Consider the following 57,671-nt stretch of genomic DNA (forward strand, 5'->3'; position numbering starts at 1 on the left):
ACAGGGTGTCGCGCGGCGCCGGGACCGGTCCGCGATTCGATCCCGTGGACACCGGGCGGGAACTCCGTGTCCTGCTCGTTCCGGCGCAGCTGCGGGACCTGAACCGCCGCGTCGGGGCCGTGCTGTCCGGCTGGGACGGTGTCGACGTGCCCCGTGCTGTGGACCTTGTAGGCCTCGTCGACGGGTACGTGCACGTCGACGGATTCCGTGATGGTGCTCATGCACAGCTTCCCCGTTGAACTCGCGTCGTGGCAGGGATCACGCCGCGTGCGGGCTGGCGGGTGGTGCCCGGGGCGGTGCCGCTGTTGACCGCGTGCGTCTCCTTCCTCGACAGTCACCTGTTCTGGCCGCGCGGCGTGTTCACCATGGTCGCCATCGCGGTTGGCATGTTCCTGCTGAGCTGGGCCACGGCACCCGTCAGTGCGGACGAACGAAGGTCGGCGCCGATCAAGTCGAGGAACCGGTGACATCGCCGATGCCGCGGGGGCTCACCCGGTTGGCATCATGTGTGCATGGTGGTCGAACCGGATGAGGCCGATCTGGCGCGTTTTCTCGATGAGGATCGCGACGGTCCGGTCGTGATGCTCAACCTGTTGCGGTTCGCCGAGGGCGGGTTCGACGCCTATCGCGAGTACTCGCGGCACATGCGGGACACGTTCCTGCCCCGGTACGGCGCCGAGGTGCTGTACGCGGGCAGCGGCTCGACGGTCCTGGTGGCCGAGGACGGCCAGAGCTGGGACGCGGTCGTGGTCGTGCGCTACCCGGACCGGACGGCCTTCGGTCGGATGGTCGCCGATCCCGAGTACCTCGCCGTCACGCACCTGCGTACGGAGGCGTTGTCCGCGACGGTGCTCCAGGCGACCTCCCCATGGCGGTGACCGTCCAGGCGCCGTAATGCTGGCCAACCGATATGTTAGCCGCTAATATGTTAGTGGCTAACAGGAGGTTGTGGATGGCGGCCGAGGACTGGCGCCGCGGTCGCCAGGAACAAGGTCGAAGGCCTCGCCTGGCTAAAGGTCCTCGGACTACTGCCCACCGCGATCGCACCCGCCGTCTGGTTCGCACCCGGCCCGGTCCAGTGGCCGTTGCGAATCCTCCCGCACTACTGGACCGTCGATACCCTCCGGCATCCCAGCCTGCTGGGGCTGCTCATCGGCGCCGCACTCACCGCCCTCGCCACGGCCCTGCTCGCCAAGAGGACCCTGCACCGGCTCGGCGCCTGATCAGGACCTGGAGCGCGCTCCACTGCAAGAGCGGTCCAAGATCAGAATCTGACCCCGCCCTTGATGTCCCGCGCCTGCACCACCTTCCCGGACACGTTCCCGGTGATCTGGTTGACGACGCCGTCGCGGGTGGCCGCTACCTGCTGCCAGAGGTGGCGCAGTTCGAGGCCGAACGCTGGATCACCGGCTTCCGCCGCGGTGAGATGTGCGGCCAGATCCGCGACCTCGGCGGAGTCCGGCGACGCGCCCGGCACCCCCTCCAGCGCCGCTGCGGCGTCTCCCTTGCCACCGAACTTCCGTCGCACCAACTCATAGAGCGACGTCACGGACTTTCCGGCGAGCGCCGCGGCGATCGACACGAAGACTGGATCAGTCATGGCATGTTCCCCTTCTCCGACGAATTCACGGCGGGACCGATGCGGGGCGGCCACGGTCGGCCGCCGAGCGCGGTGCTGTCACGCCCACCGCGTTCCCATTCCCGCCATCGCCGGTCCCGGCGGTCCTGCTCCCGGGTGATCCACTCCCGGCCTTCCGCCGCGACCGCCTCCAGGATGTGCAGCGCGATCGCGACACCGGACGAGTCGAGCGCCAGCTCATCCAGCTTGTTCCTGTCCTCCGTGGCGCTGTCGTCGATCAGGCCTTCGTAGTTGTCGACGACCACTTCGATCTTCTGGTCGTTGACCAGGGCGAGCTCGAAGGTCCGGCTGATCACGAGCGCCGACTTCTCGGTCAGGTGCACGTCCCGCCCGAGGAGCACGACGTGCTGCTGTCCCTCGGCGGAATGGAAGCCCTTCTCCAGCACCCGGGCGGAAGCGAGCGCGTCGTACTTGAACGCGGTGCGCCGCTCGTCGTAGATCGCGCCCGTCAGGAAGTTCAGGTCGACGTCGACCTCACGGACCCCGTGCTGGGTGAGGAGGAAGACCAGCACGACATACCTGGAAAATCGCGGTGGACCGTTGACGACCCTGGCTCGCATGGCGCGCGGCTTCCCCGCGGTGAGTACAACGTGGGCGATGATCTCCCGGCTGCTCAGCTCGCAGCGGCGCATGGCCAGCGTCTTCAGGTAGTGCTTGTCACTCTCCAGCCAGTTCGCCATCTCCAGGTCCGTCGGCCGGTCCCGCAGTCGTTCCTGCCATCGCAGGTACTCGCGTTGCTCATCCGCGAAGAACTCGTCCAGCGCCTCCTGCTCCTGTGTCATCGCACGGCGGTCGGCGAACAGGTAGGCGATGCCCGCGCCTGCGAAGCAGGCGGCGACGACCTGCAGGATCGAGGTCACCGTGGGCCCGAATCCCTGCGCGGTAGAGCTTGAGACCAGCAGTCCGGCGACACTCGCCGCGACGACCGCGCTGCCTGTCAGCGACAGGATCGTGGACGCCCTGGGGCGTAGTGTCCGGCGGAAGTCGGGCAGGCTCTCGTCACGCCACTGCTCGGCGATCTGCTTGGCGTGCCAGCGGATCAACCAGTTGAGCGTGGGCACCGCCACTCGTCTGTTGCTGTACAGCCGGACCAGTCGCCAGTGCAGCGCTGCCTGAAATCCCTTTGTCTTCATGTTCCACTCGTACTTGTTCGTGACGGGCCTGCGAACGGCGAAGTAGAAGTGGATCCGTTTCCACACCGTGTGGGCAAACTTCTGAGTGGGGTTGAGTTCCACGCCGAGTTCCTCGTACTCGTCGAACTCCGCCGGGTTCCTGCCGTGCTCGGCCTCCTTCATCCGCCGACGGAGGTACGGGGTCAGCACCTGCGCCCCGAACCGCCCTGTGATCAGCACGCCTACCAGGAACAGGATCAGAAACCCGACTCCGGCGGTCCTGACGCCCAGCGCGACGAACAGCCCGAGCCCAGCGATGCCGGTCGTCGTGACGAGCCACGCGGTGGTCCTCGGTTCTCCGTTCCGCAGTGGTGTCGGCGTGGCCCGTCGTGGTGCTGTCGGATCGGGGTGGAAGTACTTCCACGCGCGTTCGGATCGCTCCCCCTTCGCACGTTGCGCGGGAATGGTCGCGGCGTTCAGTCGGTCGAGTTCCTCCTGCATCGCCCCGTCGAAGATCATGTCCAGGTGCCGGGTGATCTCGGCCTGCCGCTCTTTGCCGAGGGCTTGGAACGCGTCGAGAACGACGCGCAGTGCGTCCTTCGATGGTGCGCTGGCCGGATGTACCGCGCACTGCACAAGTCCGCCGATCACCACGATGGCCGCCCACCACTGGTCGTGTGGCAGGTGCTCGGCCACCCGCGTGGCGTGCTGGAGCTTGTCCAGCTCGTCCGCCCCGAGCCGGTTCAACGACCGTTCGCTGAGCACGGAGAGTGCGTAGTAGTACGAGACTTCCGTGGTGACGTACCCCGCACTGATGGCCTGCCTGATGAGGTCCTCTGCCTGCCGCGGTATGCCGCCGTCGATGAAACTACGCGCCACCCGGAACTTCTTCTCGGCGGAGGCGTCCTCGGCGACCTGGTAGATCGTTTCGTGCTTGTGGAAGACGGCGTCTCCTTCCACGTTGCCGATCTGAGCGCCTACATTGGCGTTGTCCGTCGCGGTGTTGGTCGTCTGCGAGCCTTCGGTCTGCTTGGTGTCCGGCATCACGAACCACCTTCGCCTGCTGGCGTGCCGAACTGCACGCCACCGTGCACCACGCCGATCTGGGCGATGACTTTCGCGTTGCCCTTGGCCTCGTTCTTGATGTGGAACTGGCGTTCTTCCTTGCCGCCCTTCCCGTCATGGTCGGCTTCCTCATCGGTGTCCACGATCTCGGCGATCACGGCCGCGGCGAACGCGGCGGCGTGCTCGGCCGCGAGCCGCGGCACCCCTTGCTGATCGGTGAACCGCTTCGTTCTGTCGGCGTGGTCGCTGATACCGCGGATCGTGATGGCGGGCGTCGACAGGTTGAGGTGACTCGCCTGTGCGACCCCGGCACTTTCCATCTCGACGGCCACCGCGTCGTTGTAGTGTTCGTCCAACTGCTTCGTCACGTCCGACGCCACGGACTCCAGGAGCACCTCGCCCGCGGCGATCGGGCAGAAGTGCACGCCGGGTGCTCCCGAGATCGCCGACCGCCAGGTGTCGGTCCGGTCGACGTGCCGGGCGACCTGGTCGAGTTCGTGTGAGCTGTCCCAGGCCCGTGGCCGGGCCTTGAAACCCTCCTCCCGGCTGCTTCCGCCGTGGTAGCCGTAGACCCGCGTCGCCACGACGACATCACCGAGCCCGAGCCAGTCGTGCAGCCCGCCTGCGATCCCGACGAACAGCACGGCCGCCGGGCGGAACTCGTTGATCGCGCGTTCGGTGATGGTTGCGGCACGCGCGTTGCCCTCGCCGGTGACCGCCAGCCCGACCCGCCGATCCGGATGGCCGGCGAGCACCCCTACTTCGAACAATGTCCCGGCACTGTGGCGATGAGTCCGCACGTCGGTCAGATGTTGCCGGACCGCTTTGTGCTCTTGTTGCAGTGCGGTGAGAATCACGATCATTGGCTCGCTCCGATGGTCACGGCCCCCCATGAACCGAAGCCTCGACGGTAGCCGCAACCATCCTTCTCGTCAACCTGACGTTTAGGGTGTCGCCCCCGCTTGTCGTCATGGTGACGAGAATCTAGACTTGGCTTCATGACCACCGAAACCGCCTGGACGATCCCGACTGTCGCGCTTGCCGTTGACCTGGCCGTTCTCACTGTCCAGTCCGGACAACTGCAGATCTTGCTCGTACGCAGGGGGATCGAGCCGTTCCTCGGCGCGCAGGCGCTGCCGGGCGGCTTTCTCGCGTCGGAGGACGAGGACATCGACACCGCGGCGGCGCGTGAACTGGCGGAGGAGACCGGGCTGGCGTCAGAACAGCTGCACCTGGAACAGCTGCGCACCTACGGCGCTCCTGACCGGGATCCGCGGCGTCGGGTCGTCACGGTGTGTTATCTCGCGCTGGTGCCCGACCTTCCGCTACCGGTGGCCGGCGGCGACGCGCAGGCCGCCACATGGGTACCGGTCGACAAGGTCCTCAGACGAGGGAGAGCGCTCGCGTTCGACCACAAGAAGATCATCGCGGACGCCGTCGAGCGCGCGAGGGGCAAACTCGAGTACACCAACCTGGGCACCGCGTTCTGCCCACAGGTGTTCACCGTGACCGAGCTACGCAACGTCTACGAGATCGTGTGGGGACAGCAACTGGATCCACGCAACTTCCATCGCAAGGTGACCAACGTCGAGAACTTCCTCGAACCGACCGGCGAGCAAAGCACCAAGAACGGCGGCAGGCCCGCCATGCTCTACCGGCGTGGCTCGGCAACCGTGCTGTATCCGCCGATCCTCCGAGGTTAGCGCCGGGCTTGGGGACTGTTCCAAGATCGCAGGGGATCGACGTGCTCTGCGTCGAGGAGGTCAGCGACTGTTACCCCGATGTCAGCCAGTGCCTGGCGAGCTGTGTTAAGCCGGTTGAGTGGGAGTGCGGAGCCGGTCGCCCGGTGTCTGATCCCGGCGCTGCACACCAGAGATGGGGACGTGGCGTGAGTGCCCCAGAGCGGTTCTCCGGCCGCGCCGAAGCGGGTGATGTGGCCGTTGTAAGCGGCTGGTTCACCACTGCCTTCTGGGCACACGGGATCGCGGCCGACCTCGGCGGCTTTTCCCGACGACGCGGTCACGTCGCTGCTGGTCCTGGGTGGCCTGCTCGCCCTGTACGCGGAGGTTTGCGTGACACAGCCGGCGGCCCTGACTCGAGAGTCAGGGCCGCGCACTGGGTGGTCGAGGTCAGGGACTGGTGATCAGGGTGAGGCCGTAGGTCGCCAGAATCGGGTTGACTTCCTGGTAGTAGGTCGTACCGCCGGAAGAGCAGTTTCCGGAGCCGCCGGAGGTCACGCCTTGGGCCTGGTTGGCGCTCAGCCACGAACCGCCGGAGTCACCGGGTTCGGCGCACACGTTGGTGCGGGTGAGGTTGTAGACGGTGCCTTGCGGGTAGTTGACCGTCCAGCCGCGGTCGAGCAGGGTGCCGCACCACATGCCGGTGGTGGAGCCGGACCGGCAGATGCCGGAGCCCTGCGGGACCTGCGCGGAACCGTAGACGTAGTACCAGTAGCCGTCGTAGCCCTCGACGTAGCCCCAGAGGTTCACGCCGGCCGCGGCGCTGATGTAGGAGAAGTCGTTGCCAGGAAACTGGGAACCCGCGAAGGTGCCCAGCAATGCACCATTCTGGTCGCTGGCGGTGCTGCCCGGTGTACCACAGTGACCCGCGCTGACGAAGCCTCCGTACACGGCGAAGCCGACTGAGCAGCGTCCGGCGTAGTTGATCCAGTAGGGCCAGCCGCCGACGACGTCGGCGTAGGTCGCGGGCGAGCTGGACTCCTCGACCACGCGGATCGACGAGTGCATGGCCTTCACCGAGGACAGGAAGGTGTTCGCTGCCGCGTCGATCTTCTTGCTGTTCACGGCGACGACGACGCTGTTGGTCCGGTCGTCGACGGTCCATCCGTTGATCGCCGAGGGCGCGGACTTGCCCGCGAACCGGTCGATGCCCATCTTGATGCCGTCGAGCTCGGCGCGGCTGTGTGAGACGACGTGGACGGTCACGCCCTTGCCGAGGCCGAGTGCCTTGGCGCGTTCGGTGGTCTGTACGACGAGCGTGCCCGACTTGGCGTCGAACCAGCTGCCCGCGTAGCTGTCGCCCAGCGCGGCGCGCACGTCGGTCTCCGTGTTGCGGGCCGCTTCTTCCTGAGCCAGCCGGGTCTTCACCTGGTTCGCGGACAACCCGAGATCGCGTTGCATGGCGTCGGACATTGCCTGGGTGATCTTGGGCGCGTTCACCGGCGAGGTGGGCGCGGTCTTGTCGGAGGCGGTCGCGGAGGAGATGCCGGCGACGGTGAGGCTCGCGGAGATCGCGAGCGCTGCGCATAAACGCGCCGTTCTGGAGCGCTTCATGTGTGTGGGTTCCTTTGGGTAAGCGATGCAGGGAACGTAGACCGAACGGTCCTGTGGCCGAAGGTGGGCGACAACTCGACGGTTGTCGAGAGTGTCAAAGAATTTCCCATTCGGCTGACGAAAGGTTACGTGGCGGCACGCGCGAGGGCCCAGCCGCCGGAAGAGTGGCCGCTTGTCACCGCCGGTAACGAAAGAATCTTTCCGAGTCGCCTGTTCGGTGGCTAGATAATTTCGCGATACGCCGTTCGGATCAGATTTGCTGGATCAGATGCGGTAATTCGACCCATCTCCTGCCGTAGCGAATTTTGCGGCACTCCCGCGTGGATCTTCGAGATTGCGTACCGCCTTCGCGGAATGTCGATCATTCTTTCCGAGGTGAGGTGGAACCCGCTGCGGATCCGGCCGGACCGGACCGAGGTGGGCAGGCCCTCTCGTTGCTGTTGGGGTGGTTCGTCCTGGATTTCGGCGAGTCGGGCGAGCGTGGCCGCCTCGGTTTCGAAGCGGAATTTGTGGCCCCGTGATCAGAATCGGCGTGTTGGTTCGGGTTCGCGAGCCGGTTCGGGGGAGGCTCACACGAGCACGTCGTCGTACGTGAGTACAAATCGGGAATCGGTTTTCTCGATAGCGGGGCCGTCCAATTCGATGTCGGGGGTGTCGGCCGGGTACACGATGAGCGTGAACGTGTGCTGATCGCGCGCCGGAGCCCATCGCGGCGACCAGCCACGGCGCCGACTTGGTCCCTCGCGCGGGGGACCAGGTCTTTCTCGTCCGCGTGACGATCTCGCACGGGCGCGGCGGACAGCTCACCGACCGGACGCCGTGACGCTCCGCGGCCCGCGCCGTCGGATGACCGAGTGTGACCGGGACGTCGCAGGCGAGGTAGCGGTCTGTAAGTCCGCGGTAACTCAGCTCTTCCGATCGCAAGATCTGCCACGTATCGTCGGTTCCGTTCACGCCGACGGAATCGGGGCCGGACGGCACAGTCGCCAGGACGGTGAACCCGTCCACTCCGAGTGCCGAGGTGTCGGGCCCATGAGGTCGGTAGGTGCCGGCCGCGCGCTGCGCGGATTCGTTGTCGCCGTTGTCCTTCTCGCGAGCGGGGTGAGCACGGCGGGGGCGGTGACCGCGCCCGCCGACGGCCAGAAGGACAAGGAGCGCACTCCGCTCGTCGACGTCGCCAAGACGCCGGAGCCGCAGATCCCGGACAAGTCGTGGCGGGTCGACGGGCGCGGTACGTTCGCCGACGACATCGCGATCCGTGTCCCGGCCTTCCGCGGTATCACCCCGCAGCTCTCGCTGGCCTACGACTCGTCGGCAGGCAACGGGCTGGCAGGGGTCGGATGGACGTTGAGCGGCCTGAGCGAGATCGAGCGGGCCAGCGCAGGCAAGGGCGCTCCCCGGTACGACGCTTCGGACGTCTACCTCCTGGACGACGAGGAACTCGTGCCCTGTGCCACCGGCAGTGTGAGCCCGAGCTGCACGGCGGGTGGCACGCACTCGGCCAAGAACGAGTCCTTCTGGAGGTTCGCGCTGACCGGCACCGGTGCGGGCAGCCGGTGGACCCTGACCGCGAAGGACGGCGTCAAGCGCGTCTACGCGCCGGTGCTGTCCTCGGCGACCGACCTCGTCTACCGGTGGGGCCTCAGCCAGGTCGTCGACGCCAAGAACAACGTCGTGTCCTACAACTGGGCGACCAACCAGTTCGGGTGCTGCTGGGAGTACCTCGACTCGGTCACCTACAACGGGACGACCGTCAAGTTCCACTACGAGGCCCGCACCGACACCGACCTCGAGGCGATGGGCAACGGCGGCCTCACAACCGTCCTCGGGCGCATCAAGACCGTCGACGTGAGTGTGAGCGGCAGCCGGGTCCGCGCGTACAAGCTGACCTACGCCACCAGCGCCGCGACGTCCCGGTCGCTCCTGGCGAGCGTGCGGCAGTTCGGCACGGACGCCGTGCTGGACGCCTCCGGCACCGTCACCGGCGGCACCGCGATGCCTCCCGTCACCGCCACCTACCAGGAGGGCGCCCCCGCGTTCGTCTCCGGGAGCGACAACACCGCGGCCTCCGGCAACAGCGCGGACGCCAAGTACCTCCCGATGGACGTCAACGGTGACGGCAGGACCGACATGCTCGAGGTGTGGCCGAACTTCGGGAGCTACCAACGCAAGACGTGGCTGTCCAACGGCACCGACTTCACGCTCGCCTCCGCGGAGGGCGCGATGTCGATCAACCAGAACGCGCGGTACCTGCCAGGCGACTTCACCGGCGACGGCAGGTCCGACCTCGTCGAGTACTACCCCTACGGCCTCGGCATGGGCCGGCGCCTGTGGGTGTCCAACGGCACCGGCTTCACGCTGGGCTCGGAGGGCGCGTCCCAGGGACGTAACGACACGAACTCGCGGTTCCTTCCGATGGACGTCAACGGCGACGGCAGGACCGACGTCCTCGAGCTGTACTCCTGCGGCCTCTTCCCGGTGAACTACTGCCGCGCCACGTGGCTGTCGAACGGCACCACCTTCACGCTCGCGTCCAACGACGCAGGCATCGCCTACGGCGCCGACCGCCAGTTCCAGTCGGCCGACGTGAACGGCGACGGCAGGTCCGACCTCGTCGAGATGTGGGCGGCGGGCTTCGGCGCCGGTGGCCGGCACATCTGGCTGTCCACCGGCACGGGGTTCGTCTCCGGCGCCACCGACAACGGCATCGCCTGGAGCACGCCGGACGGGGAGGGGGCGGGCAGCCGCTTCCTGATGCTGGACGTCAACGACGACGACAAGTCCGACATGGTCGAGCTCTACCCGAGTTTCGGCGCCTACACCCGCAGGACCTGGCTCTCGACCGGCTACGGCTACAAGCTGGGCGCCACCGACACGTCCATGACCTACAGCACGGCGTCGAAGCAGCTCGTGATGGACGTCAACGGCGACCGCAGGATGGACATCGTCGAGCTGGTGCCGTGTTGTTTCGGGCTGTCGACCCAGCGGCGCATCTGGCTGTCCACCGGCAGCGGCTTCGCGCCGGGCGCGAGTGACCCGGCGATGGGTTCCTACAGCTGCAGCAAGGGTTCCTGCACCGCCGAGTTCCTCGAGATGGACGTGAACGGCGACGCGCGAACGGAGATGGTGCAGCTCTACACGACCAACTTCGGTCTCAACAAGGGCCGCCACATCTGGAACATGGGCGGCGCGGCGACCGACGTGCTCACCTCCCGCACCAACGAGTGGGGCGCGAAGGCGACGGTGGCCTACATGCCGTCCTCCGCGTGGACGAACACGAACAACCCGCCACTGTCCCAGACCGTGTCCGCCGTGACGGAAGCCGACGGCCGGGGTGGCGCCGCGACCACGAACTACCGCTACTCGGGCGGGGCCTACCACCATCAGGAGCGCACGTTCCTCGGGTTCCGCACGCAGAAGGAGACCAAGCCCTGCAACGCGGGTGAGACGGCCTGCCCGTACGTCGACACGACGTTCCGCCAGGACCTCGCGGCGATCGGCCAGCCGGAACGCGTCGTGCAGCACGCGGGCGACGGCACGCCGCTGAGCTCGACGGTCACCGAGTACACCACCAACGGCACCACCGTGCCGAGAACGGTGCTGTCGACCGGAAAATGGGTGAACACGTTCGCCGGCACCGGCGCGGCCTGCCCCGGCGCGGACTGCAAACGCACCTACACCACGCGGGAGTACAACGCCTACGGCGAGGTCACCAAGGAGATCGAGCACGGCGACAACGAGCGGACGGGCGACGAGCGCACGACGGCGACCACGTTCGTGCCCAACACGTCCGCCTACATCGTGAACAAGCCGGCCGCGGTGAAGGTGTTCTCCGGTGTCGGCACCGGCGGGACCAGGATCAGCGAGACACGCACCACCTACGACGGCGCGACGACGTGGAACCAGGCGCCGTCGGCCGGCCTGGAGACGACGACCGGGCGGTGGCTCTCGACCAGGGACGCGTTCGTCGAGACCGGCAAGGAGTACGACGCCCTCGGCAACCTCACCGCGGAGATCAACCCGGTCGGCGCGCGCACCACGCTCGGGTACGACCCGACCTACCACGTGTTCCAGACCTCCGAGACCAACGCGCTGTCCCAGTCGGTCACCGCGACCTGGCACGCCCTCTGCGGCGCGCCGACCCGGGTGAACGACCTGAACAACCAGCCGACCATCGTCACCTACGACGCGCTGTGCCGGCCGCTCGAGACGACACAGGCCGACGGGAAGTTCGAACGCCACACGTGGGTCAACGTCGGCGATCCGGCGACGCAGTACGAGCAGATCGAGAAGCCCGCCGCTGACGGCACGAGCGCTCCACAGTGGAGCCGACGCTACCTCGACGGGCTGCAGCGGCCCTACCGCACCGTCGCGAAAGGCCCGAACGCCGCGACCGGCGACATCTACGTCGACACGGTGTACAACGCACGCGGCCAGGTCGCCACGAAGACCGCGCCCTACTACTGGGTGTCCGGTCAGGCGCAGCCGACGACCTACCCGACGGCCACCGCCTACGACGCCCTCGACCGGTTGACCAAGACGACACTGCCGGGTGGCGCGACCCAGACCAAGAGCTACGGCCTGTGGTCGACCACCGACACCGACGAGAGCGGCCGCGTCACGACCGATCGCACGGACGCGTACGGCAAGCGCGTCGTGCGTGAGCAGACGGTCGACGGCGCGACGAGGACCGCGAGGTACGAGTTCGACGCGCGCGGCAACCTCGCGAAGTCGACCGATCCGTCCGGCTACGTCATCGCCTACACGACGGACTCGTTGGGCCGCAACACGAAGGTGGACGACCCGGACGTGGGTGTCACCACCTACGAGTGGGACGACGCCGGCCGGCCGATCGCGCAGACCGACGCCAAGAACCAGCGCACGACCATCACCAACGACCTGCTGGGCCGCAAGACCGGCAAGACGTCCAACGCGGGCACCGTGTCCGCCGCGACGGTCTCCTGGGGCTACGACCAGGTCCGTGCCGGGCACCACAACATCGGCAAGGTCACCTCGAACACCGACGCGGCGGGCACCAGGACGTTCGACTACGACGCGCTGGGCCACACCGTCAGGACCGTGCGCACGGTGAACGGCACGGCCTACGAGTTCCGGTACGGCTTCGACGCGGGCGACCGCAAGCTGTGGACCACCTACCCCGACGGTGACACCCAGGGCACCCCGGCGGCGCCGCTGCGCTACGACAGCGCGGGCCGGCTCGTGTCGATCCCCGGCTACGTCACCTCGGCGACCTACAACGCCGATGGCAAGGTGACCTCGATCGCCAACGCCAACGGCACCGTGTCCACCCGCCCGCACGACGCGGCACGCGGTTGGCTCACGGGCATCAGGACGATGTCGGGTGACAGGGTCGTCCAGGACAACACCTTCACCCGCGACGCCACCGGCAAGATCACGAAGGTCACCAGCCCGTTCGCCGACGAGAACTGGACCTACGCCTACGACGAGGCAGGCCAGCTGACCAGCGCGACCAACGACGCCCGCGCGGCGAACAACCAGTCGCTGTCCTACGACGCGGTCGGCAACATCGACGCGAACTCCAGGATCGGTGACTACTCCTACGACGCGGCGCACCCGCACGCGGTGACCACCGCCGGGTCGAACAACTACACCTACGACGCGGCGGGCAACATGACCTCCGGCGCCGGGCGCACCCTGACCTGGAACGGTGACGGGCTGCTGGGCGCGGTCGTCAAGGACGGCGTGACCTCCACGTTCACCTACGACGCCGACGGTGCCCGCCTCCAGCAGGTCGAGGGCACGGTCACCCGCCGCTACCTCGGCGTCGACTACGAGGTCAACGTCACCGCGGGCACGACCACCAAGTACGTCTCGATCGAGGGGACGCCGGTGGCCAGGGTCGACGGCGGGACGAAGTACTGGGTGCACACCGACCACCAGGGCTCCATCCAGGCCGAGACCGACGCGGCGGGCGTCGAGGTCCACCGCAAGAAGTACCGGCCCTTCGGCGAGATCGCGTCGACCGGCGGGCCGCTGCCCTTCGAGTCCCGCGGCTTCACCGCCAAACGCCAGGACGCGACCGGGCTGGTGTACCTCAACGCCCGTTACTACGACCCCCAGCTGGGCCGGTTCATCTCACCCGACCCCACCATCGACGGCGAGGACACGATCGGCCTCAACCGGTACGCCTACGCCGCGAACGACCCGGTGAACCAGATCGACCCCACCGGCCTGTCCTGCACGACGCCCAGCGGCAAGAAGTGCGACGCCAAGGACGAGGTGAAGATCAGCAGGTCGGAGATCATCGAGCGCGCGCAGTACTGGCTCGATCACCAGCCAGGGCCGTACAACCAGGAAGGCTACGCACCCGGACCGGGCGACGGGCGCCTCTACCGCCGCGACTGCTCCGGTTACGTCTCGATGGCATGGCACCTCAGCTGGAGCGCGAGCACGTGGACACTGCCCAGCTACTCACACGAGATCAACCGCACCGAACTGAGGGCCGGAGACATCCTCAACTCGCTCGAAGATCACGTGTTCATCTTCCACCAGTGGCTGGATGACAAGGGCAACTTCGAGTACTACTCGTTCGGCTCCACCCCGGTCAAACACCGCACGGCCAACATCAACGACGCCAGCCTGGACGGCCACCCGAACGGCGACTACAAGGCGTTGCGTTACAACAACATCATCGAGGACCAACAACCCGTCGAGGAACCCACCCCTGCCCGGCCGTTCTCCTGAGATCGTCTCGGGTGTGTTGTGGCGTCCGGTCCCGCTCGAGTGTGCCCGACCAAGGTCACGACGGCTGTCGAGTGCAGTATCCGGGTGAGCGTCCCGACGAACTCGCGGACGCTGCGACGTAAAGCAAACAGAATCACAGAACGCCAGAGGCTCTCGGCGACACCGTTCTCACCCTCGCCTACCAAAGAAGACCTCAAAATCTGCCGTCTGCGGGCGAGCTTGTTCTGGATATCGGGCCGGCGAGGGCGGCGTTGGCCGGCCAGCGCGATGCCGTGGTCAACGTGCGTTCCGGGATCGCGGTGCGCCTTCTGTTGCGTGTACTGCTACTGGATCCCGCCCGCATCGGTGATCATGCCGTCCCTGCCACTGCGGAGTGGTTCGACGACCGGCTTGATGGCGACAAGCGGACCGCGCTTGGTCGGGCGCTGGGCAGCCAGGACTTCTTCCTGTTGAAAGGAGCGCCTGGAACCGGCAAGACGAGCTGGTTTGTCAGGAACTGCGGCTGTAGCGCTGACGGGTATTTTTCCACAAACGACCAACAAGGCCGCCGAACGGAAGATCAGGCTCCCGAACTGATCAATACATCGACTCGCGCATTAATATCCAACTGTTGACACCCCGGGAGACCTGGCATAGAGTCGTTTTCAAGCTACGCGTTATTGGGGGGTCAATCATGCGAAGATTCGCGATCACGTGCGCAGTCATCATCGTCGTTTCTTTCATTTTTCAACCGCTCGCGTTCGCCGAGCCGTCACCAACACGGCCGGATCAAACGTCGTCCGCAACGATCGCCAAGCCGGAGAGCACATGGAGCGCGGCGCGGATGGCGGCAGCGACATCTTTCGACAGCATCAAACCGGGCACCAGATCTGGCCGCGGCGCGGAACCCGACGCGCCCGCGAACCCCGGAAAAATTGAGCCCCGGCTGCCAACCAATGCACCACAAGGCATCGCTCCGCTGGCGAATGCCACGCCCACCACCGGCAAGCTGTTCCTGCACAATCCCAATACCGGAAGCGACGGCTACTGTACGGCGAGCGCGATCAATTCGGGCAATCTGAGCCAGATCATCACAGCCGCTCACTGCGTGCACACAGGACCGAACGGCTGCAACGACAACCCCGGCTCCGCGGCGTGGATGACCGAGGCCGAGTTCGCGCCCCTGTACTGGAGTGGGGACCGTCCATACGGGACATTCCAGGTACGCACGCTCCGCACCTTCGATACCTGGATAGCGGACTGTGACTGGGACTACGACATCGCGATCGTCACCACCTACACCAACGAGAACAACCAACTACTGGTAGAGACGGTCGGTGGCAACGGAATCTCATACAATTACCCGGGATCGTTCGACTCCGTCACATTCGGCTATCCGGGAAACCGCGACGGCGGCGAGATTCCATGGACGTGCGAAGGCACGACGAACTACGGGTTTCCAGACTACCGACCGACCTTGTACTGCGCCTGGACCGGCGGGTTCAGTGGCGGACCGTGGTTCCGGGAATATTCCAACGACACCCTGCTCGGATATGTCAACGGTGTAGGCAGCACGTGGCCAGGCCCCGATGACGGACCCGAGTGGATCGACAGTCCTTACTTCGACGACAAGGTACAATCGATTTACGATGATGCCGCGGGAGACTGACCGAAAGCGCACCGTCGTGATCGCCGTTGCGGCGGCGATCACGACGGTATTGCTAGTCGTGATCGCCGCCGTCGCGTTGCGGCCTGCGGCGCCTGCGCGTCAGCCAGGACCGAACGAGCACGACACGTCCGGCACGTCCCTCGAACGACCGAGCACCTCACGATGGCCCGACGAGCGCGGGAGCAGCGCGCGGGGGTGGTGACGATCAGGCCTCAGGTCCTCCGTCAGCGGAGGTCCATGCCGATGTTGAGGGCGGGGCCGGACTGGACCCGCGTCAGCCGATAACTTGGCAAGGTCGTTTGGCGCGAACCGCACTCGCTTCGGATCTCGGCGGATGTGGGTGACTGCCTGCTGATGCCGTTGAAGGGTGGAGTGCGAGGGGATGTGGTTGGCCGGTCATGACGGCCGCGAGCTGCGGCGTGGTCGACCAGGCAATTAGCGAGTGCGGGCGTGATGGGTTGCCAGCGGACGGTGCTGCCCTTTCGCGGAGCTTGACCAGGCAGCGGTCGGGGTCGAGGTCGGCGAGGTGGATGCCCTGGGCGCCGCCGCGCCGGCAGGCAGTCTCGGTGTGCAGCCGGTCGTATCGGGGTTCGTAGCCGCGCCAGCCGCGTTCCTGGACTTGGTTGAACGTTCACGCCAGGATGGGTGGATGGGCCCGGACGGTGACGATCTCCCAAAACTGCTGAGCGTGCTGCAGAGAAGCATGGTCAAGGCCTCGTCCGCCATGGACAGCGAGGCCGCTATGCCGGACGAGAAGGAGCGGCGGCACGCACGCCACGACCGTCTCGAAGCGCAGCTGGCGATGATCAAGACCGCATCGCGGGCGTACCAGATCGGGGGAGACGGCTGGAAGACAACAGCCTCAACTACGTCATGGCGGTGTCCTGCGACCAGCGGTTCACCACCGCGCCGCTCGTCACGGTGCAGCGCAGGTTGTGGTGGCGGCACCACCAGCGCGTGCTGCCGGCCGTCTACAACGTCGCGCACCGGGTGGACCTGACCGGCGACCTCGACGAGGACGCGCTCGGCCGCGCGGTCGAGGCACTCGTGCACCGGCACGCCGCGTTACGCATGCGGGTCGCCGAGCACGACGGCACGCTGGTGCAGGAGGTCCTCGCACCCGCGCCGGTGCCGCTGCGGGTGGACGACATCGCCGACGCCGACCGGTGGTGCGCGGACCTCGCCGCGGCGCCGTTCGCGCTGGATGTCGCGCCGCTGCACCGGTTCCGGCTCGGCAGGCTGGACGCAGGCCGGTGGGTGCTGGCCATCGTGTTGCACCACATGGTGTGTGACGGCGTGTCGCTGGGGATCCAGTTGGCGGAGTTGACGGAGCTGTACGCGGCGGCACGGCAGGGGAGGGACCCGGACCTGCCGACCGCCGTGCCGCACGCCGGCTACGCGCGGTGGGAACACGCCGGACCGTCGCCGGCGCGGCGAGCGGAACTGGTGCGGTACTGGCGATCCGCACTGTCCGATGTGGACGTCATGCCGACGTTGCCGGCCGACCTGCCGAGAACGGCGGCCGTGTCCGGCCGCAGCGCGGTGTACGAGTCGGTGCTGTCACCCGAGATCGTCACCGGCGTCGAGACGGTGGCGGCCGAGCAGGGCGGCACCCCGTACGCGGTGCTGGCGACGGCGTTCGCGACCTGGCTCGCCGGGGTGTGCGGGACCGAGTCGGTGGTGCTGGCGACGTCCAGCGCGAACCGGACCAGGCCGGAGCACGAGCGGGTGGTGGGGATGATCGGGGACGCGGTGCTGGTGCGCGTCCGACCGAACGCGCCGCTCACGGAGTTCTCCGCCGCCCTGTTCGGCGGGCTGGACCACCAGGACCTGCCGCTGGACGAGGTGGTCGCCGCCGTGGCGCCTGACCAGGTGGACCGCCAGTTCCCGACCGTGCTGTTCACCGTGGTCACCACTCCGCCGCCGCAGCTGGCGCTACCCGGCGTCGAGTCGCGGCTCAGCGGGCTCGTCGTGCCTGGCGTGGCCCGCACCGAGTTGTACGTGCGGATCGCCGAGCACCGGATCTACTGGGAGTACTCCACGGATCTGTTCACCGAGGCGACGGTCGCCGGCTGGGCCGCCGCGCTGCACGCGGAACTGACACGGCTGGTGAGGTGAGGGTCACGTGTGCACCACCTGCACCCACAGCGGCAGCAGGATCAGTGTCACCACCGAGCTCTTGACCACCAGCGACGCGGACAGCTCCTCGTCGACCCGGTAGCGCTGCGCGAAGATGAACAGGTTCTGCGGCGCCGGCATGGCCGCGATCAGGACCAGGTAGTCGAGCCACGGCCGCTCGACCTCGAACACCCAGCCGCAGAGCGCGTAGACCGCCAACGGGAAGACCACGCACTTGAACCCGATGAGCGCGATCTCCTCCTTGGTGGTGGCCCGGACCGCGATCCCGGTGCCGCCGAGGTGCAGGCCCAGCGCGAACAACGCCACCGGGGCCGCCGCGGCGCCGACGAACGCGAAACCGTCCAGCACCGGGCCCGGCATCCGCACGGACAGCAGGTTGAGCACGATCCCCAGGTTGCACGCCAGGACCACCGGGGTGTTGAGCGACGCCCACACGGCCCTGCCGAGCTTGGCCGCACGGCCCGACCCCTCGGCGTCCTCGGCCTCGTGGTCGGCGCCGTCGAACTCCATGATCGAGATGACGACCACGGTCAACAGGCAGACCTGCAGCAACAGGATGGGGAAGATCGGCGCCGCGTCCCCGAACAGCATCACGAACACCGGCACCGCGAAGTACGCGGTGTTCACCTGGACGCCTGCCATGATCCGCATCGCGACACCGCGCGAGGACTTGCCGAGCCTGCGAGCCGTGACGCCGACGACCACCGTCGCCAGTGCGGCGGTCGCGGCGTACCCGCCGATCGCCTGCCAGTCGAACAGCACGCGCAGGTCGCTCGCGTAGATGTTGCCGAACAGGTAGCACGGGATCGCGAACAGGAACGCGAAGTCGGAGAAGATCCGCGAGTCCTGCGCCTGGATGATCTTCCGTCGCGCGAAGACCGCGCCTGCGCCGAACGCCAGTGCCACCGGCACCAGCTCGCCGAGCGCGGCCACCGCGTCGGTCATCAGGCGACCGGGGTCCCGCTGCGGCACAGCTCGGCGTACGCGCCGACCAGTTGACCGATCACGGTGTTGCCGGACAGGTCGTAGTGCTGCTCGTCGATCTGACGCACCGGCAGCAGCTCGCACGCCGTCCCGCAGATGAACGCGCCGTCGGCCTCCGCGAGGAAGGCAGGCGGCAGATCCGTCACCACGCACTCGACGCCGGCCCGCGCCGCGAGGTCGAGCACCGTAGCCCGCGTGATGCCCTCGATCGTGCACCGAGTCGTCGGCGTGTGCAGCACCCCGGCCCTGGTGAAGAAGATGTGCGCGCCGGTCGCCTCCGCCATCATGCCGGCGTCGTCGAGCAGGAGCGCGTCGTCAAAACCTGCCCGCAGCGCCTCGTTCTTGCAGATCGTGCCGATCATGTAGTTGCCGGCGGCCTTCGCCTTCACCGGCCCGAAGTCCGGCGACGGACGCCGGTACCGGCCGGTCTGCAGCGCGATCCCCTTACTCAGCGCGTCGGCCGCCGCGTAGTACCCGCTCGGGATCTCCCATGCCGCGACCGAGACGTGGACGGACGTCACCGGCGCCGCGGTCTGGATCATCTCCGAGCCGCGCCACGCGTTCATCCGCACGTAACCGTCGACGAACCCGGCGCGGGCGACCGTCTCCTCGGTCGCCAGGCACAGCTCGTCGTCGGTGTAGGGGAGATCGAAGTCCATGATCCTGGCCGACGCGCGCAGCCGGGTGACGTGCTCGGCGAGCATGAACGGCGCGCCGCCGTAGACCCGGATGCCTTCGAAGATGCTGCTGGCGTAGTGCAGTCCGTGGGTCAGCACGTGCAGCTTCGCGTCCGGCCAGTCGACGAACGTGCCGTCCAGCCAGATCTTACCGTCGCGCTGGTCGAATGGTGTCATCGTGTTACATCGCCAGGTCGAACAGCATGTCCGGCATGTCGCCGACGAGCGCGACGAAACGCCGCTGGTGGTTCGTCAGCTGACGCACCGAGACGCCGTGGAGTGCGTACCGGTTGATCGGGTACATCACGAGCGTGTTCGCGGCGTACGGCACGGTGTCCACCTCCTCGACGTACTTCGGGTCGATGTCGAACCGGCTGTCGCCGTACTCCGACTGCGAGGCGGAGAACTTGTGCTCGTCACTGCGGTACCGGTAGAGCTCGAGGTCGCCGCCGACCGCGTCGTCCTCCGGCAGTCGCATGTAGAACAGGCCGCCGAACAGCTTGTACGGCTTGTCGACGTGCGGGCCCCGGTAGGAGCTCGGCTTGCCGGTCACCGGCGAACCGATGACCGCGGTGCAGTCCATCAGGATGTCGTGAGTCTCGTGGGTGTCGCGGTTGCGCCTGCCGACCTTCAGGTCCGGGGAACCGCTCGAACTGGTCGTACCGCAGCAGGACGTCCAGTTTGGACTCGGCCGACGAGTCGACCAGCCCGGCCAGCCGGTCGCCGCTGCGGTCGACGAAGTAGCCACCGACCCCGGCCAGCTTCTCGGCGTACGCCTTGCTGTACACAGTGGACAACGTGCTGCTGCTGACCGCGGCCATCGTGTCCTGATAGGACCGATGCCACGTGGGGCTGTCGTCCCTGGCCGCTCTGAAGGCCCGGACGGTGGGAGCAGGCGGCTGAACACAGCGAGGGAGACTAGACAACAGAAGTAGTTGCAGCAACTGAATCGAATTTCTAGGCCAGACGGTCTAGCGTGGATCCGGATATTTCGAACAAGTTGTGGTGACCAGTGTCACACCCCCCTTGTCGTGGTCCCCGGTCGCTATGGAACGTATTCCTCCGGAATAGGGCGGGTGGGGGGAGAGCCTATTTCCGAACACTCGCGCCTGGGGTCTGCATTGGTAACGAAAGGCGCGTGCAATGGCGCAAGCAACCGGTTCGGCGTTGGACGCCGCGCCACCGGCGGAATTGGTCGTCAGCCGGGTGGCCGGCCGTATCGGGGCGGAGATCAGCGGCGTCGACCTGCGCGCCGATCTGTCCGATTCCGTCGTGGCGGAGATCCGACACGCGCTACGGCAAGAACTTCGAGGAGCACTACCGGCGTAAGTGGCACTCGCCACTCGCCGGCTGGCACAGCGACCTGACGCAGGCGGTCAACCCGCCGGCCATCTCGATCCTGCGTGCCGAGACGACGCCGGAGTTCGGCGGCGACACCCAGTGGACCAACATGGTCGCCGCGTACGAGGGCCTCGCCGCGCCGCTGGGCGCCATGGTCGACGGCCTGCGCGCCGAACACGCGTTCTTCGCGGCCGTGCCACTGCTGCACACCGACGAGCGGGACCGCGAGATCCTGAAGATCTACTGCGAGGACCCGCAGGTGGCCGTGCACCCCGTCGTCCGGGTGCACCCCGAGACCGGTGAGAAGGCGCTGTTCGTCAGGCCCGGCTCGACCACCCGCATCGTGGGCTTCTCCCAGGTGGAGAGCCACCGGATTCTCGACCTGCTCTTCGAGCACATGACCAGGGCCGAGTACACCGCGAGGTTCCGGTGGACGCCGGGCAGCATCTCTGGTTGTCAGGGACTCCTCCGCGTCGACCCGGATGTTCTTGGTGTTTGACATCGACATCGAGGCCGAGTTGCTGGTCAGGTCGCTCCGTTGGCCGATGCGCACCAGGTCAGTCGGTTCGATGGCGATGGCGGGTGCGAACTGCTCCGGCAGCATGTCGTCGAGCCCGACCAGGATGCGGAGCATCGCGGCGATGTCGGCGATGGCGTCGTCTCGGATGAGCACGTTGCCGATCGTTGCCTTCGGCAGCGTCCGCCAGGCCGAACGCTGTCCGTTGCGCAGGACGTCACCGCACTCGGTATTACCTCGCCGGGCAGGCCGCGACCCTCCGGCAGTGTTGGTGAGCCCCCTTTCCGCAGGACTCGGGGTGAGGCTGGCCGCGGTGTCGTATGCGGTGGCGGCGTGATCGGTTCGGCCGAGGCGGCGCAGCAAGTCGGCGCGGATGGCGTGGAAGGCGGGGTATTCGGGCAGGTCGAACTGGTCGACGAGGTCCAGCGCGGCTTGCGGGCCGTGGACCTCGCCGGCGGCGATGGCCCGGTTCAGCGCTATCACGGCAGTCGGTGTGTGGGTGAGGAGTTGGTCGTAGAGGGTGAGGACCTGCGGCCAGTGCCCATGACCGCGTACCGGACCAGAAGCGGGAAGCCCACGACGACCTTCTATCCCTCGAAGCAGTTGGCGCAGAACGCTCTCGGCATGCTGCTCGGGTTCTTCGGGTCGGCGGTACTTGCCATCGGCAGTCCGATCGCGGTGTGTGGCCGCGCCGCCGGAAGTCACTGGACGGCGTTCCGCTCAACACCTAGGTTCGCCACGTCGTCGGCGGCACGGCCGACTACGTCACGTGCTCCGACCACCGACGACAGGTCTGATTTCGGTACTCTCGAACCACCTGACGGAAGGACACGGGTGGACGACTCGTCGAAGGTCGGTAGGCATGCTCGCGCGGTGCTGGCCGCCGCCAAGGCGTTCCGCGCCGAGGCAGCAGGGGTGCGCGCGGAACCGGATCGGCTGCTCGCGCTCGCCGCCGCGAAGTTCCAGGCGGTCCGGGACTCCCTGGTGGCCGACCAGCTCCGCGCCATGCCGGTGGACAAGCTCCGGGACACGAAGGCGAACCTGCGGCTGAGCAAGCTGAAGGCCGCCGGGTACCGGACCGTCGCCGATGTCGCCAAGGCGCGCCCAGAACAGCTCGACGGTGTGCCCGGAGTCGGCAGGCAGTCCGCCGAGCAGATCGTGCGGGTCGCCCGCGCCGTCGTCGACGGCGTCGCGCGCGACGCGACTGTCCGGCTGAACCCCGACCGCGCTGACCGCGCCCAAACCGAGCTGCTGCAGCTGATGTCCAAGCTGCGCAGGGCGAACCAGCTCGTCGGTCCGCTACGCGAGCCGCTCGGAGACGTGCTGGGCAGGGTCGACGCCGACGTGCGCGCCGCATCCCGTGCCTGGAGCCGGGTGCGGATGTTCTTCTCGTCGCGGAAGAACCGACAGGCCGCCATCGATTCGCTCGACCGGCTCGGGGCCCTGCTGGCCAGCCGCGACGTGGCGGCGCTGCGCGCAGTGGGCACGCAGCTGCGCGTGCCGGACCTGGATCACCGTGCGCTGTGGCGCGACTACGAGCTCGACGCGGCCGCCTACAACACGCTCCTCGCCGACCTCGCTGGTGCGGACGCGATGCCGGATCGCAGTGCCGCCAAGGGTTTCGTCCCGGCCGACATCGAGCACGAGGTCGATGCGACCACACTGGACACCAGCCTGCTGAAGGTGTCGCTGCGCGGCTACCAGGTGTTCGGAGCCAAGTTCGCGCTGGCCCGCAAACGCGTCATCATCGGCGATGAGATGGGACTGGGCAAGACGATCGAGGCCATCGCGGTGATGGCCAGCCTCACCGCCGGTGGGCGACGCGGGTTCCTGGTGGTCTGCCCGGCAAGTGTCGTCGTCAACTGGGTCAACGAGATCGCCAGACACAGCGACCTCGTTCCGCACCGGATGCACGGCGCGGGCCGCGACGGTGCGGTCGGCAAGTGGTTGGCGCAGGGCGGCGTCGGCGTGACGACGTTCGGCACGTTGCCGAAACTGGTGTTGCCGAAGAGGTTCCGCCCGGCGCTGGTCGTGGTCGACGAGGCGCACTACGTGAAGAACCCGGACACGCAGCGCTCACAGGCGGTCAACACGATCGTACAGCGTGCGGAGCGGGCAGTGCTCCTCACCGGCACGCCGATGGAGAACCGCGTCGAGGAGTTCCGCAACCTGGTCGCCTATCTCCAGTCGGGCATCGCGGCCCGCACGGGCGCCACCGACGCCGTGGTGGGAGCGAAGGCCTTCCGCCGCGTTGTCGCACCGGTGTACCTGCGGCGTAACCAGGAGGACGTGCTGGGGGAGTTGCCGGAGCTGCTGGAGATGGAGGACTGGGTCGAGTTCGGTAAGCAGGACCGAGGTGCGTACCTCGACGCGGTGCGCGAGGGGAACCTGATGGCGATGCGCCGCGCCGCCTACGCGCCGGGCACGCCCCGCGGCTCGGCGAAGCTGGAGCGGCTGCTGGAGATCATCGAGGAGTCGAGGGACAACGGCTGGAAGGTCGTGGTGTTCTCGTACTTCCACGACGTGCTGGACGCGGTCGCGGACCACCTCGAAGTCTTCGGTCCCCTGACCGGCGCGACGTCGGCGCAGGGCCGTCAACAACTGGTGGACGCGTTCACGGCGTGCGAGGACCACGCGGTGCTGGTGGCCCAGATCGAGGCGGGCGGCGTGGGCCTCAACATCCAGGCCGCGTCCGTGGTGATCATCGCCGAGCCGCAGTGGAAGCCGAGCACGGAGGACCAGGCGATCGCCCGTTGTCACCGGATGGGCCAGGTCCGCAAGGTCCACGTGCACCGATTGCTGGTCAAGGACAGCGTGGACGCGCGGGTGCAGGAGATCCGCGACCACAAGACCCTGCTGTTCGACCACTACGCGCGCGAAAGCGACACGAAGCACTCGCACGCGAGCGCACTGGACTCAGCGGTGTCGGTGGAGCAGCGAGTGGTGCAGGCCGAGCAGCAGCGCCTTGGTCTCTAGGATCTGGACGCATACCGGACGTCGCCGAGTTGCAGAAGCGGTTGTTCCGACCACGCCGCATCACGATGGCCGCAGAGCGAGGAGCTGACCGTGCGTCAGCGCGGGCTAGGTATACATCGGCGCGCTGCTCAAAGGCGAAATCGAGCCCACGAAGCTGTGTCGTCTGCGCGACTGACGACCCGGAGCCCGGGTGTCAGCGCCGGAAACTACATTCACATGCGCTGACCTGCGAATTCCAGACCTCAAGGATCGCCTGCAGCCGAGCACACCAGGATGCTCCATCGTACTCCGACTCCCTACCTCGTGTGGTGCTCAAATATCCATCGTTGCTGGTCAGAACACTGCGTAGCGACGCCGCCAAGGACGCCGAGCTACTGGTTCTGAGACACGAGAACACGATCCTGCGCCGCCAACTCAGTCAGCGCCCGCGCTATCAGCCTGCGGACCGGCTCTGGTTCACGGCCCTGTCCAGGCTGATCCCTCGCCACCGGTGGGCGTCGGTTTTTCCCGTCACACCGGCGACACTGTTGTCCTGGTGCCGGCTCGGCGTCATCTGAGCGGGGAGGCGGAACCCACGCCGTGCTGATCTTGCGTCCCGCTTCCACTGTCTCGATCTGCTCGGTGTCATCGCGTTGCTGGTGGCGGTTGTCGCCCAGCACCGCGATCCGGACCGCGAACGCGAACGGAGTTGGCGCGCGTTCCTCGGCACCGGATTGCCGAGACGTTTGGCGCCGCAGCCCGCACCAGACGAGGGCACCGAGGCCGAGCAGTGACATCGTCGCTTCCGGAGCCGCGCCGAGCCGGTCGGCGATGGTGGTGCCGGTGCGCAGCGGGACGGTCTGCTGCTGGTGTCACAGCGACCAAAAGCGGGATCGAGCACGTCGCGGTCGGCGACGTGCTGCGGGCTGAAGTGGCGCCGGCACGACGCTGGGTGCGAAACCACGGGAGAGGGGGCACCTCGACCGCGGCGGGCCACCGAGTGCGCGGTGACCGTGACCCGCACGGAGTCGCCGGTCGAGTCGCTCATCGTCGAGATCCGCGACGACGGGCGAGGCGGTGCGGACCTGGAGGCGGGTTCTGGTCTCGACGGGCTGCGCCGCCGCGTCGAGGCACTCGACGGCAGGATGACAGTCACCAGTCCGGTCGGCGGCCCGACCGTCGTACACGCGGAGCTGCCATGCGGATCGTGATCGCCGAAGACCTGCTCCTGTTGCGCGACGGCCTGGTGCGGATGCTCACCGACACCGGGCACGAGGTGGTCGCCGCGGTGGACAACGCGCCGGACCTGGAGACCGCGGTGCGCGACCACCGGCCCGATGTATCCATTGTGGATGTTCGCCTGCCGCCGGGTTTCCGCGACGAGGGTCTGCGTGCCGCGCTGGCGATCCGCCGCAGGGAATCGAAAACGCCGATCGTGATCCTGTCGCAGTACGTGGAACGCGTGTACGCCGCGGAACTGATCGCCGATGGCAACGGTGCCGTCGGCTACCTGCTGAAGGACCGCGTCACCGCGTTGGACGAGTTCCTGGACGCGATCGAGCGGGTGGCCGAGGGTGGCACCGCGATGGACCCCGAGGTGGTGCGGCAGTTGTTCGCGCGCAACAACAACGACCACGGCATCGCCGGCCTGACCGCCAGGGAGCGGGAGGTGCTCGGCCTGGTGGCGCAGGGCCTGTCGAACTCGGCGATCTGCGCGGAACTGGTCCTGGCACCGGCGTCGGTCGAGAAGCACATCACGAACATCCTGACCAAAACTGGACCTGTCGCCGTCCGACGACACACATCGCCGGGTCCGCGCCGTGCTCGCGTATCTCAACCACTGAACCGCGCGGCCGAACGGCCGGTGTGCCGGCCCACGGTTCTGGCGTGGACCGGCACCCCGATTGCCTCTCAGCCGAAGTTCACGTCACTGCACCACATGTAGGTCTGGTCGAGGTGTGATGCCTGCCAGATCGTGAAGACGATGTGGCGTCCGGTGTAGCCGGAGGTCTGGACGTTGAAGGTGATGTCGTTGGCCGGTGCGAACCTGCCGGTTTGCGTGATGAAGTCGAGATTGCCCCAACCGAGGCGCTGGGTGGTGGGGTCGAATCCGTTCTTGCTGACATAGACCCGGAAGAAGTCGGCACCGTGACTGGCTTGATCGTACAGGTGCATCGTGAAGTTGTTGCTAATATTGGTGGTCTTCCACTGTCCGGGGTTGTTCAGGGAGTTGTTGCGCGCCAGGCCGTTGCTGCACAACTGTCCGTCAGGGGTAGCCCCTTGGAAGTTGCCGCCGAGTCCGTCCCGCAGTGCGCTCATCCAGTTCCACATGGTGTCGGCGTTGGCCTGGAATGCCTGCCAGCACATGGGGTCTTGCTGCTGCATGGCAGGGTTCATGTGGTCGCTGCCCCAAGCCTGCCAGCAATGGTAAGCGCGGGAAGCGGGATCGACGATCGTGCCGTGGGCCGAGGCCGTTGGAGTGAAGAGGAACAGGCAGGCCAGCGCGCTGATAGCCAGTGCCAGAAGACCGCGCCGCCTGGTGGTGCTATTGCTCATACGCATGGGTGAGGACTCCATTCTCCCCGCGGATCGGAGTGATCATTCGAGATGGGAGCGCTCCCAAGAATCCTCAGCGTATCCCCGACGGCCTGAAACTTCAACGAAACATCGGGACATCCCGTGAACTATTTCGCGCCACCCCCACCCCGACCGAGAAGTCGATCTTTACCCGCCAGCACACGGTGATCGACCGCACGGCAGCCACAACTGAGCTGACAGGGAAAACGGCGGATGGCTTCGAAGGAATACCCGTGCAATCCCGCGAGAATGACACGACTCGTCCGGTCGCTCGGCCTGGGCGCAGCACCTGCACGGCGCGCTGACGAACGCGGGCAACGACGGCTGGGCGCACAACGGTGTCGCGCCAGGGCGCACGCAGCTCACCGAGTACCCGAACCGCCAGCCCGCCACCGCACTCTGGTACCACGACCACGCGATGGCCGTGACCCGCTTCAACGTCCACGCAGGACTCGCGGGCCTGTACGTGATCCGCGACGAGGAGGAGGACCGCCTGCGATTACCCGGCGGCGACCACGAGATCCCGCTGATCATCACCGACCGCAACCTCGACACTGACCCGGCGACCGGCACGCTCACCGGGCAGCTGCTGTTCAAGTTCCAGTACCTGCCGGCGACCGGCACCACGGCTCCCGTCACCGGCCCGTTCACCCTCGTCAACGGCGTCAGCTGGCCCCACCTCGACGTCGACGCCCGCTGGTACCGCTTCCGCGCCCTCAACGCGGCGAACGGCCGCTTCTTCCGCCTCGACCTGGTCGACGAGGCCGGTGTCGTGCACAACGACGCGGTCCGGATCATCGGCACGGACGCGGGTCTGCTGCCCGCCCCGCGGCGATCCCGGCGGGGCGGGCTGACCATCACCCCGGCCGAACGCGTCGACCTGCTCATCGACTTCAGCCGCTTCCGGGGGCAGCGCCTGCGTCTGGTCAACACCGGCGCGTCGGTGGAACCGGACATCATGGAGTTCCGGGTCGAGAGCCGCGCCCGCAGCGACGCGTTTCTCACCACCCGCCGCACTGTCCACTTCGTACACCCGGGTGACACACGTCCCGGAAGACCACGACGAGGTGTTCGTCGCGACGACCCTGCCCAGTGTGTCCGGCCGCCCGCACCCGGAGATGTCGGACTGAGGGACGCCGACGACATGCCGACCCGGTTCCCGGCAGAAGGCGTCATCCAGCTGACGGACCCGACCACGTACCCGGGTGCGCACGTTTTGCAAGGTGGCCCGCCTGTTCGACGAGACCACGACGATCTTCGTCAACCGCGACCGTTGGGTGGTGTGGAACCTGATCCAGCTGGGCGGTGCCCCGCACCCGATGCACATCCACATGGCGCGGTTCCAGCTGCTGTCCCGCTGGAAGTTCGCGGACCTGACGGCGTTCGACCTGGCGGCCGGCGGCACCACCCGCCCCATGCTCGCACCGGTCGCCGGTTCGCCGATCGAGAAGCACGAGGAGGGCTGGAAGGAGACGTTCAGCCTGTGGGCGGGGGAGTGGATCCGGGTGGCTGGCCAGTTCGACGGTGCGACGGGACAGTTCATGTACCACTGCCACATCCTCGACCACGACGAGGGCATGATGCGCCCGTTCGTCGTGCATCCCCCGGAAGTCGCCCGGTTCCACATGCACCCCGGCGGTGCGGGCCACCACGCGGGCAGCCCCGACCACGGCGGGCATCGGTGAACCTCCCGCCGGTGCGCAGACGGCCAGGCTGAACGCGCACAGGCAATGAGGACACCGTGTCGCCGGGGTCGCGGTCGCCTGTCGGCCACCGGCGTGGAGGCCCGCGACCGTGCCGGTGCGATCGCTGTGCCCATGGGTTGCCCGTTGCCGGGTCTGGCCATGATGGGCTGACCCGCGGCCGAAACTTTGGGAGCGCTCAAAGCCGCGGAGCCGGGCTCGCGGGACTGTGTCAGGGCCTCGTGCGCGGCGCGGCTGGAGATTGCCGACAAATCACGCTACCGTTGGGAGCGCTCCCAGATCGTCTCCACCCTGGCTGCGAGGAGTCGAAATGTCGCGATGTCGTGGTCGCTCCGCCGGTGTGCTCGTCATCCTGCTCGTCCTTGTTCTGTCCGCGCTCGTGGTGCCATCGGCCGCGGCGGGTGGGGCTGGACCCCGGGCCGTTCCGTTGACCGAACTGACCGTGGTGTCCGAGCAGGTTGCGTTCGGCCTGCGGCGACCCGTTGCCATCGCCGGGTTGCCGGACGGGCGGATGTTGATCGCGGAGAAGGCCGGTACGGTACGGGCCTATCACCCCGACACCGGGCTCGCCGCCACGCCGGTGCTCGACCTGACCAGCCGGGTCGACACCTCGGGCAACGAGCGGGGGCTGCTGGGGATCACGCCCGCACCCGACTTCACGCGTACCGGCATGCTCTACGTGGCCTACACGAGCCTTCCCGCCGGGGCGCTCACCCTGGCGCGGGTTCCGCTCACCGCACCCGACCGGCTGCAGGTGCTGCTCACCCAGGAGCACGCCGAGTACAACAACCACAACGGCGGCCAAGTGGCCTTCGGGCGGGACGGGTTCCTCTACTGGTCCACCGGCGACGGCGGGCACGCCAACGACCCCTTCAAGTCCGGCCAGGACCTCGGCACGCTGCTCGGCAAGATCGTGCGGATCGACGTCAACCGCGCCTGCGGCGGGAAGCCGTACTGCGTCCCCGCAGGCAACCCGTTCGTCGGGGTGGCCGGGGCCCGGCCGGAGATCTGGCTCTACGGCCTGCGTAACCCGTGGCGGTTCTCGATCGACGTGGACAACTCGCTGTGGATCGGGGACGTGGGGCAGGGGCTGATCGAGGAGGTCAACCACATCCGTCCGTCGCAGGGCGGGGCCAACCTCGGGTGGTCGTGCCGGGAGGGCACGCCGGTGTTCGACCAGCAGCAGTGCCGTGACGGGGTGCGCTACACCGATCCGGTGTTCGAGTACCCGCACTTCATGACCGAGGGCTGTTCGGTGACCGGCGGCCTGGTGTACCGGGGGTCGGCGACGCCGGAGGCGTGGGGAACCTACATCGCCAGCGACTACTGCTCGACCCTCGCGTACGCCGTGCGTCCCAAGCCGCGTGGAGGTTACGAGACCGCCACGATCGGCACCTTCCCCACCCAGCCGACGGCGTTCGGCGCCGACGCGCAGGGTGAGTTGTACGTGCTCAGCGACCTGCCGGGCTTCCTGAGCAAGGTGCGGTTCGAGCGAGTGCAGAACCGGTAGACCCCGGGGGCGGGTGCCGTAGCCGCTCCCGCTTGACGAGGTAGCTGGCTCTCCGGTGCGCACGGCCAGCCGTCACGCGTGACGACGAGCCACGTGCCGGTTGTTGGGGATCAGTGTGCCGGGCCCGTTCAACAGGGGACCGGGATCTGTGTCAGGTCCTTCCGGTCGGCCGCCGGTTTGCAGGCATGTTCTTCGCGACGGCGAGAGAACCGCGCAGTGCCAACGGATGCCCGGTGCGATGTCTCGCAACGTGCCGTCGTTCGTGATCTCGACGACGCGGCTCGATCTGGGTGTCGGATAGGGCGTGCCGGACCGAGCCCTGGCGGCGGGGTTTGGCGGTCCTGCGGGCCGGGTTCTCGTCGGGCTTGATCAGTTGGTGAGGGAGGCGTGGTAGGTGGTGATCATCGTGTCCAGCGCGGCGAGTGGGTGCACGACCAGGACGTCGTGGTTCGGGTCGGCTGCCATCAGCACGAGGTCTCGGCAGTGCAGGCCGTTGCGGTGTCGCACTGCGGCGGGGACCACGAAGTAGGGCTTGGTGCCCATCGTGAATGCGCCGGTCTCGTCGCGGTGGGCCACGACCGAGCCGCCGAGCAGGACGATGTGCAGGCGGTCGCCGGTCGTCCAGCCGAGAACGTCGATTGTGGACCGGTTCGAGACAGCGCCCCAGGTGTCGATCTTGTCCATGCCGTACACGAGCGACCCGGTACGCGGCGGGCCTAGAAGATCAACTACGTCGAGGTGGGCGTTGCGGGCGGCGAGCCGCTGCCGTCCCACCCCGCAGCGCATGCCAGCCGCCGAACCGATCCGCGACGTTCCGTGGAGCCGACACCCAGCAGGCCAACGTGACCAAGACGCTGACCCAGGACCGCCGGAGCCGATCTGGCGGATCCGCCAGCGTCTTGTCCGCTCGCGCTCGACGTGCAGGACCAGGTCCGGTCGCCATGCGCGGTCGCCGAGAGCGAAGGCATTGCGGTCGAAGGTGAACCTGCTGGCCATGGCCATCAGTGCGGCGCAGCCGGCGGTAACCATCGTGCATCGGCACCGGTAGGCATCGGGCCTGCCTATGCATCTCGCCCGGGTGCGTCGCAGTAGGTACTCCGCCTGCCCCAATCGGCCGGCGCATCGCTGGCGGCGGCTGCCTGGTACCCCGCCACCAGTTGACCACAGGAGCAATTGCCAAGGCATATTACGGAGGTGAGATTCTGGCGCAGCCCCCGTGCTGGGCGACCCTGGCGGCGAACATTCTTGTTCCGCATAGCGGCACGCGTGCTTTTACGTCTGGCCTGGCTGGGGTTATGTTGCTGCCCCAGTTGTTGGCGTCGCACTGAATGGAGTAGTCGTGACGCGATGGATGATCGAATCGTGGTGGGATCGCTCACCACCGCCGCAAGCATCGTTTTATCCGCAGGAGGTGCGCATGCGGACGTCGCATCACCGAGACGACGCTGCCGCTTCTTCACGATTCGTGGCTCGAACGTCCCTTCCCGATCCCGAGGAACCACGATCTGAACCTCGCCGACCGAATCCGAGATCACCGACTTCGACCGCGCACCATTTCGCATATTCGTCGACACGCGACCCGGCTCGGCCTCGTGCTTCGCATGCCGAGATGCTCGGTCATTTCCGCGTTCAACGCCGCTTCCAACACATTCTTGGTAACCGCTTCAAGAACCCGTCCGGACCGGTCAAATCCAGCCCCTGCTCCCGGGCCTGGTCCACCATCGCCACCGCCGCGACCTGCCGGCGACACCTCCCGACCAGCCTTCTTGACCTTATTCAGCTCACTCTTCACAAACCCAGACGTCATCACGCACAGTGCCCATCCCGCCGAACCCAGGTCAGCGTATCGGGCCAGGAAACACCGTTTGGGGGACAGTCCCGTAAGCCTCTTGAAGTTGCCGCAATCCGGGCATATTGTCGGGGTGAAGGAGTTTGGCATGCAGAGCCGGTGGATCTACGCGCGCGTCCCCATGACACAGGCAGGGGCAGATCGACTCTGCCATCTTGGCCATGCCGGTCATCGTACTTGTCCCGTGAGGCCGCGAAGCGCCGGCTAACGGCCGTATCGATCTTTAGTCATCGTGGGCTTTCCGGTTTGAAGAAGGTCGTCATGGCTTAAATTGTGCGTGTTGCTGACTGGAGGACCAGGTCACTCGCGACTCGACGTGTCTCGACACGTGACATTGGATCGTTACGGCGGCGTGGCAATTCGGGACCACCGGTAAGACGGCAGCCCTGGAGGTTCGAAGCCGCGCCAGTTATGTAATGAACGGAATTTCCCGCGCATGTTTCGCACTCGGGCGTTGCGCGCTGTCGTCCGCCCGCGTCCAATACGAAGTTATATCAGGGAGCTGGCGATGGTTCACATCGAGGAACTCGTTGGCCGGGACGACAACTCGATCGCGATCGTCGGGCTGTCCTGCCGTCTGCCCAAGGCGCCCTCACCGGCGGCCTTCTGGTCGCTGTTGCGCGACGGACGTGACGCGATCGAACGTGTCCCGGTTGGTCAGTGGCGACCAGACGCGCTCGGACTCTGGGCGTCGCCTGACGCCAACCAGGTGGCCGGCCTGCGATGGGGGGGCTTCGTCGACGACCTGGACCTGTTCGACGCGGACTTCTTCGGCATCTCGCCACCGGAGGCGGCGGCGATGGATCCGCAGCAGCGGCTGGCACTCGAATTGGGCTGGGAAGCCTTGGAGGACGCGAGGATCGCGCCCGCCCGGCTGGCCGAACAACAGGTCGGGGTCTTCATCGGTGCGGTGTGGGACGACTACGCCGTGTTGACCTACGGGTTGGGTGACGACGCCATCACCCGGCACACGGCGACCGGAACCAGCCGCGGGTTGATCGCGAATCGACTGTCGTACTTCCTCGGTTTGCGCGGACCGAGCCTCGTCGTCGACTCGGCACAGTCATCGTCGCTCGTGGCCGTTCACCTGGCGGTGGAAAGTCTGCGGCGGGCGGAGTGCTCACTCGCCATCGCGGGTGGGATCAACCTCAATCTGGCGCCCCCGAGCGCGCTGACCGTCAACGCCTTCGGTGCCCTCTCCCCGGACGGGCGATGCTTCGTCCTGGATTCGCGCGCGAACGGTTATGTGCGGGGTGAGGGCGGTGGGTTGGTGGTGCTCAAGCCCGCGCGGCAGGCGCTGGCCGACGGCGATCCCATCTACTGCGTGATCCGCTCCAGCGCCATCAACAACGACGGCGGCGGGCGCACCTTGACCACACCGGATGAGGCAGCCCAGTCGGAGGTCGTGGCCCAGGCATACCGGCGGGCGGGCATCGCGCCCGCCGACGTCCAATACGTCGAGTTGCACGGCACCGGCACCAAGGTGGGGGATCCCGTCGAGGCCCGCGCCCTCGGCACGGTCCTTGGTGTACAACGACCGGCTGACCGTCCCCTGCTGGTGGGTTCGGCGAAGACCAACGTCGGTCATCTCGAGGGCGCGGCGGGTATCACCGGCCTGATCAAGACCGCGTTGTCGGTTCGCAACCGGGAGATCCCGCCGACCCTGCACCACCGTCGAGCCAATCCCGACATTCCCCTCGACACGTTGAATCTCCGGGTGTGCCGGACCGGCAGTGCGTGGCCGCGACCGGACCAACCATTGGTGTGCGGGGTAAATGCCATCGGGATGGGCGGGACGAACTGCCATGTGGTGTTGTCCGACGCCGGCGCCACGCCCACCGATGAGTCGGGAGGTGCGTCGGGAGGTGCGGAGGACACGGTGGCCGAGCCACCGGTATTGCCCTTCCTGCTTTCGGCACGCAGCCCGGCGGCGTTGCGTGCGCAGGCCCGGCGGTTGCACGAGCACCTGAATCGCGAGGCGCATCTTTCCCTCGACGGCGTCGCCTACTCACTCGCCACGACCCGCGCCCTGTTTGAACACCGGGCCGTCGTGGTCGCCGGTGATCGCACCAAGCTCCTCAAGGAGCTCGGCGCGGTCGGATCGGACGAGGGCGACAAACGGCTCCGCGGGGCGACGGCGGTCGCTGGCGAGCGGCTCGCCGTGCTCTTTTCCGGTCAGGGTGGCCAGTACCCGGGCATGGGTCTGGACCTCCACCGGACCTATCCGGTGTTCGCCGCGGCGCTGGACGAGGTCTGCGAGCAGTTCGAGCCGCATCTCGAGCACCCGCTGCGGGACCTGCTGTTCGCCCCGGCGAACAGTGCGCCCGCGGAGCTGCTCGACCAGACCGGGTACACCCAGCCGGCCCTGTTCGCGATCGAGCTGGCCGTCTACCGCCTGCTGCAACAATGGGGGCTGCGCCCCGATTTCGTCGCCGGGCATTCCGTCGGTGAGATCACCGCGGCACACGTCGCCGGGGTCCTCTCCCTGGCCGACGCCGTGACGCTGGTCGCCGCGCGCGGCCGGTTGATGCAGGCTATTCCGCTGCACGGTGCGATGATCGCCGTGCAGGCAACCGAGACCGAGGTGCTGGAACTGCTTGCGGGCCATGAGCACCTGGCGTCGGTGGCCGCGGTGAACGCCCCGAATGCTACCGTCGTGGCGGGCGACACCGATGTGGTCCAAGGCATCGGATCCGACATCGCCGCGCGGGGTCGCCGGACCAGACGGCTCCAGGTCAGCCACGCCTTCCATTCGCCGCACATGGACCAGATGGTTGACCAGCTCGGTGAGATCGCTGCCGGGCTCTCCTACGCCGCACCGGACATCCCGCTCGTCTCGATGGTCACCGGCCAACTGGTCGGGGAGTCCGCGGAGGTCTCGGCGGATTACTGGGCCGGGCACGCCCGCAGCGCGGTCCGGTTCGCGGACGGCATATGCCGCCTGCGCGCCCTGGGTGCCGCACTGTTCGTGGAGGTGGGTCCTGGCGCCGCACTCGTGCCGATGATGCGTGACTGTCTCGGGCCGGACCAGAACACGCTGGCAGTGCCCACCCTCCGGGCACGAAGGCCCGGCCCGGTGAGCCTGCTCGAAGCGATGGGAAGCCTGCACGTGCGGGGCCGGGATCTCGACGTTCCCGCGGTGCTGGACGGATGCCGTCCGGCCACTGTGGACCTGCCGACCTATCCCTTCCAGCGCGAGCGCCACTGGTTGGACGGTCGGCAACGCCCGCCGCGGGCCGGCCTGCCCGAACGCCAACGTGCCGAAGCCAAGCCCCCCCGACGCGAGCCGGCAGGCTCCTCCACCAGGAACAGGGCCCTGATCGACCTCGTGCGCACGCACGTCGCGCGAGTCCTGGATCATCCCGATCCGCATGCCGTCGATCCTCAGCGCAGCTTCCGCGAGATGGGCTTCGACTCCGTTGCGGCCGTGCAGTTGAGCGAGGCGCTCAGCGCCGCGACCGGTCAGTCCCTACCAGACACGTTGACCTTCGACCATCCCACCCCGCATGCGGTGGCCGACCATCTCCGTGGCCTTACCGCCGCGGAGGCACCGCGTGGCACGAGCCCGGCGGTCGCGCGGCCCCCCGTTGACGACGAGCCGATCGCGATCGTGGCGATGGGCTGCCGAGCGCCGGGTGGCGTGAGGTCCCCCACCCAGCTGTGGGACATGTTGAGTGCCGGCAGGGATGCCATCACACCGTTTCCCACCGACCGCGGGTGGGACCTGGCGTCATTGACCGCCCGGCCGAACGAGCCCGGGCGGGCCCGCACGACCTACGCTCAGGGAGGCGGGTTCCTCGCCGAAATCGCGGGCTTCGACGCAGAGTTCTTCGGAATATCGCCCCGTGAAGCGGTGGCCATGGACCCTCAGCAGCGCCAGTTGCTCGAGGTGGCGTGGGAGACGCTCGAGCGCGCCGGCATCGATCCCGTCTTCCTGCACGGCAGCGAGACGGGCGTGTTCGTCGGTGCGATGAGCGCGGAGTACGGACCTCGGCTCCAGGATGCCGACCAGGGCCTGGAAGGGTACGCACTGACCGGCAGTTCGATCAGTGTCCTGTCCGGTCGGGTGGCCTACTGTCTCGGCCTGCAGGGACCGGCCGTGACCGTCGACACGGCGTGCTCGTCGTCGCTGGTGGCGGTCCATCTGGCCGGGCAGGCGTTGCGCGGCGGTGAATGCGATCTGGCGCTCGCCGGCGGTGTGGCCGTCATGTCGACACCCGGAATGTTCGTGGAGTTCGCCCAACAGCAGGGCATGGCCGCAGACGGCCGGTGCAAGGCGTTCAGCGACGACGCGGACGGCACCGGGTGGGCCGAGGGCGTCGGCGTCGTGTTGCTGGAACGGCTGTCCGACGCCCGCCACGCCGGCCACCCCGTGCTGGCTCTGCTGCGCGGTTCCGCGGTGAACCAGGACGGTGCCAGCAACGGGTTGACCGCGCCCAACGGTCCTTCCCAACAACGCGTGATCCATCAGGCCCTCGCCGTAGCCGGCCTGGCACCCCACGACGTCGATGCGGTCGAGGCGCACGGCACGGGCACCGTATTGGGGGATCCGATCGAAGCGCAGGCCCTGCTGCAGACCTACGGACAGGGTCGGTCGAACGGGCCCCTGTGGTTGGGGTCGCTCAAGTCCAACATCGGGCACACCCAGGCCGCGGCCGGCATCCTTGGCGTGATCAAAATGGTGTTGGCGTTGCGGCACCAGGTGTTGCCCCGCACACTGCACGCCGACACCCCGTCGACGCGGGTCGACTGGTCCACCGGTGCGGTGCGGTTGCTGACCGAGTCGGTGCCCTGGCCGCCCGCCGACCGGCCACGCCGGGCCGCCGTGTCGTCCTTCGGGATCAGCGGCACCAACTGCCACGCCATCGTCGAGGAAGCCCCGCCCCGACCGGCGCCACCGCGGCCGTCGTGGCTGACCGGCGGCCGTCGTGGCTGATTCCGTGGGTCCTCTCGGCGAACACCTCGGCAGCACTGCGCCAGCAGGCCGACCAGCTGCTGGCGACCGTGTCCGCCGCGCCCGGTTGCGACCTCGACGACGTTGGGCATTCCCTGGCGGCCACGCGGACCCAGTTCGCCTACCGTGCCGTGGTTCTCGGGCGGGACCGGCAGCAACTCCTGTCCGGGCTCGGTGCACTCGCCCACGGCAAGACCGAACCGCTGGCCTTCAGCGGGTACGCCACGCCCGGCGGCAAGACCGCGGTCCTGTTCGCCGGCCAAGGTCCGCAATGGACCGGAATGGGGCGCCAGCTGCTCGCCGCGTCCCCGGCCTTCGCCGACGCCTTCACCGCGGTGGCGGATCACCTCGACCAGCACCTGCCCCGACCGCTGACCGAGGTGCTCTTCGCCGAACCACGATCGGCGGAGGCGCTGCTGGTCGACCGCACCGAGTACACCCAGCCGGCGGTGTTCGCCATCCAGGTCGCCCTCTACCGGCTGTGTGAGTCCCTCGGCCTCACACCGGACTTCGTGCTGGGACATTCGGCCGGAGAGTTGGCCGCAGCCCACGTCTCCGGGCTGCTGTCGCTGCCGGACGCCTGCACGCTGATCGCCGCTCGGGGACGGCTGATGCAGCAGCTGCCCCCGGGCGGGCTGATGGCCGCGATCGAGATCAGCCGCGACGAGTTCGCCGAGGTCGAGCGTGGAACGCGGGTAACTGTGGCGGCGGACAACGGCCCGCGCGCCATCGTGATCTCCGGCGACCGCGACGCCGTCGAGACGACCTGCGCCTACTGGCGGGAGCGCGGGCGCAAGTTCAAGCACCTGCGCGTGAGTCACGCCTCCCACTCGCCGCGCATGGACCCGATGTTGCCTGAGTACGGCCGTATCGCGGAGACCCTCACGTTCAGCGCACCGCGCATTCCCCTCGTGTGCAACGCGACCGGCCGGCCGGCCTTGAGGAGATCGGGCGCGGCGAGTACTGGCCCGCGCACGTGCGCAACCCGGTGCGCTTCCTGGACAGCATCCACTTCCTCGAGCAGCAGGGGGTGACCGCCTACCTGGAGGTGGGGCCGGACGCGGTGCTGAGCCCCATGGTGCTGGACTGCCTGACCGGGGACTCGGTCCCGGCGATCGTGCCGACACTGCGGCCGAACGACGCGGACAGCGACGCGGTGCTTCGTGCCCTGGCCGAAGCCCACGTCCACGGCGCGCCGGTCCAATGGGCGGCGATGTTCCCGCCGAACGCCAAGCGAATCGACTTGCCTACCTACCCGTTCCAGCACGAACGGTACTGGCACCAGCCCGAACCCACCGCCACACGGGATCGGGTCGACGGACACCGGGCCGAGGCGGCGTTCTGGACGGCCGTCGAGGAGAACGACCTGCCGGCGCTGACCCGCGCCCTCGGCGTTGACGACGCGGCACTGGCACCTCTGACGCCCGCCCTGGCCAAGTGGCGTCGCACGGTCACGACACAGGCTCGCCTGGCCGACTGGCACTACCGCGTGCACTGGCAACCCGTCGCCGTAGGGCCGACCCCGAAACTGGCCGGGAGCTGGTTGCTGGCAACGCCCGCCGCACTCATCGCCGACGACCGCGTGACCACCCTGCAGCGCGCCCTGACCCGCTGCGGCGCCCGCGCCACGGTTGTCCCCGTGCCGGACGGTGCGGATCGGGTCGCGCTCAACCGGCTCCTTGTCGAAGCCGGCACCGATCGCGCCGAGCTGACCGGGGTGTTGTCGCTGCTGGCCATCGATGGCCGGCCGGTGCCCGAGCAGCCCAGCCTGACCCGCGGCCTGGTCGCGACACTGGAGTTGCTGCGGGCGCTGCAGGACGGCGCGCTGGCCGTCCCGGTGTGGTTCGCCACCCAGGACGCCGTCCACACTCAGCCCGACGATCAGGCAGAACTGTCGGTCCAGACCCAATTCTGGGGTCTCGGTCACGTGCTGCGTCTGGAACAGCCGGCCAACTGGGGTGGGCTGGTCGACCTGCCCCGGGTCGTCGACGACCGTATCGCTCGCACGCTGTGTGGCGTATTGACCGACGGCGGCGAGGACCAGTTGTGCCTGCGCCAGGCCGGGGTGTTCGCGCGGCGCATGGTTCGGTTCACCGCCCCGACATCGGCCGCGCGGCCGTGGCGGCCACACGGCACGGTCCTGGTGACCGGCGGCACCGGCGCGCTGGGCACGCGGATCGCGCGGTGGCTGGCCCTGCGGGGAGCCGAGCACCTGATGCTGGTCAGCCGGCGGGGACGCGACGCCGACGCAGTGGCGGCCATCGAGGCGGAACTGGCTGACCACGGGGTCGCGGTCACCGTCGCCGCGTGCGACGTGTCCGACCGGGACCAGGTGGCGGCGCTGCTGGCGAGCATCCCCGAGCGGTATCCGCTCACCGCGGTCATCCACACCGCTGCGGTGTTGGGCGACGGCGTGCTGGAGCGCGCGCACCCCGACCAGTGGGCCGCCGCGTTGGGAGCCAAGGTGGGTGGTGCGGTGGCCTTGCACGACCTCACCGCCAGATATCCGTTGGAGCAGTTCATCCTGTTCTCGTCGATCGTCGGCGTGCTCGGCAACCCCGGCGCAGCCGCCTACGCGGCGGCCAACGCCGTCTTGGATGGCCTGGCCGACTACCGCCGATCCCGGGGTCAGGCGGCCCTCTCGATCGCCTGGGGCCCATGGGCGGGGGCCGGCCTTGCCATCGGCGCAACAGGCCTGTCTCAACTTGGACTCGTGCCTATGGATCCACACACGGCGATCGGGGCGCTTGACGCTGCGGTCGACCGCGCCGATCCGTGTATCGTGGTCGCCGACATCGACTGGCCGAACTTCCGCACCGCGTTCACCGCCGATGTACCCAGCCCGCTGCTGCAGCACATCCCCGAGGCGCAACCCGCGCCGGGCCGCGCGCCCACGACCGAGAAACCGGTCATGGACCTGGCCGCGGAACTCCGGCGCACACCGGAACCGCAGCAGCTTCGCTTGCTGCTCAACATCGTTCGCGGCCAGGCCGCAGAGGTCCTCAGGCATGCCAGCCCGGAGGCGGTGCGGCCGGATCGCACGTTCACCGAGATCGGGTTCGACTCGCTGACCGCGGTGCAGATCCGCAACCGGCTCAACCGCGCCACCAGCCTCACCCTGCCCTCCAGCGTGTTGTTCGACCACCCGACGCCCGTGGCACTGGCCCGGCACCTCCGCGACGAAATCCTGGGGTCGCAACCCGCCGCGTCCACTGCCGTCCAACCACGTACGTCCACTCAGGACGATCCCATCGTCGTCGTGGCGATGGCCTGCCGCCTGCCCGGTGGCGTGGACACCCCCGAACGGCTGTGGGAACTGCTGTCCGGGGAGCGGGACGTGGTCGGTGACCTGCCCGGCGATCGCGGCTGGGACCTCGCCAACATCTACGACTCGGCCCCGGAGGCACTGGGCAAGACCTATTCCCGGTACGGCGGCTTCCTCGACGACGCGGCCGAGTTCGACGCCGGCTTCTTCGGTATCTCCCCCCGCGAGGCCGTTGCGATGGACCCGCAGCAGCGGGTCCTGCTGGAGGTCAGCTGGGAGGCGGTGGAGCGCGCCGGGATCGACCCGAGGAGCCTGCTCGCCAGCCGTACCGGGGTGTTCGTGGGCATGGTCCACCAGGAGTACGCCGCGGGGCCGCAGCACGACCACGACGTCGAGGGATACCTGCTGACCGGAAAGTCCGACAGCGTCTGCTCGGGACGAATCGCATACACCCTGGGACTGGAAGGTCCGGCACTCACCGTCGACACGGCGTGCTCGGCGTCCTTGGTGGCCATCCACCTCGCCACGCAGTCGTTGCGGCGCGGCGAATGCGACCTGGCCCTTGCCGGCGGCGTGACCATCATGCCCAATCCCGGCACCTTCATCGAGTTCTCCCGGCAGCGAGCGCTCGCCCCGGACGGCCGGTGCAAGGCATTCGCCGAAGCCGCCGACGGATTCGGTCTGGCCGAGGGCGCCGGAATGCTCGTGCTGGAAACCCTGTCGCAGGCCCGTCAGCACGGTCATCCCGTGCTGGCCACGGTCCGTGGTTCAGCGATCAACCAGGACGGTGCCAGCAACGGACTCGCCGCCCCCAACGGTCCGTCCCAGCAGCGGGTGATCCGCCAGGCGCTAGCCGACGCCCGGCTTACGCCGGGCGACATCGACGCGGTCGAGGCACACGGCACCGGTACCACCCTCGGGGACCCGATCGAGGCGCAGGCACTACTGGACACCTACGGTCAGGATCGCGACAAGGAACGCCCGCTGTGGGTCGGGTCGCTCAAGTCCAACATTGGACACACCCAGGCGGCGGCCGGGGTGGCTGGCGTCATCAAGATGGTGCTGGCCATGCGTCACGGCCAGCTGCCCCGGTCGCTGCACATCGACCAGCCGACGTCGCATGTGGACTGGACGCGCGGCCAGGTCCGGCTGCTGACCGAGCCCCTCGACTGGCCCGCCAACGGAACACCCCGCCGGGCGGGGATCTCCGCGTTCGGTGTCAGCGGAACCAACGCTCACGTCATCATCGAGCGACCCCCGGATCAACCCATGGACGACCAACCCGCCGATCCGTCGTTGCCGGCTCCCGTGTTGCTGTCCGGGCGCACCGATTCCGCGCTGCGCGACCAGGCCGCCCGACTGAGCCGGCACATCTCCGATCACCCGGACATCCCCGTCGGTGACCTTGCCTACTCCCTTGCCACCACCCGCACGCACTTCGAGCACCGCGCGGCGGTCCTCACCACTGACCGGCAACACCTGCTGCTCGCGCTCGCCGCGCTGAACGCCGGAACCGTGTCCGCGGACGTGGTCACCGCCGACGTGGTCGAGGGTGACGTGGCTTTTCTGTTTCCTGGGCAGGGAACCCAATGGGTGGGGATGGCCGCGGCATTGCTCGACTCGTGCGAGGCCTTCGCCAGCCGGGCGTTGGAGTGCGACGCCGCGTTGCGTCCGTACCTCGACTGGTCGTTGCTCGACGTCCTGCGCGGACGTCCCAACACCCCGGACCTGTCTCGAGCCGACATCGTCCAACCGGCGCTGTTCGCCATGATGGTCAGCCTGGCGGCAGCCCTGCGCACGTTCGGCATGACGGCCGCCGCGGTGCTGGGCCATTCACAGGGCGAGATCGCCGCCGCGGTCGTCGCGGGTGCGTTGACCCTGCCCGACGCGGCGCGGGTCATCGCCCTGCGCAGCAGGGCGCTGGTGGAGCTGACCGGACTCGGCGGCATGGCCGAGCTCGTCCTGCCCCTCGACCAGGCCCGGGAGCGACTGACCGGTCTGGAGGACCGGCTGTCCGTCGCGGCGGTCAACGGAGCGGCACACGTCGTGATCTCCGGCGACGCCGACGCGCTGCGCGAACTGTTGGCCGCGTGCGAGCGGGACAAGGTCCGCGGCCGGCTGATCCCGGTCGACTACGCATCCCACTCGCCCCAGGTCGAGCTGGTCCGCGACCAGATCCTGGACGCGCTGCGGTCCATCACGCCCCGACCGGCGGAGATCCCCTTCTACTCCTCGGTCACCGGCTCGCTCGTGGACACGACCAGCCTGGACGCCGAGTACTGGTACCGCAACCTGCGCGACACCGTGCAGTTCCAACAGGCCACCGAGGCGTTGCTCGGTTCGGGACACCGGCTGTTCGTCGAGGTGAGCCCGCACCCGGTGGTCGGCAAGGCGGTCCTGGAGACACTTGATCAACACGGCGCGGTCGCCCACGTCGGCGGCCTGCTGCGGCGCGGCGAGGGTGACCTGGCTCGGCTGGTGAAGTCGCTGGCCGGACTGCACGCGCATGGTGCCCGAGTCGACTGGACCACGGTCCTGGCTCCGAACGGCGCACGACGGGTACAGCTGCCCAGCTACCCGTTCCAACGGCAGCGCTACTGGCTGCCGCCGGTGACGGGCACCACGCCCCGGCAGGCGGTCGCCCACCTCGGACTGGATCTCGCGCATCACCCGCTGATCGAGGCGGTCATCGAGGTGCCCGACAGCGACGGCGTGCTGCTCACCGCGCGGTTGTCGCTGCGTTCACATCCCTGGTTGGCCGACCACGCCGTCGCCGGGTCCGTGCTCCTTCCCGGCACGGTCTTCCTCGAGCTGGCTCTGCGTGCCGCCGAGGAGGTGGGCATGGACACCATCGAGGAGCTCGTCCAGGAGGCTCCCCTCGTGCTGCCGGAGACCGGCGATGTCGACCTGCGCGTCTGGATCGGCGGGCTCGATGACGGCGGCCGCAGGGCTGTGCTGATACGCGCCCGACCGGGTGGTTCGGAGCACGCGTGGACCGTGCATGCACGCGGAACGCTCACCACGGCACCGGCCACCGCGAGCAGTCCGACGCCACAGCCTTCATCGGCGGTCACCGCGATCGACATCGACGAGTTCTATGCCGACCTCGCTGGCGCCGGTTACCAGTACGGCCCGGCCTTCCGGCTGCTGCACAACGCGTCGCGGGGCGCGGATGAACTCATCGGCGAGGCGCGACTGCGCCCGGACCAGCGCACCGACGCCGAGTCGTTCGTCCTGCACCCGGCGCTGCTCGACGCCGCGCTGCAGGGCCTGCACGTGCTCGGTGACGGGAGACGCCGGCTGCCGTTCGCTTGGCGAGGCGTCCGGGTGCTCACCGCCGGTGCCGCCCTGCTGCGGGTCCGCCTGTCGGCTACCGGCCGCGACGAGGTCAGCGTCACCGCCACGGACAGCCATGCCAATACCGTCGCCGTCATCGAGTCGCTGACCCTGCGGGATGCGCCGGCCGCCGGCCACGCCGCCGGCGACGTCGACGCTGGTCTGTACGAGGTGACCTGGCAGGAGATCGCCGGCCCGGACCAGCGCACCGTGTCCCCCCGCCGGGTGGCGGTCATCGCCGCCGGCCTGCCCGCCGCCCCCGCGAACGGTTCTTCGGCAACGTGGGCGCAACGGTATCCGGACGTCCCGGCCCTGCGGGCCGCCATCACCAGCGGCACGCCGAGCCCCGACCTCACGCTGGTCGTGCTCGCCGCCCCGCCCGGGGTTTCCGGCTCCGTCGCGGAACTGGCGCACCAGGCCCTTGGCGATGCCCTGGCCACGGTGCAGGGCTGGCTCGCCGATCCGGTCCTGTCGGGGACCGGCCTGGTCGTCGCCACCGAGGGCGCCGTCGCCGTGCGGCCGGACGAACTCGTCGCGAACCTCGCGTACGCCACGGTGTGGGGCCTGCTCCGGACCGCCCAGACCGAGCACCCGGACCGGATCACGTTGGTCGATCTCGACCCCGACCACGCCTATCCCGACCTCTCGGCGCTGCTGCGGGCCTACGACACCGGTGAGCCGCAGCTCGCGTTGCGTGCCGATCGCGTGTACGCGCCGAGGCTGGCGGTGGCGTCCGCCACCGGCCTGCTGGCGGTGCCGCCGGTGTCCGCGTGGCGACTGGTCAGCCAGGGCAGCACCTGGGACGCCCTGGAACTGACGGCCTATCCGGAAGCGAGCCGGCCGCTGCGTCCCGGCGAGGTGCGTCTCGGCCTGCGGGCGGCCGGGGTCAACTTCCACGATGTCCTCGTCGCGCTGGGGTTGCCGGTGGACGAGGGCGGGCTCGGCGCGGAAGGTGCCGGCATCGTCCTGGAGATCGGCTCCGACGTCGCCGGGCTCGCGGCGGGAGACCGGGTGATGGGCCTGCTCACCAACGGTTTCGCCCCGATCGTGATCGTCGATCACCGCCTGGTGGCGCCCATCCCGCAGGACTGGACGTTCAGCCAGGCGGCATCGGTCCCGGCGACGTTCGCCACCGCCTGGTACGCCCTGCGGGATCTGGCGGATCTGCGGGACGGCGAAGCGATACTCATCCACGCCGCCGCCGGCGGAGTCGGGGGAGCCGCGACCCAACTGGCCCGGCTGTGGAACGCCGACGTGTTCGCCACCGCGAGTCCGGGGAAGTGGCCGCACTTGCGGTCCGTCGGACTGCCGGACAACCGCATCGCGTCCTCGCGCACGCTGGACTTCCAGCAGCAGTACCACGACGCCACCTCGGGACGCGGCGTCGATGTCGTGCTGGACTGCCTGGCCGGCGAGTTCGTGGATGCCTCGTTGCGCCTGTTGCCCCGGGGCGGGCGGTTCGTGGAGATGGGCAAGACGGACGTGCGGCAGCCCGCCGAGGTGGCCGCCAGCTACCCCGGCGTGCGGTACGCGGCGTTCGACCTGCTGGACGCGGGACCGGAACGGCTCGGACAGATCCTGCGCGAGGTCGTCGACATGTTCCGCCGCGGTGCCCTTGCGCTGCCCCCCATGCGGACCTGGGACATCCGCCGTGCGCCCGACGCGTTGCGCGAGCTGAGCAAGGCAGGCCACGTCGGCAAGTTCGTCCTGACCGTCCCGGCCGCGCTCGACCCGCGGGGGACCGTGCTGGTCACCGGTGCGACCGGAACTTTGGGCCGAGCCCTGGCCCGTCACCTGGCCGGCCGGCACGGGGTAACCCGCCTGCTGCTCGCCAGCCGCCGCGGCCCCGACGCCCCGGGCGCGCCGGAATTGCTGGCCGACCTCAACGAGTTGGGCGCCGAGGCCACGATCGTCAGCTGCGACGTCACCGACCGCGACGCGGTTGCGAACCTGGTGGACGGCATCCCCACCGCGCACCCGCTGACCGCGGTGGTGCACATCGCGGGGGTACTCGCGGACGCCGTGACGACCTCGGTGACCGTCGACGACGCGGATCGCGTGCTGGCGCCCAAGGTGGACGCCGCCATGCACCTGCACGCCGTCACCCGCCGGCACGACCTCGCCGCGTTCGTCCTTTACTCCGGTGCCGCGGCCACGTTCGGCACCGCGGGCCAGGGAGCCTACGCGGCCGCCAACGCGTTCCTGGACACATTGGCGCAATGGCGCAGGGCGCAGGGCCTGCCCGGCCTGTCGCTGGGCTGGGGACTGTGGGCCGACCGAAGCGCCATGACCGGTGGCCTCGGCGAAACCGACCTGGCCCGACTTGCCGGGATGGGCATCGGTGCACTGTCCACACAGGATGGCTTGGCCCTGTTCGACCGGGCATTGTCCGACGATCGGGCCCACCTGCTCGCGCTGCGCCTGGACGTCGCGGCGGTGGCCACGCGCTCGGTGCGCGCGCCACTGTTCCAGGGCTTGGTCGACCACCGGCGCCGGGTCCGCCCGCGGAGCGCGGCGCCGTCCACGCCGATGCCGGCCGAGCAGGCCGGGATCGTCACCGCCGCGACCCAGGCGGCGGACCTGCTCGATCTGGTGCGGTCCCACGCCGCGGCGGTACTCGGCCACCGTGCCACGACCGCGATCGCCCCGGAGATCTCGTTCGCCGAGATCGGGTTCGACTCCTTGACCTCGGTCGAACTCCGCAACCATCTCAACAGGGCTACCGGACTTCGGCTGCCGCCGACCGTGCTATTCGACCATCCCACGCCGACGGCGGTCGCCCAGCACCTGCACAACCAACTCCGGCCGGACCCCAAGATCACCGCTCGTCGGTTGCTGGACCAGCTGGCGGCCATATTGTCCACAATGGACGACGAGGCGGATCGCCGTGCGGTGCTCGAGCAGCTGCTGATGCTGACCGGTACTGATGACTCGGAGCCGGGCGCCGGCCACTCCGTCTCGACGATGCTGCCGGACTTTCTGGCCGAGGCGGACGACGATGAGTTGTTCGCCCTCCTCGACAACGAACTGTGAGGCCTGCCATGGCCAGCGCCGACGAACTTCGCACATATCTCAAGCGAACCACCGCCGAGCTACGCCGCACCCGCGAGCGACTGAGCACGCTCGAGGCGCGGAACACGGAACCCATCGCCGTGATCGGCATGGGCACCCGCCTGCCTGGCGAGGTGACCGCCCCGGAACAGCTTTGGCAACTCCTTGCCCAGGGTGTCGACGCCATCTCGACGATGCCGACCGACCGGGGTTGGCATCTGGATGAGCTGTACCACCCCGACCCGGACCATGCGGGCACCTACTACACCAGGCATGGTGCCTTCCTGCGCGACGCCCCTGGATTCGACGCGGAGTTCTTCGGCATCACTCCGCGCGAAGCCGTGGCAATGGATCCGCAGCAGCGGCTGCTGCTGGAGACCGCGTGGCACACCCTCGAGCACGGCGGCATCGACCCGACCACCCGCCGGGGCACCGACACCGGCATCTTCATCGGCAGCGGCCTGCAGGACTACGCCTACCTGCCTCGTTCGGCCACCATTGACGAAGGCCACCTGCTGACCGGCACGGCGGACAGCGTCCTGTCCGGACGGATCGCCTATTTCCTGGGGAGCACGGGTCCGGCGGTCAGCGTCGACACGGCCTGCTCGTCATCGCTGGTCTCCCTGCACCTCGCGGCCGCGGCACTTCGCCGCGGCGAATGCGAGCTCGCGCTTGCGGGTGGGGTGACCATCATGTCGACACCGTCGGTACTGGTGGCGTTCAGCCGGCAACGCGGGCTGGCCCCCGACGGCCGCTGCAAGGCGTTCGCGGACGGCGCCGACGGCACCGGATTCGGCGAGGGCGCGGCGCTGCTGTTGTTGGAGCGGCTGTCCGACGCCGAACGGAACAACCGGACCATCTGGGCCATCATCCGGGGATCGGCTGTCAACCAGGACGGAGCCAGCAACGGCCTCACCGCACCGAACGGCCCCTCTCAGCAGCGCGTCATCCGGCGCGCCCTCGCCGACGCCGGTCTGCGCGCGGCGGACGTCGACGCGGTGGAAGCGCACGGCACGGGAACCCGTCTCGGCGACCCGATCGAGGCGCAGGCGCTACTGGCGACCTACGGCCAGGAGCGAGACGGCCGGTCCCTCTGGCTGGGGTCGCTCAAGTCCAACATCGGTCACACCCAGGCGGCGGCCGGCGCGGCCAGCGCCATCAAGACGGTGCTCGCCCTGCGGCACGGGCAGCTCCCCAGGACGCTGCACGTCGACGCACCCACATCGCAGGTCGACTGGGCTGCTGGCGACGTGCGGCTGCTCACCGAGCACGTCGAATGGCCCGAACACGACGGGCCCCGGCGGGCGGGCGTGTCGTCCTTCGGGATCAGCGGCACGAACGCGCACATGATCTTCGAGGAGGCACCGGCCCGGACCCCCGCGCCCGTCGAGCCCGGCAGGCCGCCCACACCGGGGCCGGCGGCCTGCCAGCTGTCCGCCCACACCGGGGCCGCGCTGCGGGGGTTGGCCCGCCGCGTTGCCGACCAGGTTCGGGACCAGCCGGCGACCCGGTTGTCCGACCTGGCCCACTCGCTCGCCACCTCCCGCGCGACGCTGGCCTGCCGGGCCGTCATCATGGCCGACACCCGCGAGTCGCTGCTCGGCGAGCTCGACGCCCTTGCGTCCACTTCGGACAACCTGCCGGTCACCGCTGCCGCCTCGTCGCGCTGCGTCTTCGTCTTTCCCGGTCAAGGAAGTCAATGGCCGGGCATGGCCAGGCAGCTGGTGGAGGCCTCCACGGTGTTCCGCGACGCCGTGCTGCGCGTGGCCGAGGAGCTCGATCCGCTCACCGATTGGTCCCTTATGGACGTCCTGGTCGGCGACCGCGACGCACCCGGTGCCGACCGGGTCGATGTGCTCCAGCCGGCGCTGTTCGCGGTCATGCTGTCGCTGGTGGAACTGTGGCGTTCATACGGGGTTCGCCCCGAGGCCGTCGTCGGAACGTCGCAGGGCGAGATCGCCGCCGCGTACGTTGCCGGCGCCCTGACGCTGCGCGAGGCGGCGCTGATCGTGGTACGGCGCAGCCAGGCGCTGACTACCCTGTCGGGTCACGGCGGCATGGCCTCACTGTCACTGCAGGCCGACGGGGTCGAACCGCTGCTGGAACGGTGGGGTGGCGCCCTGACCATCGTCGCCCTCAACGGTCCCAACACGACGGTCGTCGGCGGCGACCGGCAGATCCTCGGTGAGGCCGTGGAGGTGTGGAAAGCCGCAGACATCCGGGTTCGAGTGGTACGGATCGACCACGCAGCCCACACGCCCTACGTCGAGCCCCTCAAGCAAATGTTCATCGACGAGTTCGGGGGACTCACGCCCCGACCAGGCACGGTGCCCATGTACTCCACGACGACCGGCGCGCACATCGGCGGTGCCGAACTCGACGCGGGCTACTGGTACCGAAACCTGCGCCAGACAATTCTCTTCGAGCCGGCGATGCGCGCGCTGCACGCCGCCGGCCACACCATCTTCATCGAGATCAGCCCACACCCCATCCTGACCATGGCCATCCAGGAGACGCTGCAGGAATCGAGCGGCACCCAGCCGATCGTGGTGGCCGGTTCGTTGCGACGCGATCATGGCGGCCTCGACTACTTCCTCGACGGCCTCACCCGCCTGCACGCGCAAGGCCTCCCCATCGACTGGTCGGCGCACGTTCCTGCGGCGCGCACCATCGGCCTGCCCCTGTACCCGTTCCAACGTCGGCGCTACTGGACCGAAGGGCTGGTGACGGTGCCCAGGCGAGCGGAGGTGGCCGGTGGCGGCCGCACGCCCGCAGCCGACGCGCCCCAGGTCCACCTCACCGGACAGGACCTAGTCGACCTGGTCTGTCACCACACCGCAGCGGTGACCGGCCTGCCCGCCATCGCCCCCGATCGCCCCTTCCGCGAGTTCGGGTTCGACTCGCTGCTGGCGGTGGACCTGCGCAACCGCCTGGCGAACGCGCTGGGCAGATTCCTGCCGGTCACCATCGTCTTCCAGCACGACACCCCGGAGGCGCTCGCCCGCGAGCTGGCAACTCGGCCGGCTGCGAGCGCGGAGACCCGCGATGGCCGGCTCCAGAACGACATGGACAGCCTGGTACGCCGGGGCGTCGCCCAAGGCCAGGGCGCCGATGCCTTCGACCTGCTGGCCAACGCGGCGAAGCTGCGTTCGATGTTCGACGACCCGGACCAGGCGGCCAGGCGGGCGACGCCGACGGTGTTGGCGCGTCGCGACGACAGTCCACACCTGGTGTGTCTGAAAACCATTACTCCCACGATCGGCGACTTCGAATACTCCCAGCTGTCCGTGGCGCTACCACCAGAGTGGCAGGTCACCGTCCTACCGAATCCCGGGTTCACCGATCAGGAACCGCTGCCCACGACGTTCCACTCACTGGTGCGAACGCAGGCGGAAGCGATCCACACGCTGGCCGGCGACCGCCCCTTCACGATCATCGGGCATTCGTCCGGTGGGTTGATCGGCTACGCGGCCACCGCTTGCCTTGAGCACATGGGGCACCCACCCACCGCGCTCATCATGATCGACACGATCGTCCCCACGCGGACGACCCGAGCCGCGCTGTCCGCGGCACTCCAGGAGATGTACGAAACGTGGGGGGACTTCTTCTCCCGGGAACACGCTCCACTCACCGCGATGGGCTGGTACTGGCAAATCACTTTCGACTGGGAAGCCACGCCCATCGACACGCCCTGCCTGCTCGTGCGCGCGACCGAAGGAGTCACCTCCGCCGACATGGACTTCGAGGCGGCATGGGAGCTCGCCGACACCACCATCCACTCTCCCGGAAACCACTTCACGCTCATGACCAAATACGCGGAGAACACGGCCGCGTGCATACAACAGTGGAGGCAGAACATGCTCCCCGACGTCGCCGCCCACCTCATGCCTTCGACCCCGTAAGCACCGGCGAAAGAGACTCCCATGTTTACCGCGGCACTGCTCGCCTCCTACGCATGTTTCCTTGGGATGTACGCACTCGTACTCCGCAAGGGATTCATCGGCCGAGTCTACGGAATGCCAATCATCTACCTCATGCTCCTGCTGCCGTGGGACGTTCGGAACATGACCGGCACCTATCGCGACTGGACCCCGCTGATCGACTCACTCTCGTGGGCGTCAGCGGTCGGCATCGTTCTCTCCCTGGGCATTCTCGCTCAAATACTGATGTTCGGTCGAACCCAGTTCCCCGACCTACCCACCCCGATCTTCTACGTGATGATCATCGCCATGCTGGCGGTCTGCGCCTTCCCGGTTCCGCTCATCGACTCCACCCTCGACGACCAGCGCGGAATCTATGGCTTCCTCACCTGCCTGGCCATCGGCGGTCCCATGTGGCTCGTCATGCTGTACCGCCGCAAATCCATGGCCGGTCAGTCCATTCCCATCGCGGTTGCCCGGTGCGGCGCCGAGACGCTCATGGCCGTCGCCTGGCTGGCATTCGGCCCCGCCGACGTTCAATCGCCGCTCTTGTCCTATCTCGCGGTCATGGCCATCCTCTGGAGCGCCTCCTACCTCGTCGCGGTCGTGGCGATCCGTACCCGGAGCAGTCATACCCACCCGGTCGCCCGGCCCGCGCCGAAACCCGGCGAGGAGCCGGGCATCAGCTCGCAACTTCATCCACAAACGTGAGGGACTGTAAACGAACGGCTCTGGCGCACTTTCGGTGGTGCGGTGGGGGTCATGATTGTTTTGGCGGAGTGGACCGCCGCCGCACGCGAGGTGGACCTATCCCCACGCGCACATTCTTCGCCCGAGGTATCGAACTCCTGCGCCACCGCATCCTCCTCGGGTAACACCACCACCGAAAGTGCGCCAGAGCCGTTCATTTGACGACGCCACGTGCAGCGTGAACGGGCCGGTGCCGAAGTCGGCGGTGTGGGTGTTGACCGCAGCCGGACGGTGTTGACGCCGAGCAGGTTCGCCATACCGGCGAAGACGGCGTCGGCCTTGGCACGGAGGGTCGCGTAGCTGTCGGATCCACTCAACCCGTCCAGGACGAGGGTGCCGGTCGTGAAGTTGTCGCCTTTCCGAGCCCAGTTCATACCCCGGAACTGGCTCGTGTCAGCGCTGGCGGGTGGCGCGCTGACGAACACGCCGACCGACGCCAGGGCCACCGTCGCCAGCGCGCACAGCAGGCGGCGGAGCGCCAGCGCGAACCTGTATCCGTTGGTGAACACGACACCGACCGTCCTCGTGAGACAGCGATGAAGATCATTCGATGACGCTGCTGGTGGGTGAGGACGGCCGCGCAGCGGTGGTGGCTGTCCTCACCCGGCCCGGTCAGGCTTTGGCCCAGCGTTGGTTGGCGGTGTTGTTGCAGGTCGTCACGTTCACGGCCGCGTTGTTCGCGGTGCCGGTGACGTTGAGGCATAGTCCTGTTTGGACGCTGGTGATAGCGCCGTTGGTGTTGACGTTCCACTGTTGGTTGGTGCCGCCGTGGCAGTCCCAGATCTGTACTCGGGCGCCGGAGGTGGCGTTGTTGGGTGCGTCCAGGCATTTGCCCAGCACCTGCAGCGCCTGCCCGCTCTGCGCGAACTGCTGGTTGGCGTTGGTGTGGCAGTCCCAGACGATCATCTGGGTGCCGTTGGCGGAGTTCGCGCCGGTGACGTCGAGGCACCGGCCGGAGGACTCGTCGCGCAACCGGAAAGCGGTGGGGGTCGGTGTCGTGTCTCCGGAGAAGAACTTCCACACCTCGCCGGAAGTCCAGGTCCGCCAGCCTTCGCCACCGCCGTCGATGGGGCCGGGGCCGTGACCGCCGTCGAAGGCGGCCCAGACGACCGGATACCCGGCACGGCAGCCTGAATAGGTGGTGGTGATGTGGGTGCGGCTGCCAGTCGCCGGCTCGGGCGCGTTCTGCGGGGTGCAGCCGTTGTTCCTGACGAACGTGTCCCGCAGCGAACGTCCCGCCGAGATATTGAGTACCGAGTCGCTGATGCCGTGGATACCCATGTACGCGATGGGCTGCGTGCCGCCGCTGCATCCGCTCAGTTGCGCACCGGAGTAGACCGCGACCGCACGGAACACGGTCGCCCGGCTGCAGGCGAGCGAGTAGCTCATGCCGCCGCCGTAACTGAAGCCCAGTGCGAAGCGCTGTGCCGTGTCGACGCACAGGTCGTTCTCGATCTGCCTGATCATGTCGTCGGTGAAGGTGACATCCTGGCCACCGGAGTTGGCCCAGCCGTTGCCGATGCCCTGGGGTGCGACGAAGATCGCGCTGTTGTTGGCCAGCCGCCGCAGTCCGTAGTAGGACCAGTTGTAGCCGTCGGTGCCACCGGAGTCGACGTCGCCTGCGGTTCCGCCCCGCCAGTGGTACCCGAAGATCAGCCGGTACTGGGTGTTGTTGTTGTAGTTGTCGGGCAGCCTCAGGATGAAGGAGCGGTTCTGGCCGCTGCTCTGGATCGTGTGCGTGCCGCTGGTCAGTGTCGGGGTCTTGCCACAGCCCGGTGACGCGGCGAACGTGCCGGGGCCCGTGGGGGTGGGTGCCGGTCGGGCGTCGGCCACACCGACACTGGCGAGAACCAGTGCGACGGCGGCGATCGGCGCCCACCACCGGCCGAGGTGGTGCTTTCCTTTCAAGGCGTGCTCCTATCCGCTGGGTTGAAGGCAGGGCCAGCGTGGGTTGGTTTCACCGGTGCGGGTCCGGCCGTGGAGCTTGATGGCGTACGTATGACCCGGACTTATCGGCCGGGCTTCCGGCTGTCTCGACGAGGTGTGAGCGCCTCGGGTCAGTTCCTCGAGCAGGGCTGTCCGTTGACTGTGAAGTCGGTCGGCTCCGGGTGCGGCGGAGACGACGAGGCGTTGAACCCGACCTGCACCGAACCGCCGGCCGGCACGCGGCTGTTCCACGACAGGGGAGTCGCGGACACCGCGGCGCCGGTCTGCGTCCAGGTCGCCGACCACCCCTCGGTGATCCGCTGGTTGCCGGGCCAGGTGAACCGCAGCGTCCACGAGTCCCAATTCGTGCCGCTGGTGTTGGTGATGGTGACGTTCCCGGACAGTCCGGTACTCCACCCGGTCGCCTGGTAGGAGATCTTGCAGTGAGTCTGGCCGTCCGGGCTGGTGGTCACCGAGACCGCGCCGGAGACTGTGGACGTGAGTCCTGCCCCGTTGCGGGCCTGCACGGCGAACCGGTACGCGGTGTCCGGCCGCAGCCCGGTCAGCGTCGCGGACGTGCCGCTGACGGAGGTGACCACCCGCGTCGAGTCACCTTCGATCGCGACGACGTCGTAGTTCCGGACGCCGCTCTCCGCGTCGCTGGATGCGGTCCACGTCAGTGTCGCGCCGGTAGCGGTGACGTTGGCCGCCACGGGGGTGCCCGGCGTAGTCGGGGGAGTGCTGTCCGGTGGGATCGACGGGGCCGACTTCTCCGCTGCCCAGTTGGCGATCCACGCCAGCGCCGAGTTCCAGTTGACCGTGACCTCGTTGAGCGAGTACGCCTCGATGTGGTCCACGAAGCACTTCTGTGGCTTGCAGCCCTGGAGCATGCGCTCCGCGATGGGATCCTGCAACCCGCTGTTCGGGCCGCCGGAGAGCGCGCCGGGTGGCGCGATGGGCAGGGTCGGGTCGAGTTGGTTGGCCCAGTGCCGGTGGTGGACGTTGCGCACCGGCTGCCCGCCGTACCCGCTGACGTAGGAGTAGCTCACCGGGTTGCGGCCGAACAGGTAGTGCAGCGCCTCGTACACGCCCTCGCGGTACTTGGCCGCGCCGGTGAAGTCGTGTGCGAGCGCGAGTACCGACGCGTTGTTGGCGACCAGGCCGTTCGAACCCCAGACGTAGGTGCCGTCGGGTTCCCGGTACGGCGCGGGGTAGCCCTGCGACGCCATCTGGGTCAGGAGACTGTCGGCGGCGGCCACGAACGCCGCCTTGATCGCCGCCACGTCCGCCGCGGGCAGACCGGTGGGCACCAGCGCCAGCGTGATGTCACCGAGCGGACCGGTGTAACCCCAGTCGTAGCCGCGGTCGTTGATCGACCGTCCCTTGTAGAGGGTCGAGCCGGTCACGTCCGCGCGGTAGCCGGCCTCGCCGGTCGTCGTGTACAGCTCCGCGGCGGCCCAGTAGAACTCGTCGGTGAGCGTGGTGTCGGAGTACGCGCCGCCGCCGGTGCTGTCGTTCGGGTCTGCGATCTTGTTCGGGTTCGCCTTCGCCGCCGCATATGCCTTCGCCGCCGCGGCCAGCGCCTTCGCCGAGAACACCGGGTCGATGGTCTTCCAGATGCGAGCCGCCTGCGCCGCGACCGCCGCCGTGTTCAGCGTCGCCGCGGTGCTGGTCGGCGAGAGCCTGCGGGGCTGGCTGTCCTGGTGGGGCAGCGTGGGCAGCGCGGTCCAGTTCGCGTCGTGGATCTTGTGGTGCACCATGCCATCCGGCGCCTGCATCCTCAGCAGGAACTCGACCTCCCAGCGGGCCTCGTCGAGGATGTCGGGCACCCCGTTGGCCTTCTCCGGGATGGCGAGCTTGCCGTCACCCAGTGCGGCGGCGTCGCCGACCAGCTTGGCGCGCTCGTAGGTGTTGAGGACCTGCCACGCCGAGATGCCGCCGTTGACGACGTACTTTCCGTGGTCGCCGGCGTCGTACCAGCCGCCGCGCACGTCCAATGTGTAGCCACAGTTCAGGTCGGACCGGCAGGGCACGTTGTTGTCGCCCTGGTTGGGCGCGACGTTGAGGTGGCCCGCCGGCCGCGCGTACGTGGTGCCGACGTACTGCGCGTCGATCGCGATACCGCTGCGCTGGTGGTGGAAGAACGCCAGCGAGTCGTAGCGCAGCCTCTTGATCGGGTCGGCGGAGATGCCGAACGGGAAGCTGCTCTCCGCACCGACAGTCAGCGTGTAGCCCGTGCCCGCCGTGTCGTAGGACGAGAAGTCGATCAGGTGCACCGGGTCGCCGGACAGCGCGTCGACGCCCTTCGGCGTGGTCTGGCCGGTGGCCACGGCCGTTCCGGCGGAGTTCTTCAGCACCCAGGTCTGCGCGGTGGTCGCGTCGGACACGAGGGTGGCGTGCTTGGGCAGACCGGGCACGTACGCGACCTGGTCGACCTGGACCTTCTTCGTCGGCGCGCCAGGGCCGCCGGGCGGGATGACGCCGCCGACCAGTGAGATGTTGTCCACGCAGACGGTGTTGTTCGCCGTGTTGCCGCCGAGCTGGAAGGTGATCTGGCCGTTGCCCGAGTCCGGGAAGCTCAGCTGGGAAGCGAAGGTGAAGGTGTACTTCTGCTTGCTTGTGGTCAGCTGGACCTCGTGCCGGGCGATCCCCTGGTACGGGCTGACCGCTTCGCCCGCGTTGGCCGCGATGCGCTGAGGAGTGGCGGCGTAGGCGTCGAAGGACATCGTGTACTGCTGCCCGGCCTCGAACGGCACGCCGTTCTGGCCGATCAGGGCGTCCCACGGGTTTGTCGTGCCGCCGGTGACCGACGCGCACAGCTCGCTGTTGGCGACGCGGTTGGTCACCCCGGCGCTCGCCCACCACGGGTCGGCCGTGCCCGCGCTGAAGGAACCGTTGAGGATCCGTTGGTAGTCGGCGGCATGGGCAGCCGTGGTGGCGAACGCGGTCGCCACCACGGCCAGGGCGAGGGTGGCGACGTGGCGTCGCCGGGCAGGGAACAGCGATCTCATGGGACTGGATCTCCTCCGTCTGCTCTGACGGTTGGCGAGATGTTCTGGGAGCGCTCCCAATGAGCCTAGGGCGGTGGTTTCACATCCGCAAGAGTCGGTCTCATCCGCACGGTTGGGTACTACTCATCTCGCCAGCCCTGCTTCCCACGGTGAGCGTCAGGGCCCACGCTGTCCGGCCATCGGGTTCCCGTTGTTGCGAGGTAGTCGCCTTGTCCACTGTGGATCGCGGTCGATGGGGAGTTGGGTGCTGTGATCAGCGCCCGGTCGGTGGCAGTGCCTCGGGGTCGCCGCCCGCTGCCGCGGCGTGGATCCGGCGCAGCCACCGCTCGGCCGGGTCCCGATCTTCGGCGTCTGCCTCGGTCACCAGGTGATCGGTGCCGCCTTCGGCGCCCGGATCCGCCACGCCACCGAACCGATGCACGGGAAGTGCTCGGAGATCAAGAACGACGGGGACGGGGGTTTTCACGGGGGTGCCGAACACGCTGACCGTCACGCGCTACCACTCCCTGGTGATCGACGCCGCGACGCTGCCCGCCGAGCTGGCCGTGACCGCGTGGTCGGAGACCAGGGAGGTCATGGGCGTACGGCATCGGGCACTGCCGATCGAGGGCGTGCAGTTCCACCCGGAGTCGCTGTTCACCGAGCACGGCGTCGACATGGTGCGCAACGCATTGCGGCGATGCGTGCACGGCGGTCCCGCCGGCGAACCCGGCAGGCCACATGCGCTGACGCAGTTACAGTCGCTGTCCCGGACTCTGCCGCGGACGCTGTCGCACTGAGCGCGGGCCGCGCGTCGGCTTCGTCATGCGCGACGGGGAGGTGCGGGACAGACTGTCGGGCATGACCCAGCAGGAGGAGAACCACGTGGTGGCAACGGCATCCGGCGCCCAGTACGAGATCAGCAGCGGGACGCAGCACGCCGTCGTGGTCGAGGTGGGTGGTGGCATCCGGGAGTACACCAGTGGAGGGCGGCACGTGCTCGACCCGTACCCGCCGGATTCGATGGCGGACGGCGCGCACGGGGCGCCCCTGGTCCCGTGGCCGAACCGGATCGACGGGGGCAGGTACCGGTTCGAGGATGCGGTGTACCAGCTGGCGCTGACCGAACCGGAGAAGAACAACGCCATTCACGGCCTGCTCATGTGGCGGCCGTGGGTGGTCGCGGAGCACACGTCGGCCGCCGTCACCATGGCCACCCGGATCCACCCCATGCAGGGCTACCCGTTCTGCCTGCGGGTGACGGTCCGCTACGAGCTGTCCGCCGACGGGCTCGTCGTGACCACGACGGCCACCAACGTCGGTGACAGCACCGCACCCTACGGCTGCGGGCAGCATCCGTACCTCTCGCCGGGGGAGGGGCTCATCGACGACGCACGTCTCGAGCTCGACGCGGCCACGAGAATCCTCACCGATCCGGAACGCCAGCTCCCCACCGGCACCGAGCCGGTCGACGGCACCCCGTTCGACTTCCGCAGGGGCACCCGGATCGGCGACCTCGAGATCGACTATCCCTTCACGGACCTTGCCCGGGACGACCGGGGAAGGGCGTGGGTACGGCTGACCGGCGCCGACGGCGCCACCGCGGAACTGTGGGTCGACGATTCACACCCCATCGTCGAACTGTTCACCGGCGACACCCTGGCGCCAGGCCGCCGCCGCCGAGGGCTGGGCACGGAACCCATGACCTGCCCACCCAACGCCTTCCACAGCGGCGACCAGCTGA

General features: G+C 68.4%; 30 protein-coding genes and 7 pseudogenes (1 of these 37 running past the window's edge). 22 read left to right on the top strand and 15 right to left on the bottom strand.

Features of this window, described 5'->3' with window-relative positions; genetic code table 11:
* Positions 1–221: hypothetical protein (locus WBA97_RS38480; RefSeq protein WP_424235982.1), on the bottom strand; the 221-nt coding region annotated here is incomplete at its 3' end.
* A 27-nt stretch (positions 222–248) separates the two neighbouring features.
* Between WBA97_RS38480 and WBA97_RS38485 the strand changes: the two genes are divergently transcribed.
* The 3 genes from WBA97_RS38485 to WBA97_RS38495 all read left to right on the top strand — a co-directional run bounded on the left by WBA97_RS38485 (position 249) and on the right by WBA97_RS38495 (position 1,223).
* Entirely contained in the window at positions 249–467 is a 219-nt protein-coding gene (locus tag WBA97_RS38485; protein ID WP_424235983.1) for a hypothetical protein, read from the top strand.
* Positions 468–512: 45 nt separating this feature from the next.
* Complete coding sequence (locus WBA97_RS38490) at positions 513–878, top strand: DUF1330 domain-containing protein (protein ID WP_424235985.1); 366 nt, start codon at positions 513–515, stop codon at positions 876–878.
* 207 nt (positions 879–1,085) lie between these two features.
* Positions 1,086–1,223, top strand: coding sequence for a hypothetical protein (locus tag WBA97_RS38495; protein WP_424235987.1), 138 nt, complete (start codon positions 1,086–1,088; stop codon positions 1,221–1,223).
* A 41-nt stretch (positions 1,224–1,264) separates the two neighbouring features.
* On the opposite strand, the gene WBA97_RS38500 is transcribed toward WBA97_RS38495, so the two are convergent.
* From WBA97_RS38500 to WBA97_RS38510, 3 genes are read right to left on the bottom strand one after another with little or no spacing between them, the layout of a single operon-like run.
* Positions 1,265–1,600: a hypothetical protein gene (locus tag WBA97_RS38500; RefSeq protein ID WP_424235988.1), complete on the bottom strand. Its 336-nt coding sequence runs from the start codon at positions 1,598–1,600 to the stop codon at positions 1,265–1,267.
* On the bottom strand, positions 1,597–3,795 hold the full coding sequence (locus tag WBA97_RS38505) for a hypothetical protein (protein ID WP_424235990.1): 2,199 nt from the start codon (positions 3,793–3,795) through the stop codon (positions 1,597–1,599). Before WBA97_RS38505 ends, WBA97_RS38500 begins: the two co-directional genes overlap by 4 nt.
* The gene (locus WBA97_RS38510; RefSeq protein ID WP_424235991.1) at positions 3,795–4,679 is read right to left on the bottom strand and encodes a hypothetical protein; all 885 of its coding nucleotides are present in this window, start codon (positions 4,677–4,679) and stop codon (positions 3,795–3,797) included. The genes WBA97_RS38505 and WBA97_RS38510 overlap by 1 nt, the downstream gene beginning before the upstream one ends.
* 135 nt (positions 4,680–4,814) lie before the next feature.
* Here WBA97_RS38510 and WBA97_RS38515 point away from each other — a divergent pair, with 135 nt between their 5' ends.
* The gene (locus WBA97_RS38515; RefSeq protein ID WP_424235993.1) at positions 4,815–5,519 is read left to right on the top strand and encodes an NUDIX hydrolase; all 705 of its coding nucleotides are present in this window, start codon (positions 4,815–4,817) and stop codon (positions 5,517–5,519) included.
* A gap of 426 nt (positions 5,520–5,945) precedes the next feature.
* On the opposite strand, the gene WBA97_RS38520 is transcribed toward WBA97_RS38515, so the two are convergent.
* Positions 5,946–7,109, bottom strand: coding sequence for a S1 family peptidase (locus tag WBA97_RS38520; RefSeq protein WP_424235995.1), 1,164 nt, complete (start codon positions 7,107–7,109; stop codon positions 5,946–5,948).
* Between the two features lie 1,032 nt (positions 7,110–8,141).
* Here WBA97_RS38520 and WBA97_RS38525 point away from each other — a divergent pair.
* The 4 genes from WBA97_RS38525 (at position 8,142) to WBA97_RS38540 (ending at position 17,601) form a co-directional block, all read left to right on the top strand.
* Positions 8,142–13,835 (top strand): RHS repeat-associated core domain-containing protein, encoded by a 5,694-nt coding sequence (locus tag WBA97_RS38525; protein WP_424235997.1) that lies wholly within the window; start codon positions 8,142–8,144, stop codon positions 13,833–13,835.
* A 251-nt stretch (positions 13,836–14,086) separates the two neighbouring features.
* Positions 14,087–14,449: a hypothetical protein gene (locus tag WBA97_RS38530; RefSeq protein ID WP_424235999.1), complete on the top strand. Its 363-nt coding sequence runs from the start codon at positions 14,087–14,089 to the stop codon at positions 14,447–14,449.
* A gap of 59 nt (positions 14,450–14,508) precedes the next feature.
* On the top strand, positions 14,509–15,483 hold the full coding sequence (locus WBA97_RS38535) for a trypsin-like serine peptidase (protein ID WP_424236001.1): 975 nt from the start codon (positions 14,509–14,511) through the stop codon (positions 15,481–15,483).
* A gap of 873 nt (positions 15,484–16,356) precedes the next feature.
* Positions 16,357–17,601: a condensation domain-containing protein gene (locus WBA97_RS38540; protein WP_424236002.1), complete on the top strand. Its 1,245-nt coding sequence runs from the start codon at positions 16,357–16,359 to the stop codon at positions 17,599–17,601.
* 3 nt (positions 17,602–17,604) lie between these two features.
* Here WBA97_RS38540 and WBA97_RS38545 read toward each other — a convergent pair whose 3' ends face one another.
* From WBA97_RS38545 to WBA97_RS38555, 3 genes are read right to left on the bottom strand one after another with little or no spacing between them, the layout of a single operon-like run.
* Entirely contained in the window at positions 17,605–18,567 is a 963-nt protein-coding gene (locus WBA97_RS38545) for an AEC family transporter (protein ID WP_424236004.1), read from the bottom strand.
* Positions 18,567–19,460 (bottom strand): aminotransferase class IV, encoded by an 894-nt coding sequence (locus tag WBA97_RS38550; protein WP_424236006.1) that lies wholly within the window; start codon positions 19,458–19,460, stop codon positions 18,567–18,569. Before WBA97_RS38550 ends, WBA97_RS38545 begins: the two co-directional genes overlap by 1 nt.
* A gap of 4 nt (positions 19,461–19,464) precedes the next feature.
* Positions 19,465–19,866 carry a hypothetical protein gene (locus WBA97_RS38555; RefSeq protein ID WP_424236008.1) on the bottom strand — a complete coding sequence of 134 codons (402 nt, stop codon included), beginning with the start codon at positions 19,864–19,866 and terminating at the stop codon, positions 19,465–19,467.
* A gap of 555 nt (positions 19,867–20,421) precedes the next feature.
* Here WBA97_RS38555 and WBA97_RS38560 point away from each other — a divergent pair.
* The 4 genes and pseudogenes from WBA97_RS38560 (at position 20,422) to WBA97_RS38575 (ending at position 25,940) form a co-directional block, all read left to right on the top strand.
* Positions 20,422–21,123 (top strand): TauD/TfdA dioxygenase family protein, encoded by a 702-nt coding sequence (locus WBA97_RS38560; RefSeq protein WP_424236009.1) that lies wholly within the window; start codon positions 20,422–20,424, stop codon positions 21,121–21,123.
* A gap of 852 nt (positions 21,124–21,975) precedes the next feature.
* On the top strand, positions 21,976–24,117 hold the full coding sequence (locus WBA97_RS38565) for a DEAD/DEAH box helicase (RefSeq protein WP_424236011.1): 2,142 nt from the start codon (positions 21,976–21,978) through the stop codon (positions 24,115–24,117).
* A 1,022-nt stretch (positions 24,118–25,139) separates the two neighbouring features.
* A pseudogene (locus tag WBA97_RS38570) lies at positions 25,140–25,307 on the top strand (sensor histidine kinase); the annotation flags it as partial.
* Positions 25,295–25,940: pseudogene (locus WBA97_RS38575) on the top strand (response regulator). The pseudogenes WBA97_RS38570 and WBA97_RS38575, both read left to right, overlap by 13 nt.
* A gap of 67 nt (positions 25,941–26,007) precedes the next feature.
* On the opposite strand, the gene WBA97_RS38580 reads toward WBA97_RS38575, so the two are convergent.
* Complete coding sequence (locus WBA97_RS38580) at positions 26,008–26,658, bottom strand: lytic polysaccharide monooxygenase auxiliary activity family 9 protein (protein ID WP_424236012.1); 651 nt, start codon at positions 26,656–26,658, stop codon at positions 26,008–26,010.
* Positions 26,659–26,974: 316 nt separating this feature from the next.
* Between WBA97_RS38580 and WBA97_RS38585 the strand changes: the two are divergent.
* Positions 26,975–27,097: pseudogene (locus tag WBA97_RS38585) on the top strand (multicopper oxidase domain-containing protein); the annotation flags it as partial.
* Between the two features lie 75 nt (positions 27,098–27,172).
* Here the strand turns inward: WBA97_RS38585 and WBA97_RS38590 are convergent.
* Positions 27,173–27,697, bottom strand: a complete 525-nt coding sequence (locus WBA97_RS38590; protein WP_424236014.1) for a hypothetical protein — start codon at positions 27,695–27,697, stop codon at positions 27,173–27,175.
* A 199-nt stretch (positions 27,698–27,896) separates the two neighbouring features.
* Here WBA97_RS38590 and WBA97_RS38595 point away from each other — a divergent pair, with 199 nt between their 5' ends.
* On the top strand, positions 27,897–28,358 hold the full coding sequence (locus WBA97_RS38595) for a multicopper oxidase domain-containing protein (protein WP_424236016.1): 462 nt from the start codon (positions 27,897–27,899) through the stop codon (positions 28,356–28,358).
* 328 nt (positions 28,359–28,686) lie between these two features.
* A complete protein-coding gene (locus tag WBA97_RS38600) occupies positions 28,687–29,886 on the top strand; it encodes a PQQ-dependent sugar dehydrogenase (RefSeq protein WP_424236018.1) in 1,200 nt (399 codons plus the stop codon).
* 369 nt (positions 29,887–30,255) lie between these two features.
* Here WBA97_RS38600 and WBA97_RS38605 read toward each other — a convergent pair whose 3' ends face one another.
* Positions 30,256–30,672, bottom strand: coding sequence for a hypothetical protein (locus WBA97_RS38605; RefSeq protein ID WP_424236020.1), 417 nt, complete (start codon positions 30,670–30,672; stop codon positions 30,256–30,258).
* Between the two features lie 650 nt (positions 30,673–31,322).
* Positions 31,323–31,693: pseudogene (locus tag WBA97_RS38610) on the bottom strand (transposase); the annotation flags it as partial.
* Between the two features lie 550 nt (positions 31,694–32,243).
* Here WBA97_RS38610 and WBA97_RS38615 point away from each other — a divergent pair.
* From WBA97_RS38615 to WBA97_RS38635, 5 genes and pseudogenes are all read left to right on the top strand, one after another.
* Positions 32,244–34,793: pseudogene (locus WBA97_RS38615) on the top strand (type I polyketide synthase); the annotation flags it as partial.
* Positions 34,794–34,901: 108 nt separating this feature from the next.
* Positions 34,902–37,552, top strand: a pseudogene (locus WBA97_RS38620) (type I polyketide synthase); the annotation flags it as partial.
* 50 nt (positions 37,553–37,602) lie between these two features.
* Complete coding sequence (locus WBA97_RS38625) at positions 37,603–46,323, top strand: SDR family NAD(P)-dependent oxidoreductase (protein ID WP_424236022.1); 8,721 nt, start codon at positions 37,603–37,605, stop codon at positions 46,321–46,323.
* A gap of 8 nt (positions 46,324–46,331) precedes the next feature.
* Positions 46,332–50,243 (top strand): annotated as a pseudogene (locus tag WBA97_RS38630) (type I polyketide synthase); the annotation flags it as partial.
* 132 nt (positions 50,244–50,375) lie between these two features.
* A complete protein-coding gene (locus WBA97_RS38635; protein WP_424236024.1) occupies positions 50,376–50,972 on the top strand; it encodes a hypothetical protein in 597 nt (198 codons plus the stop codon).
* On the opposite strand, the gene WBA97_RS38640 is transcribed toward WBA97_RS38635, so the two are convergent.
* The 3 genes from WBA97_RS38640 to WBA97_RS38650 all read right to left on the bottom strand — a co-directional run bounded on the left by WBA97_RS38640 (position 50,957) and on the right by WBA97_RS38650 (position 55,948).
* Positions 50,957–51,520, bottom strand: a complete 564-nt coding sequence (locus WBA97_RS38640; RefSeq protein WP_424236026.1) for a hypothetical protein — start codon at positions 51,518–51,520, stop codon at positions 50,957–50,959. The genes WBA97_RS38635 and WBA97_RS38640 overlap by 16 nt on opposite strands.
* Positions 51,521–51,623: 103 nt before the next feature.
* Positions 51,624–52,919: a ricin-type beta-trefoil lectin domain protein gene (locus WBA97_RS38645; RefSeq protein ID WP_424236028.1), complete on the bottom strand. Its 1,296-nt coding sequence runs from the start codon at positions 52,917–52,919 to the stop codon at positions 51,624–51,626.
* A 149-nt stretch (positions 52,920–53,068) separates the two neighbouring features.
* Positions 53,069–55,948 (bottom strand): glycoside hydrolase family 9 protein, encoded by a 2,880-nt coding sequence (locus WBA97_RS38650; RefSeq protein WP_424236030.1) that lies wholly within the window; start codon positions 55,946–55,948, stop codon positions 53,069–53,071.
* A gap of 470 nt (positions 55,949–56,418) precedes the next feature.
* Between WBA97_RS38650 and WBA97_RS38655 the strand changes: the two genes are divergently transcribed.
* Together WBA97_RS38655 and WBA97_RS38660 are read left to right on the top strand one after the other, a co-directional pair.
* Positions 56,419–56,727 carry a glutamine amidotransferase-related protein gene (locus tag WBA97_RS38655; protein WP_424236032.1) on the top strand — a complete coding sequence of 103 codons (309 nt, stop codon included), beginning with the start codon at positions 56,419–56,421 and terminating at the stop codon, positions 56,725–56,727.
* A gap of 61 nt (positions 56,728–56,788) precedes the next feature.
* Positions 56,789–57,671, top strand: partial view of an aldose 1-epimerase family protein gene (locus WBA97_RS38660; RefSeq protein ID WP_424236033.1) — the 5' portion only. The gene runs 59 nt beyond the window's last position; 883 of the gene's 942 nt are visible here — the first part of the coding sequence; its start codon is at positions 56,789–56,791; its stop codon lies off the right edge, out of view.

The organism is Actinophytocola sp. (assembly GCF_049647105.1).
GTDB lineage: Bacteria > Actinomycetota > Actinomycetes > Mycobacteriales > Pseudonocardiaceae > Actinophytocola.

Coding starts and splice junctions, on each gene's coding strand:
- WBA97_RS38520 (WP_424235995.1), bottom strand. CDS start 7,109: ATGAAGCGCTCCAGAACGGCGCGTTTATGCGCAGCGCTCGCGATCTCC.
- WBA97_RS38510 (WP_424235991.1), bottom strand. CDS start 4,679: ATGATCGTGATTCTCACCGCACTGCAACAAGAGCACAAAGCGGTCCGG.
- WBA97_RS38505 (WP_424235990.1), bottom strand. CDS start 3,795: ATGCCGGACACCAAGCAGACCGAAGGCTCGCAGACGACCAACACCGCG.
- WBA97_RS38650 (WP_424236030.1), bottom strand. CDS start 55,948: ATGAGATCGCTGTTCCCTGCCCGGCGACGCCACGTCGCCACCCTCGCC.
- WBA97_RS38490 (WP_424235985.1), top strand. CDS start 513: ATGGTGGTCGAACCGGATGAGGCCGATCTGGCGCGTTTTCTCGATGAG.
- WBA97_RS38580 (WP_424236012.1), bottom strand. CDS start 26,658: ATGCGTATGAGCAATAGCACCACCAGGCGGCGCGGTCTTCTGGCACTG.
- WBA97_RS38605 (WP_424236020.1), bottom strand. CDS start 30,672: ATGCGCTGCGGGGTGGGACGGCAGCGGCTCGCCGCCCGCAACGCCCAC.
- WBA97_RS38545 (WP_424236004.1), bottom strand. CDS start 18,567: ATGACCGACGCGGTGGCCGCGCTCGGCGAGCTGGTGCCGGTGGCACTG.
- WBA97_RS38500 (WP_424235988.1), bottom strand. CDS start 1,600: ATGACTGATCCAGTCTTCGTGTCGATCGCCGCGGCGCTCGCCGGAAAG.
- WBA97_RS38515 (WP_424235993.1), top strand. CDS start 4,815: ATGACCACCGAAACCGCCTGGACGATCCCGACTGTCGCGCTTGCCGTT.
- WBA97_RS38525 (WP_424235997.1), top strand. CDS start 8,142: ATGAGGTCGGTAGGTGCCGGCCGCGCGCTGCGCGGATTCGTTGTCGCC.
- WBA97_RS38635 (WP_424236024.1), top strand. CDS start 50,376: ATGCTCCTGCTGCCGTGGGACGTTCGGAACATGACCGGCACCTATCGC.
- WBA97_RS38550 (WP_424236006.1), bottom strand. CDS start 19,460: ATGACACCATTCGACCAGCGCGACGGTAAGATCTGGCTGGACGGCACG.
- WBA97_RS38555 (WP_424236008.1), bottom strand. CDS start 19,866: ATGGACTGCACCGCGGTCATCGGTTCGCCGGTGACCGGCAAGCCGAGC.
- WBA97_RS38540 (WP_424236002.1), top strand. CDS start 16,357: ATGGCGGTGTCCTGCGACCAGCGGTTCACCACCGCGCCGCTCGTCACG.
- WBA97_RS38600 (WP_424236018.1), top strand. CDS start 28,687: ATGTCGCGATGTCGTGGTCGCTCCGCCGGTGTGCTCGTCATCCTGCTC.
- WBA97_RS38535 (WP_424236001.1), top strand. CDS start 14,509: ATGCGAAGATTCGCGATCACGTGCGCAGTCATCATCGTCGTTTCTTTC.